57 protein-coding genes and 1 pseudogene (1 of these 58 running past the window's edge) are annotated in these 57,671 nt (G+C 52.0%); 27 read left to right on the top strand and 31 right to left on the bottom strand.

Features of this window, described 5'->3' with window-relative positions; translation table 11 throughout:
- Positions 1-98: 98 nt before the first annotated feature.
- The 3 genes and pseudogenes from NNO02_RS05610 to hemN all read left to right on the top strand — a co-directional run bounded on the left by NNO02_RS05610 (position 99) and on the right by hemN (position 2,481).
- Positions 99-296: pseudogene (locus NNO02_RS05610) on the top strand (hypothetical protein).
- A 113-nt stretch (positions 297-409) separates the two neighbouring features.
- Positions 410-919, top strand: coding sequence for a Der GTPase-activating protein YihI (yihI, locus tag NNO02_RS05615; protein ID WP_271441489.1), 510 nt, complete (start codon positions 410-412; stop codon positions 917-919).
- 188 nt (positions 920-1,107) lie between these two features.
- A complete protein-coding gene (gene hemN, locus NNO02_RS05620) occupies positions 1,108-2,481 on the top strand; it encodes an oxygen-independent coproporphyrinogen III oxidase (protein ID WP_271441452.1) in 1,374 nt (457 codons plus the stop codon).
- A gap of 89 nt (positions 2,482-2,570) precedes the next feature.
- On the opposite strand, the gene NNO02_RS05625 is transcribed toward hemN, so the two are convergent.
- The 4 genes from NNO02_RS05625 to glnA form a co-directional block, all read right to left on the bottom strand.
- Positions 2,571-2,681 carry a YshB family small membrane protein gene (locus NNO02_RS05625; RefSeq protein WP_020996121.1) on the bottom strand — a complete coding sequence of 37 codons (111 nt, stop codon included), beginning with the start codon at positions 2,679-2,681 and terminating at the stop codon, positions 2,571-2,573.
- A gap of 112 nt (positions 2,682-2,793) precedes the next feature.
- Positions 2,794-4,203, bottom strand: coding sequence for a nitrogen regulation protein NR(I) (gene glnG, locus NNO02_RS05630; RefSeq protein ID WP_271449545.1), 1,410 nt, complete (start codon positions 4,201-4,203; stop codon positions 2,794-2,796).
- A gap of 11 nt (positions 4,204-4,214) precedes the next feature.
- The gene (gene glnL, locus NNO02_RS05635; protein WP_271441454.1) at positions 4,215-5,264 is read right to left on the bottom strand and encodes a nitrogen regulation protein NR(II); all 1,050 of its coding nucleotides are present in this window, start codon (positions 5,262-5,264) and stop codon (positions 4,215-4,217) included.
- 416 nt (positions 5,265-5,680) lie between these two features.
- Positions 5,681-7,090 carry a glutamate--ammonia ligase gene (gene glnA, locus NNO02_RS05640; protein WP_137381412.1) on the bottom strand — a complete coding sequence of 470 codons (1,410 nt, stop codon included), beginning with the start codon at positions 7,088-7,090 and terminating at the stop codon, positions 5,681-5,683.
- Between the two features lie 379 nt (positions 7,091-7,469).
- Here glnA and typA point away from each other — a divergent pair, with 379 nt between their 5' ends.
- Positions 7,470-9,293, top strand: a complete 1,824-nt coding sequence (typA, locus tag NNO02_RS05645; RefSeq protein WP_003028641.1) for a ribosome-dependent GTPase TypA — start codon at positions 7,470-7,472, stop codon at positions 9,291-9,293.
- A gap of 69 nt (positions 9,294-9,362) precedes the next feature.
- Here typA and ompL read toward each other — a convergent pair whose 3' ends face one another.
- The 9 genes from ompL to yihU form a co-directional block, all read right to left on the bottom strand.
- Complete coding sequence (gene ompL, locus NNO02_RS05650) at positions 9,363-10,055, bottom strand: porin OmpL (RefSeq protein ID WP_271454372.1); 693 nt, start codon at positions 10,053-10,055, stop codon at positions 9,363-9,365.
- Between the two features lie 66 nt (positions 10,056-10,121).
- Positions 10,122-11,540 (bottom strand): MFS transporter, encoded by a 1,419-nt coding sequence (locus NNO02_RS05655; RefSeq protein WP_271454373.1) that lies wholly within the window; start codon positions 11,538-11,540, stop codon positions 10,122-10,124.
- Between the two features lie 45 nt (positions 11,541-11,585).
- The gene (locus tag NNO02_RS05660; protein WP_271454374.1) at positions 11,586-12,968 is read right to left on the bottom strand and encodes an MFS transporter; all 1,383 of its coding nucleotides are present in this window, start codon (positions 12,966-12,968) and stop codon (positions 11,586-11,588) included.
- Between the two features lie 45 nt (positions 12,969-13,013).
- Positions 13,014-15,050: an alpha-glucosidase gene (locus NNO02_RS05665; protein WP_271454375.1), complete on the bottom strand. Its 2,037-nt coding sequence runs from the start codon at positions 15,048-15,050 to the stop codon at positions 13,014-13,016.
- 122 nt (positions 15,051-15,172) lie between these two features.
- Positions 15,173-16,048, bottom strand: coding sequence for a sulfite exporter TauE/SafE family protein (locus NNO02_RS05670; RefSeq protein ID WP_137381420.1), 876 nt, complete (start codon positions 16,046-16,048; stop codon positions 15,173-15,175).
- 88 nt (positions 16,049-16,136) lie between these two features.
- Positions 16,137-17,039, bottom strand: a complete 903-nt coding sequence (locus tag NNO02_RS05675; protein WP_249357512.1) for an aldose-1-epimerase — start codon at positions 17,037-17,039, stop codon at positions 16,137-16,139.
- 71 nt (positions 17,040-17,110) lie between these two features.
- Entirely contained in the window at positions 17,111-18,352 is a 1,242-nt protein-coding gene (gene yihS, locus NNO02_RS05680; protein WP_023217874.1) for a sulfoquinovose isomerase, read from the bottom strand.
- Between the two features lie 15 nt (positions 18,353-18,367).
- Positions 18,368-19,246, bottom strand: a complete 879-nt coding sequence (gene yihT, locus NNO02_RS05685; protein WP_271454376.1) for a sulfofructosephosphate aldolase — start codon at positions 19,244-19,246, stop codon at positions 18,368-18,370.
- Between the two features lie 10 nt (positions 19,247-19,256).
- Positions 19,257-20,153 carry a sulfolactaldehyde 3-reductase gene (gene yihU, locus NNO02_RS05690; protein WP_271441461.1) on the bottom strand — a complete coding sequence of 299 codons (897 nt, stop codon included), beginning with the start codon at positions 20,151-20,153 and terminating at the stop codon, positions 19,257-19,259.
- Positions 20,154-20,319: 166 nt separating this feature from the next.
- Here yihU and NNO02_RS05695 point away from each other — a divergent pair, with 166 nt between their 5' ends.
- The 6 genes from NNO02_RS05695 to fabY all read left to right on the top strand — a co-directional run bounded on the left by NNO02_RS05695 (position 20,320) and on the right by fabY (position 25,044).
- Positions 20,320-21,216, top strand: a complete 897-nt coding sequence (locus NNO02_RS05695; protein ID WP_271454377.1) for a sugar kinase — start codon at positions 20,320-20,322, stop codon at positions 21,214-21,216.
- A 33-nt stretch (positions 21,217-21,249) separates the two neighbouring features.
- The gene (locus NNO02_RS05700; protein ID WP_202037272.1) at positions 21,250-22,053 is read left to right on the top strand and encodes a DeoR/GlpR family DNA-binding transcription regulator; all 804 of its coding nucleotides are present in this window, start codon (positions 21,250-21,252) and stop codon (positions 22,051-22,053) included.
- Positions 22,054-22,158: 105 nt separating this feature from the next.
- A complete protein-coding gene (gene yihX / locus NNO02_RS05705; RefSeq protein ID WP_137381426.1) occupies positions 22,159-22,758 on the top strand; it encodes a glucose-1-phosphatase in 600 nt (199 codons plus the stop codon).
- The gene (locus tag NNO02_RS05710) at positions 22,752-23,624 is read left to right on the top strand and encodes a virulence factor BrkB family protein (RefSeq protein ID WP_137381427.1); all 873 of its coding nucleotides are present in this window, start codon (positions 22,752-22,754) and stop codon (positions 23,622-23,624) included. The genes yihX and NNO02_RS05710 overlap by 7 nt, the downstream gene beginning before the upstream one ends.
- Positions 23,621-24,058, top strand: coding sequence for a D-aminoacyl-tRNA deacylase (gene dtd / locus NNO02_RS05715; protein ID WP_137381428.1), 438 nt, complete (start codon positions 23,621-23,623; stop codon positions 24,056-24,058). Before NNO02_RS05710 ends, dtd begins: the two co-directional genes overlap by 4 nt.
- Before the next feature lie 44 nt (positions 24,059-24,102).
- Complete coding sequence (gene fabY, locus NNO02_RS05720; RefSeq protein ID WP_170974333.1) at positions 24,103-25,044, top strand: fatty acid biosynthesis protein FabY; 942 nt, start codon at positions 24,103-24,105, stop codon at positions 25,042-25,044.
- 38 nt (positions 25,045-25,082) lie between these two features.
- On the opposite strand, the gene NNO02_RS05725 is transcribed toward fabY, so the two are convergent.
- Entirely contained in the window at positions 25,083-25,997 is a 915-nt protein-coding gene (locus NNO02_RS05725) for an alpha/beta hydrolase (RefSeq protein WP_271454378.1), read from the bottom strand.
- 205 nt (positions 25,998-26,202) lie between these two features.
- On the opposite strand from NNO02_RS05725, the gene NNO02_RS05730 reads away from it, so the two are divergent.
- Positions 26,203-26,445 (top strand): CopG family transcriptional regulator, encoded by a 243-nt coding sequence (locus NNO02_RS05730; RefSeq protein ID WP_003825279.1) that lies wholly within the window; start codon positions 26,203-26,205, stop codon positions 26,443-26,445.
- Positions 26,445-26,819, top strand: a complete 375-nt coding sequence (locus NNO02_RS05735; RefSeq protein WP_271441464.1) for a type II toxin-antitoxin system VapC family toxin — start codon at positions 26,445-26,447, stop codon at positions 26,817-26,819. Before NNO02_RS05730 ends, NNO02_RS05735 begins: the two co-directional genes overlap by 1 nt.
- Positions 26,820-26,855: 36 nt before the next feature.
- Here the strand turns inward: NNO02_RS05735 and fdhE are convergent, their stop codons facing one another.
- From fdhE to fdnG, 4 genes are read right to left on the bottom strand one after another with little or no spacing between them, the layout of a single operon-like run.
- Positions 26,856-27,785: a formate dehydrogenase accessory protein FdhE gene (gene fdhE / locus NNO02_RS05740; protein WP_271441465.1), complete on the bottom strand. Its 930-nt coding sequence runs from the start codon at positions 27,783-27,785 to the stop codon at positions 26,856-26,858.
- On the bottom strand, positions 27,782-28,417 hold the full coding sequence (fdoI, locus tag NNO02_RS05745) for a formate dehydrogenase cytochrome b556 subunit (RefSeq protein WP_137381433.1): 636 nt from the start codon (positions 28,415-28,417) through the stop codon (positions 27,782-27,784). The genes fdhE and fdoI overlap by 4 nt, the downstream gene beginning before the upstream one ends.
- Positions 28,414-29,316: a formate dehydrogenase O subunit beta gene (fdoH, locus tag NNO02_RS05750; protein ID WP_202037268.1), complete on the bottom strand. Its 903-nt coding sequence runs from the start codon at positions 29,314-29,316 to the stop codon at positions 28,414-28,416. Before fdoH ends, fdoI begins: the two co-directional genes overlap by 4 nt.
- Before the next feature lie 12 nt (positions 29,317-29,328).
- On the bottom strand, positions 29,329-32,379 hold the full coding sequence (fdnG, locus tag NNO02_RS05755) for a formate dehydrogenase-N subunit alpha (RefSeq protein WP_158654566.1): 3,051 nt from the start codon (positions 32,377-32,379) through the stop codon (positions 29,329-29,331).
- Between the two features lie 230 nt (positions 32,380-32,609).
- Between fdnG and fdhD the strand changes: the two genes are divergently transcribed.
- Positions 32,610-33,410: a formate dehydrogenase accessory sulfurtransferase FdhD gene (gene fdhD / locus NNO02_RS05760; RefSeq protein WP_442867891.1), complete on the top strand. Its 801-nt coding sequence runs from the start codon at positions 32,610-32,612 to the stop codon at positions 33,408-33,410.
- Here fdhD and NNO02_RS05765 read toward each other — a convergent pair.
- Positions 33,377-33,883 carry a YgjV family protein gene (locus tag NNO02_RS05765; RefSeq protein WP_271454380.1) on the bottom strand — a complete coding sequence of 169 codons (507 nt, stop codon included), beginning with the start codon at positions 33,881-33,883 and terminating at the stop codon, positions 33,377-33,379. The genes fdhD and NNO02_RS05765 overlap by 34 nt on opposite strands.
- Positions 33,884-33,941: 58 nt before the next feature.
- Positions 33,942-34,463, bottom strand: a complete 522-nt coding sequence (locus NNO02_RS05770) for a Crp/Fnr family transcriptional regulator (RefSeq protein ID WP_271454381.1) — start codon at positions 34,461-34,463, stop codon at positions 33,942-33,944.
- Positions 34,464-34,592: 129 nt separating this feature from the next.
- Here NNO02_RS05770 and NNO02_RS05775 point away from each other — a divergent pair, with 129 nt between their 5' ends.
- A complete protein-coding gene (locus NNO02_RS05775) occupies positions 34,593-34,805 on the top strand; it encodes a DUF1471 domain-containing protein (RefSeq protein ID WP_003825262.1) in 213 nt (70 codons plus the stop codon).
- A gap of 42 nt (positions 34,806-34,847) precedes the next feature.
- On the opposite strand, the gene NNO02_RS05780 is transcribed toward NNO02_RS05775, so the two are convergent.
- Both NNO02_RS05780 and NNO02_RS05785 read right to left on the bottom strand, forming a co-directional pair.
- Complete coding sequence (locus NNO02_RS05780; protein WP_137381438.1) at positions 34,848-35,171, bottom strand: AzlD domain-containing protein; 324 nt, start codon at positions 35,169-35,171, stop codon at positions 34,848-34,850.
- Complete coding sequence (locus NNO02_RS05785; protein WP_271441470.1) at positions 35,171-35,830, bottom strand: AzlC family ABC transporter permease; 660 nt, start codon at positions 35,828-35,830, stop codon at positions 35,171-35,173. The genes NNO02_RS05780 and NNO02_RS05785 overlap by 1 nt, the downstream gene beginning before the upstream one ends.
- Before the next feature lie 101 nt (positions 35,831-35,931).
- Here NNO02_RS05785 and NNO02_RS05790 point away from each other — a divergent pair, with 101 nt between their 5' ends.
- On the top strand, positions 35,932-36,480 hold the full coding sequence (locus tag NNO02_RS05790) for a helix-turn-helix domain-containing protein (RefSeq protein WP_271449561.1): 549 nt from the start codon (positions 35,932-35,934) through the stop codon (positions 36,478-36,480).
- A 154-nt stretch (positions 36,481-36,634) separates the two neighbouring features.
- Here NNO02_RS05790 and rhaM read toward each other — a convergent pair whose 3' ends face one another.
- From rhaM to rhaB, 5 genes are all read right to left on the bottom strand, one after another.
- The gene (gene rhaM, locus NNO02_RS05795) at positions 36,635-36,949 is read right to left on the bottom strand and encodes an L-rhamnose mutarotase (protein WP_271449562.1); all 315 of its coding nucleotides are present in this window, start codon (positions 36,947-36,949) and stop codon (positions 36,635-36,637) included.
- A complete protein-coding gene (gene fucO, locus NNO02_RS05800; RefSeq protein ID WP_271441473.1) occupies positions 36,946-38,094 on the bottom strand; it encodes a lactaldehyde reductase in 1,149 nt (382 codons plus the stop codon). The genes rhaM and fucO overlap by 4 nt, the downstream gene beginning before the upstream one ends.
- Before the next feature lie 74 nt (positions 38,095-38,168).
- On the bottom strand, positions 38,169-38,996 hold the full coding sequence (rhaD, locus tag NNO02_RS05805; protein WP_271454382.1) for a rhamnulose-1-phosphate aldolase: 828 nt from the start codon (positions 38,994-38,996) through the stop codon (positions 38,169-38,171).
- Positions 38,997-39,138: 142 nt separating this feature from the next.
- Complete coding sequence (gene rhaA / locus NNO02_RS05810; protein WP_271454383.1) at positions 39,139-40,398, bottom strand: L-rhamnose isomerase; 1,260 nt, start codon at positions 40,396-40,398, stop codon at positions 39,139-39,141.
- Positions 40,395-41,864: a rhamnulokinase gene (gene rhaB, locus NNO02_RS05815; RefSeq protein WP_271454384.1), complete on the bottom strand. Its 1,470-nt coding sequence runs from the start codon at positions 41,862-41,864 to the stop codon at positions 40,395-40,397. Before rhaB ends, rhaA begins: the two co-directional genes overlap by 4 nt.
- A 303-nt stretch (positions 41,865-42,167) precedes the next feature.
- Here rhaB and rhaS point away from each other — a divergent pair, with 303 nt between their 5' ends.
- Positions 42,168-43,016 carry an HTH-type transcriptional activator RhaS gene (rhaS, locus tag NNO02_RS05820; protein WP_048214016.1) on the top strand — a complete coding sequence of 283 codons (849 nt, stop codon included), beginning with the start codon at positions 42,168-42,170 and terminating at the stop codon, positions 43,014-43,016.
- A 152-nt stretch (positions 43,017-43,168) separates the two neighbouring features.
- On the top strand, positions 43,169-44,017 hold the full coding sequence (rhaR, locus tag NNO02_RS05825) for an HTH-type transcriptional activator RhaR (RefSeq protein ID WP_271454385.1): 849 nt from the start codon (positions 43,169-43,171) through the stop codon (positions 44,015-44,017).
- Here rhaR and rhaT read toward each other — a convergent pair.
- Entirely contained in the window at positions 44,014-45,048 is a 1,035-nt protein-coding gene (gene rhaT, locus NNO02_RS05830; protein ID WP_137381447.1) for an L-rhamnose/proton symporter RhaT, read from the bottom strand. The two genes, rhaR and rhaT, sit on opposite strands and share 4 nt — an antisense overlap.
- 289 nt (positions 45,049-45,337) lie before the next feature.
- Here rhaT and sodA point away from each other — a divergent pair, with 289 nt between their 5' ends.
- A complete protein-coding gene (sodA, locus tag NNO02_RS05835; protein ID WP_003840480.1) occupies positions 45,338-45,958 on the top strand; it encodes a superoxide dismutase [Mn] in 621 nt (206 codons plus the stop codon).
- A gap of 283 nt (positions 45,959-46,241) precedes the next feature.
- Positions 46,242-47,225: a 2-keto-3-deoxygluconate transporter gene (kdgT, locus tag NNO02_RS05840; RefSeq protein ID WP_003028743.1), complete on the top strand. Its 984-nt coding sequence runs from the start codon at positions 46,242-46,244 to the stop codon at positions 47,223-47,225.
- 41 nt (positions 47,226-47,266) lie between these two features.
- On the opposite strand, the gene NNO02_RS05845 is transcribed toward kdgT, so the two are convergent.
- Positions 47,267-48,163 (bottom strand): dihydrodipicolinate synthase family protein, encoded by an 897-nt coding sequence (locus NNO02_RS05845; RefSeq protein ID WP_202037256.1) that lies wholly within the window; start codon positions 48,161-48,163, stop codon positions 47,267-47,269.
- 152 nt (positions 48,164-48,315) lie between these two features.
- On the opposite strand from NNO02_RS05845, the gene yiiM reads away from it, so the two are divergent.
- A complete protein-coding gene (yiiM, locus tag NNO02_RS05850) occupies positions 48,316-49,017 on the top strand; it encodes a 6-hydroxyaminopurine reductase (RefSeq protein ID WP_271441478.1) in 702 nt (233 codons plus the stop codon).
- Entirely contained in the window at positions 49,017-49,418 is a 402-nt protein-coding gene (locus NNO02_RS05855; protein WP_271454386.1) for a nuclear transport factor 2 family protein, read from the top strand. The genes yiiM and NNO02_RS05855 overlap by 1 nt, the downstream gene beginning before the upstream one ends.
- 51 nt (positions 49,419-49,469) lie before the next feature.
- Here NNO02_RS05855 and cpxA read toward each other — a convergent pair whose 3' ends face one another.
- On the bottom strand, positions 49,470-50,843 hold the full coding sequence (gene cpxA, locus NNO02_RS05860) for an envelope stress sensor histidine kinase CpxA (RefSeq protein WP_137381451.1): 1,374 nt from the start codon (positions 50,841-50,843) through the stop codon (positions 49,470-49,472).
- On the bottom strand, positions 50,840-51,538 hold the full coding sequence (gene cpxR / locus NNO02_RS05865) for an envelope stress response regulator transcription factor CpxR (protein ID WP_048214010.1): 699 nt from the start codon (positions 51,536-51,538) through the stop codon (positions 50,840-50,842). The genes cpxA and cpxR overlap by 4 nt, the downstream gene beginning before the upstream one ends.
- A 150-nt stretch (positions 51,539-51,688) precedes the next feature.
- On the opposite strand from cpxR, the gene cpxP reads away from it, so the two are divergent.
- The 6 genes from cpxP to NNO02_RS05895 all read left to right on the top strand — a co-directional run.
- A complete protein-coding gene (gene cpxP / locus NNO02_RS05870; protein WP_137381452.1) occupies positions 51,689-52,189 on the top strand; it encodes a cell-envelope stress modulator CpxP in 501 nt (166 codons plus the stop codon).
- Positions 52,190-52,336: 147 nt separating this feature from the next.
- The gene (fieF, locus tag NNO02_RS05875) at positions 52,337-53,239 is read left to right on the top strand and encodes a CDF family cation-efflux transporter FieF (protein ID WP_137381453.1); all 903 of its coding nucleotides are present in this window, start codon (positions 52,337-52,339) and stop codon (positions 53,237-53,239) included.
- A 183-nt stretch (positions 53,240-53,422) separates the two neighbouring features.
- Complete coding sequence (pfkA, locus tag NNO02_RS05880; RefSeq protein ID WP_003028778.1) at positions 53,423-54,385, top strand: 6-phosphofructokinase; 963 nt, start codon at positions 53,423-53,425, stop codon at positions 54,383-54,385.
- A gap of 205 nt (positions 54,386-54,590) precedes the next feature.
- On the top strand, positions 54,591-55,580 hold the full coding sequence (gene sbp, locus NNO02_RS05885) for a sulfate/thiosulfate ABC transporter substrate-binding protein Sbp (RefSeq protein ID WP_271449571.1): 990 nt from the start codon (positions 54,591-54,593) through the stop codon (positions 55,578-55,580).
- A 104-nt stretch (positions 55,581-55,684) separates the two neighbouring features.
- A complete protein-coding gene (locus tag NNO02_RS05890; RefSeq protein ID WP_271454387.1) occupies positions 55,685-56,434 on the top strand; it encodes a CDP-diacylglycerol diphosphatase in 750 nt (249 codons plus the stop codon).
- 73 nt (positions 56,435-56,507) lie between these two features.
- Positions 56,508-57,671 carry the 5' portion of an SLC13 family permease gene (locus NNO02_RS05895; RefSeq protein ID WP_137381456.1) on the top strand. Its footprint extends 141 nt past the window's final position, so the window shows 1,164 of its 1,305 coding nt (coding positions 1-1,164); its start codon is at positions 56,508-56,510; its stop codon lies off the right edge, out of view.

Here is a 57,671-nt window from a genome sequence, read left to right on the forward strand (position 1 = left end):
AATATATATAAATCATATGATTATATCTTTATTGGAATTCTGATTAATGGAAACTGTTACCTGGCTTACTTGTGCGTTTACCTTAAAAAGGTAAAGTAGTGTCCATAGCGAGGAAGCTGACAGGATAAACGACTCAGGATGAGGGTCAGGAGCGCCAGGAGGCGAAGACACGGGATTGTCAGGAAGACAAACGTCCGGAGACGTTAGTAAAAGGAAATGGAAACAACACGGAATGTTGCAGGCTAAGGGAAAAACAGGGTGTGTTGATAGCCGACAGGGATTGTAGAGCCCGCTGAGGGTTGAGAGTCAGGAAAAAAGGCGACAGATTACTCTGTCGCCTTTTTTCTTTATTTCTGCTAGATTCCGGCGCAAATATATACTGAATAAAAACAGCCAAAGACGAATCATGATGAAACCAACTTCTACACCACGCGGTAAAGGTCCTGCAAAAGCGCGTCGTAAAACACGCGAAGAAATTAACCAGGAAGCTCGCGACCGTAAGCGCCAGAAAAAACACCGTGGTCATGCGGCGGGTAGCCGTGCGTCCGGTAGTGATGGCGCATCAGGTGGCGGAAACCAAAACAAACAAAAAGATCCTCGTATTGGCAGTAAAACCCCCATTCCATTGGGTGTGACCGAAAAAGTCACCAAACAGCACAAACCGAAAAGTGAGAAACCTATGCTTTCACCACAGGCTGAGTTGGATTTACTGGAAACGGATGAGCGCCTGGATGCGCTGCTGGAACGTCTTGAAACCGGAGAAACCCTGAGCGCAGAAGATCAGGCCTGGGTAGATGCCAAACTGGATCGCATCGACGAGCTGATGCAAAAGCTGGGTCTCTCTTACGAGGATGACGAAGAAGAGGATGAGGAAGAAAAGCAGGAAGATATGATGCGCCTGCTGAAAGGCGGCAACTAACGGTTTTACACCGTGGGTCTTCCCGTCCTGCTTATAACCCTTCCGGTTATATGTTATCTGGTGTGGTTATTCGTTAAACTACAGCGGTTGTCGCGGCGACAGAAGTGGCTGCGCAACCGGCTTATCACCCGCACTGGGGTTAAGCCGGTACGCCGTACCCGCCAGAGACGCCATCGGAAGGAGTGAGCATGTCTGAACAGCTAATAGACTGGGACCTGGCCCTGATCCAGAAATATAACTATTCCGGGCCACGATATACCTCGTACCCGACCGCGCTGGAGTTCTCTGAAGACTACGGTGCAGAAGCGTTTTTACACGCCGTGGCGCGTTACCCTGAGCGCCCACTTTCGTTATACGTTCACATCCCGTTCTGCCATAAACTGTGTTACTTCTGTGGCTGCAATAAGATTGTGACCCGCCAGCAGCATAAAGCCGATCAATACCTCGATGCCCTGGAGCAAGAAATTATTCACCGCGCACCGTTGTTTTCTGGACGGCATGTCAGCCAGCTACACTGGGGTGGCGGTACACCAACTTACTTAAATAAAGCGCAAATCAGCCGCTTAATGACGCTACTGCGGGCTAACTTTCAGTTTAACGCGGATGCCGAAATTTCGATCGAAGTGGATCCGCGTGAAATCGAGCTGGATGTTCTCGATCATTTACGTGCTGAAGGGTTTAATCGCCTGAGCATGGGGGTGCAGGACTTCAACAAAGAAGTTCAGCGCCTGGTGAACCGTGAGCAGGACGAGGAATTTATCTTTGCGCTACTTAACCATGCGCGTGAGATCGGTTTCACCTCGACGAATATCGACCTTATTTACGGCCTGCCAAAACAGACGCCGGAAAGCTTTGCTTTCACCCTGAAGCGGGTGGCGGAGTTGAATCCAGATCGTCTGAGCGTCTTTAACTATGCGCACCTGCCAACGCTTTTCGCAGCCCAGCGCAAGATCAAAGATGCTGACCTGCCCAGCGCACAGCAAAAGTTGGATATCCTGCAGGAAACCATCTCTTCACTAACCGAAACCGGCTATCAGTTCATTGGAATGGATCACTTCGCTCGCCCGGACGACGAACTGGCAATTGCCCAGCGCGAAGGTGTTCTGCATCGGAATTTCCAGGGCTATACCACCCAGGGCGATACCGACTTGCTGGGTATGGGCGTATCCGCCATCAGTATGATTGGCGACAACTACGCACAGAACCAAAAAGAGCTGAAACACTATTATCAGCAGGTTGATGAACAAGGGAATGCACTGTGGCGCGGTATTGCGCTGACCCGCGATGACTGCATTCGTCGGGATGTTATTAAGCTGCTGATCTGTAACTTCCGCCTCGACTATGCTGCTGTGGAACAGCAATGGGATTTGAACTTTGCGGATTATTTTGCTGAAGATCTGAAGCTGTTGGCACCACTGGCGAAAGATGGGCTGGTGGATGTGGATGAGAAGGGAATTCAGGTTACGCCGAAGGGTCGCCTGTTGATCCGTAATATTTGCATGTGCTTTGATGCTTATCTACGCCAGAAAGCGCGGATGCAGCAGTTCTCTCGGGTGATTTAATGACGTTGTCCGGTGGCGCTTTGCTTACCGGGCCTACACGTTGCGATAACCTGTAGGCCGGATAAGCGTTAGCGCCATCCGGCGCGCCTTCAGCTAAACAGCCCAACCAGCGCCGCGCACAGCACTGCGGCAACCGCAGTTTGTGGCGTATGGCTTTCGACCGCACCGCTCGATAGCAGATTAATGATTGATTCCAACATGATGACTTCCCCCCGTTTGCCGGGCACGATCATACTTAACTCATCGGAACAGTAAAGCGCAAAATAGCAGCAATTTGCGCTCAATGATCAATCTTTACACAGTGACTTTTCGTCACTCCATTCCGAGTTCTTTTAACTTGCGCGTCAAGGTATTACGCCCCCAGCCGAGCAAACGTGCCGCTTCCTGTTTGTGTCCCTGGGTATGACGCAGCGCAGTGGTCAACAGCGTCCGCTCCATCTCCGGTTGAGCCTCTGACAGCAAGTTTTGATGACCGGAACGCAATGCCCGGTCTGCCCACTGTGCCAACAGGGTTGCCCAGCTGTCTGGCTGCATATGCGAAGGCGCATCGGGCACGCTGGCTTCAAACAGTTCGGCCGGTAAGTCCTGAATCAGCACTTCCTGCCCGGCAGCCATTACGGTCAGCCAGCGACAGGTGTTTTCAAGCTGACGAACGTTACCTGGCCAGGCCAGACGTGTAAGTGCCGCTTCGGTTTCAGGGTGGAGTTGCTTGGCTTCCACACCCAACTCGCGGGCGGCTTCCTGCAGGAAATGACGTGCCAGACGGGGGATATCTTCCCGACGCTCACGCAGCGGGGGCAAATGGACGCGAATTACGTTCAGACGGTGGAACAAATCCTCACGGAATTTGCCTTCCTGCACGCGCAGTTCCAGGTTCTGGTGGGTGGCCGCGATAATCCGAACATCTACCTTTACGGGCGCGTATCCGCCAACGCGGTAAAACTGTCCATCGGCTAATACGCGCAACAAGCGTGTCTGCACGTCCAGCGGCATATCGCCAATTTCATCAAGGAAGAGGGTGCCGCCATCAGCCTGTTCGAAACGCCCCTGACGAATGGTATTCGCCCCGGTAAACGCCCCTTTTTCGTGGCCAAATAGCTCAGACTCAATCAAATCTTTCGGAATGGCTGCCATGTTAAGCGCGATAAACGGTGCTTTGACGCGCGGGCTGTGGCGGTGCAGGGCGTGGGCGACCAGCTCTTTACCCGTCCCGGACTCTCCGTTTATCAGCACGCTGATTGACGAGCGGGAGAGGCGGCCAATGATGCGGAATACATCCTGCATCGCGGGCGCTTCGCCGATGATATCGGTGGTCGGGCCGTTGATCTGAATATTACGCGGCTGCTGCTGTTCCTGATAATGGCTGATGGCGCGCTCGACCAGCGCTACCGCCTCGTCAATATCAAAAGGTTTGGGCAGATAGTCGAACGCCCCTTGCTGGTAAGCGCTGACGGCGGCATCCAGATCGGAATGGGCGGTCATTATGATGACCGGAAGCATCGGGTGACGCTGCTTAATCTGTTTTAACAGCGTCAGACCGTCCATACCCGGCATGCGGATATCCGACAGCAGTACGTCCGGCGTTTTGCTGGCCAGCGCATCCAGCACCTCTTTACCACTTTCAAATGTGGTGCAGCTTAGTCCTGCCCCTGCGAGCGCACGTTCAAGCACCCAACGGATGGAACTATCGTCATCAACGACCCAGACTATTCCTCGTTGCATAAACGTCACCTTTATTTCCTGATAGGCAGGTAAACCGAGAATTCGGTATGACCCGGCCAACTGGTAAATTCAATTTTGCCGGAATGTTGATCGATCAAATTACGGGCGATGGATAATCCAAGTCCGGTACCGCCTTCGCGGCCGCTGACCATTGGGTAGAACAGCGTATCCTGCAAATGCGAGGGAATGCCCGGACCGTTGTCCTCAACATCAATACGTGCCGCCAGACGGTAACGCATACCGTGCAGCGTGAGCTGAAACGCGGTGCGGGTGCGCAGAATAATTTCTCCGCCTTCCGGCCCCAGCGCCTGTAGCGCATTACGCACGATATTCAGCAGAACTTGTTCTATCTGATCCGGATCGTGCAGCAGTTCTGGCAGGCTAGGGTCGTAATCACGAATCAGCGTGACGTTTTCGGGAAGCTCCATCGACACCAGCGCCACCACGCGCTCTGCCACTTTATGAATGCTTTCCGTGATATGCATACCTGGCTGTTGCGGCCCCAACAGACGATCAACCAGATTACGCAGGCGGTCAGCCTGCTCAATAATGACTTTGGTATATTCCGTCAGCGCCGGGTCCGGAAGCGCCTTGCTAAGAAGCTGAGCTGCTCCGCGCAGGCCGCCCAACGGATTTTTAATTTCGTGTGCCAGACCACGCACCAGATCGCGCGCGGCGATTTGCTGGGCATGCTGGAGTTGTTCCTGGCTCAGACGACGCTGGTTATCCATTGGCGCCATCTCCAGCAGGATAAGGCCATCAGGCAGCCTCTGCGCGGTCACAGAGAGGATATGTGAGTGGCTGTCTATCACCAGCGTCACTTCGTTATCCGTGAAGCCCTGACCCGCTTGCAGGCTCTCTCGCATCAGCCCGATGTTTAAGGAGAAATAACTCAACAGATCGGGAAGCGGTGTGCCAAACAGTTTGCGGGAACTTTGCGCGAGCAGCTGTTGCGCCGCCGGGTTGGCGTAATGCACCGCCAGCTCATCGTCGACGAGTAAAATGCTGTTGATTAACGAATTGAGGATCTGCCCAGCATCGGGCAGCGTGCCGGTTGCCATTCAGCAGTCTCCTGAAAAGTGTTGCACCAATTTAGTGCATTATAGCTTTTTACATCAAAAAAGCGCGAAAAAGCAGGTTGTTAGTGGAGAAAAAAGCCCATCCTGGGATGGGCTACAGATGACTGGCAAACATAGATGCCGGATGGCGGCTTTGCCTTATCCGGCCTACAAGGTAATGCTACCCTCCAGACCTGATAAGTTTGCGCCATCAGGCGTCCTATCATTCGCCATCGATCTCAAGCCTGCCTGAGCAGGCTAAAAGTTCCACGGCAACTCAAAAACTCCTGACGTCTTTCGCGCCGCTGCTGCGTTGGCTACCTTCGCTCACCCCAGTCACATAGCTACCTATGCTCCAGGGGACTTGCTCAGTTGCCGCCTTGCCGCAACGTGAAATTCGTCGGATTTTTAATATAAGATTAAACGCTATAGTACAGCTCAAACTCTACCGGGTGCGGAGTCATGCGCACACGGTCATCTTCTTCGCGACGCAGCGCAATGTACGCATCGATCGCTTCATTGGTGAACACGCCGCCTGCGGTCAGGAACTCGCGGTCCAGATCCAGTTCTTTCAGTGCTTCTTCCAGAGAGCCTGCAACCTGTGGGATCTCTTTCGCTTCTTCCGGCGGCAGGTCGTACAGGTTTTTGTCCATGGCTTCGCCTGGGTGGATCTTGTTCTTAATACCGTCCAGGCCAGCCATCAGCAGTGCAGCGAAGCACAGGTACGGGTTAGCTGCCGGGTCCGGGAAGCGCACTTCGATACGACGCGCTTTCGGAGAAGCAACTACCGGAATACGAATGGACGCAGAACGGTTACGGGCAGAGTAAGCCAGCATGACCGGTGCTTCGTAACCCGGGACCAGACGCTTGTAAGAGTTGGTGGTCGGGTTCGCCAGGGCGTTGATCGCTTTAGCGTGCTTGATAACGCCGCCGATGTAGTACAGCGCCTGCTCAGACAGACCTGCATATTTGTCACCAGAGAACAGGTTTACGCCGTTCTTGGACAGGGACATGTGGCAGTGCATGCCGGAACCGTTATCGCCAAACATAGGTTTTGGCATAAAGGTCGCAGTTTTACCGAAACGGTGCGCAACGTTGTGAACGACATATTTGTAGATCTGAATTTCGTCCGCTTTTTTAGTCATGGTGTTAAAGCGGGTTGCGATTTCGTTCTGACCAGCGGTCGCGACTTCGTGGTGGTGCGCTTCAACAACCAGACCCATCTCTTCCATGATCAGACACATGGTAGAACGGATGTCCTGAGAAGAATCTACCGGAGGAACCGGGAAGTAACCGCCTTTGACGCCAGGACGGTGACCTTTGTTGCCACCTTCGTATTTGGTGGAGGAGTTCCATGCGCCTTCGATATCATCGATAGCGACGTGGGAACCGGAAATAGACGCGCCGAAACGGATGTCGTCAAACAGGAAGAACTCTGGCTCTGGCCCGAACAGAACGGTGTCTGCGATGCCGGTAGCGCGCAGGTATTCTTCAGCGCGTTTCGCAATGGAGCGCGGGTCGCGGTCGTAACCCTGCAGCGTACCTGGTTCCAGGATATCGCAACGGATGATCAGGGTAGACTCTTCAAAGAACGGGTCGATGAGTGCAGTAGAAGCATCTGGCATCAGAACCATGTCTGATTCGTTAATGCCTTTCCAGCCACCGATTGAGGAGCCGTCAAACATTTTGCCTTCTTCAAAGAATTCGGCATTTACCTGGTGAGCAGGAATAGTGACGTGCTGTTCTTTACCTTTGGTATCGGTGAAGCGCAAATCAACAAACTTCACTTCGTGTTCATTCAGCATCGTCAAAACGTGTTCAGCGGACATACTTACTCTCCCGGATTGGTCATGGTCGTCGTGGTAACGAAGTCTTCAATTCTGCAAAAATTGGCCGTGTCGCCGTAAAAAATATAAAGCGAAATCTGTGCCAACTTTTAAATTGCCCCTAAAAGGCGTTATCATGCGCACCATCGTGCAAAGGGGCTGCACCATGAAGGTTGTGTTGCACCATTATAGTGCTTCAATGTGAACATTAAGCACCATATTGGTGCAAAGCACCTCAGATTACCCCTTTTAACGCTCCGTGAATGTGATCACAAAGAAACTCTGCAATACTTGTTTGCGGAGGATGTTTGTGATCCTGTTTTGTACTGCGATTAATCCGTGTACAATAACGCGCTATTTCTAAAATGCCTGAGGCAAAGTTGTGATCGAAAATTTGCGTAACATCGCCATCATCGCGCACGTAGACCATGGTAAAACGACCCTGGTAGACAAGCTGCTCCAACAATCCGGTACGTTCGATGCACGTGCTGAAACCCAAGAGCGCGTGATGGACTCCAACGATTTGGAGAAAGAGCGTGGGATTACCATCCTCGCTAAAAACACCGCTATTAAATGGAATGACTACCGTATCAACATCGTTGATACCCCAGGGCACGCCGACTTCGGTGGTGAAGTTGAACGTGTAATGTCCATGGTCGACTCCGTGCTGCTGGTGGTGGATGCAATGGACGGTCCGATGCCGCAGACGCGCTTCGTGACCAAAAAAGCCTTTGCCCATGGCCTGAAGCCAATTGTTGTTATCAACAAAGTTGACCGTCCTGGCGCGCGTCCTGACTGGGTTGTTGACCAGGTATTTGACCTGTTCGTTAACCTCGACGCTACCGACGAGCAGCTGGACTTCCCGATCGTTTACGCTTCCGCGCTGAACGGTATCGCTGGTCTGGATCACGAAGACATGGCTGAAGACATGACTCCGCTGTATCAGACCATCGTTGATCGCGTACCGGCTCCGAACGTAGACCTTGATGGCCCGCTGCAGATGCAAATCTCCCAGCTGGACTACAACAACTACGTTGGCGTAATCGGTATCGGCCGCATCAAACGCGGTAAAGTTAAACCGAACCAGCAGATCACTATCATTGATAGCGAAGGCAAAACCCGTAACGGTAAAGTCGGTAAAGTTCTGACCCATCTGGGTCTGGAACGTATCGAGAGTGATATTGCCGAAGCAGGCGATATCATCGCGATCACTGGTCTGGGCGAACTGAACATCTCCGACACCATCTGCGACCCGCAGAACGTCGAAGCGCTGCCGGCTCTGTCCGTTGATGAACCGACCGTAACCATGTTCTTCTGCGTAAACACCTCTCCGTTCTGTGGTAAAGAAGGTAAATATGTTACCTCTCGTCAGATCCTTGACCGCCTGAACAAAGAGCTGGTGCATAACGTTGCGCTGCGCGTTGAAGAAACCGAAGATGCGGATGCGTTCCGTGTATCCGGTCGTGGTGAGCTGCACCTGTCAGTTCTGATCGAAAACATGCGTCGTGAAGGTTTCGAGATGGCGGTTTCCCGTCCGAAAGTAATCTTCCGCGAAATCGATGGCCGTAAACAAGAGCCGTTCGAGAACGTAACGCTGGACGTCGAAGAACAGCATCAGGGGTCTGTGATGCAGGCTCTGGGTGAGCGTAAAGGCGACCTGAAAAACATGAATCCAGATGGCAAAGGCCGCGTACGTCTTGACTACGTGATCCCAAGCCGTGGTCTGATCGGCTTCCGTTCAGAATTCATGACCATGACTTCCGGTACCGGTCTGCTGTACTCCACTTTCAGCCACTACGACGACGTTCGTGCGGGTGATGTGGGTCAGCGTCAGAACGGCGTACTGATTTCCAACGGCCAGGGTAAAGCAGTTGCGTTCGCACTGTTCAGCCTGCAGGACCGCGGTAAGCTGTTCCTGGGTCACGGTGCTGAAGTTTACGAAGGCCAGATCATCGGTATTCACAGTCGTTCTAACGACCTGACTGTAAACTGCCTGACCGGTAAGAAACTGACCAACATGCGTGCGTCCGGTACTGACGAAGCAACGGTTCTGGTTCCGCCGGTTAAGATGACTCTGGAGCAGGCTCTGGAATTCATCGATGACGACGAACTGGTAGAAGTAACACCAACTTCTATCCGTATTCGTAAACGTCACCTGACTGAAAACGATCGTCGCCGTGCAATGCGTGGCGCGAAAGAAGAGTAATTAACGCTCTTTTTCAGGTAAGCACAAAAAAGCCGCTGATTATCAGCGGCTTTTTTTATTTCGGAAGGATTAGAAGAAATACTTAGCCCCGACACGAATTTGATTTTGTTCGCGGTGATAAGGTTCCACATTGCGATCTAACCAGCGTAGTTCCAGGTAGGGTAACCAGTGTTCATTGATACGATACTTGAAGGTATTCGTAATTTCCCAGTGATGATCTTTTCCGTTGCTGCTATTGAAGTCATTCACTCGAATAAAATAGTGCGGCTCAAAGGTATAGGAAAACTTATCGGTGATAGTAAAATTCCAGTAGTTACCTATTTCATAGGTATCATTATTGTCCTGGTCACCGTTTAGATCGGTTGAGCTGTAGTTATTATGGTTATATCGGTTACGCACGGTAAGATTAAACCATGGGGTAAATTTATAGTTAACATCCAGATAAGCAGCACCACCGGAACCCGTACTCTTATCGTTTATCAGTCCACCGGGCTGGATGGTTAATTTATCTGTCGGTTTAAATAACGGATACCAGCCCTCTATTTCGTTATAGCCGTGTTTTAACTCATCTTTGCGTTGCATGGTGTAGGTGTTGGTGAGCATGATACCCGCACCCATATCAGAGTTATAGCCGACGCGCAGCATGACCTCCATCTGATCGGAGGCCAGATTGTAAGCTTCACGGTTCTCTACATAAGCGCCGGCGAAAACAGAGGTGGATGCCACAGAGGATAAGAGAATTATTGTATTTAATTTTTTCATAATAAATCCATTTTTTAAGCGTAGGGAGGCCGCCATCCATTAAGATGGAATAAGCGGCAATTATTTTTATATGTTTACAGCAGAGGCTTTCTTTTTATGGCTAATGCGTTCTGGTTGAATGTTATTTTTCTTCCGTTGACTGATTTCCTCAATGATAAAAGCAAAACGGGCTTCGCTGAGTTTATAAAAAAATCCCATCGTGATGGCCGCAATAATTGCCAGCCCACAGGGCCAGAGAAAAATAAGCTGGCGCAAACCCAGCAAGGTTGCATCACTCTGGACGATATTGGGGATATAACCGATTTGCGTCAGCATAATACCTGGCAGGAAACCGGCCAGCGCCGCAGAAATTTTGCGTGAAAAGGTATAACCCGTATAGACGGAACCTTCAGCGCGGATCCCCGTTTTCCACTCTCCATAATCGACCGTATCAGGGACCAGCGCCCAATTCAGGCTGTTAACAAAAGCGGTTCCGAAGAAGGCTAAGCAAGAGAAAATCACAAAATAAAAGGAGTTATAACCCCAAAAATAATTTAAAATATCGCCAGCGGCCCATAAAACCATACCTGCTAAATATACGCGTTTCTTGCCAAAGCATTTCACGGTCCAGGGGACTAACAAAACACCAATAATTACGCAACCCATACTAAAAAAACCCATCCAGGATAATAGGTTAATGTCATTTAGTACATATTGGGTATAATAAACCTGAATGGCGAGCTTGATATTAAATGCTGCGAGTGTACACAAATTTGAAATGCATAGAACTAATAGTGGTGGGTTGTGAAAAATTGCACAAAATGATTTGATTATGCTTGTTTTATGCCCCGGAGAGGGGGGCTCAATGTAATGTTCTTTGGTTCCTTTATAACATAACATGATAAAAACAAAACCAAAGATAGAGAAAATTAAGGCTGCACAACCATAACCAATGGTAGTTGTAGAGAATAAAGATTGAAGAGGAATAAAAGCAACCGTACAGATTAATAAACCTATTGTTGCCCCACCTTGTCGAAAAGCTGCCAGTTGTGCTCGTTCATTTGGATTTTTTGTTATTGCTGGAATCATGGCGCCATATGAACAGTTCATTAGACTGTAAAATAGACCGAATAGCATAAATAGACCAGTGGCAATAGCAGTCTTGAGCGGCAGGCTAAATGTTGTAGCAATAAACTGAACTGTCGCAATAATTGCGGATGGTACAGCTGCATACAGAATAAAAGGTCTGAATTTCCCCCTGGAACCTATGTTTTTTTGAGAGTCGAGAAGAAATCCGGTTAGCATATCTGTAAATGCAGTAAAGAATTTTGCTATAAGAAAAATAACCCCCCCATAATATGCAGGCATTCCTAGCTCATCTGTGTAAAACTTGAGCAAATACAATGTGCCAATGCTTAGCATTAGATTGGAGCCAATATCACCCGCGCCGTAAGCGAGTTTTTCTTTCAGGCTTAATTTTAGCGTTAGCGGATCATGGTCAGGCATAACCACTCCTTTCAACGCCCCGAAGGGCGTCATTAATTATTATTGTTAAGCAGTACGTTTACGCGCTTCTATTTCTTCAACGATACGGAAGTACATTTTCTCGTTGAGGTTGTAAAAACAGCCCATTGTAATCATGGCGAGCACCGCTAGCACACAAGGATATATGAAGATCAACTGACGTAATCCTTCAACGGTGCTGGCCGATTGCACCACGTTTGGGACGTAACCAATTTGTGTAAGCATCCATCCAGGGAAAAATCCAGCCAGCGCCTGGGACATTTTGCGAAAGAAGGTGAGCCCGGTATAAACTGTCCCTTCGGAACGAACACCAGTACGCCATTCGCCATATTCCACTGTATCTGAGACCAGCGCCCAGTTCAGACTGTTAACGAATGCTGAACCGAAGAATGCCAGGCAGGAGAAGGCCACGAAACTCACCGAAGTGTCGCCGAAGCCGTAGTTAAGCAGATCGCCCACGGCCCAAATTATCAGTCCGCCGATATAGACTTTTTTCTTACCAAAGCGGCGAACTGCGGCGGGCATCAAAAAGACGCCGATGAATATACAACCCATGCTGAAGAAGCCCATATAGGACAAAATAATCGGATCGTTCAGCACGTACTGGGTGTAATAGACTTGAATCGCCAGTTTGACATTAAATGCCGCAAGGGTGCAGAGGTTGGCAACGCACAAAATAAACAGTGGGCGATTACCCGCGATTGCGCGGAAGGATTGCAAAATTCCTGCTTTTTGTGCGGAATCAGCCTGTTTGACCTCAACATAACGCTCTTTGACACCCGCATAGCAAAGCCACATAAATAGCAGCCCGCATAACGAGAAAAGAGCAGCCGTAACGGCATATTGCAGCTGTTGATTGCCTTCAATCAAATTCATTACCGGTACAAACGCAACGGTGCCAATGAGAAGGCCTAAGGTGGATCCACCCTGGCGCCAGGCGGCTAGCGAGGCACGTTCATTTGGATTTTTGGTTATGGCTGGCACCATCGCGCCATAAGAGCAGTTCATCAGGCTGTAGCACAATCCATACAGCATAAACAACAGCGTTGCGACGACCGTTTTGCCCGTAATTTCTAACGGTGTCCCTATAAAGTTGGCTGTAGCCAGCAGTGCTACTGGGAATGATCCATACAGAACGAAAGGGCGAAATTTACCTTTCGGTCCTATTTTTCGCCGCGAGTCGAGCACAATACCAGTGCCCATATCGGTAAATGCGGTAAAGAATTTAGCGATTAAGAAGATAATCCCACCATAGGTTCCCGGAAGACCGAGGACATCAGTATAAAATTTCAACAAATAGAGTGTGCCAATATCCAGCAGAATATTGGAACCCAGATCGCCTATGCCATAAGCTATTTTTTCTTTAAGTGGCAGGCGTAGCATTGCCGGATCAGCAGAGGTCTGACTCATTATTATTCTCCATGTGCCCGTGAGTTTCCCCGCGGGCGAGCCGTATTAGATGTTGCGTAACGTGGCAAACAGTGACGCCCACTCACTCTTCGCGCGATAAAACACCGGAGGCTTGCCAATTGGCGCATCCACGGTGATGTCACCGCCCTGAGAAGTTTCCCCTGTCCAGACGTTGACCCAGTTGTCCTCTGGTAGATAAAGCGTCCAGTCGTGCTTACCCTGCTCATGAACCGGTGCGACCAGCAGATCCTGTCCCAGCAGGTACTGATATTTCAGGGTGTAGGTTTGCGTATCGTTTTCGTAGTGCAGGAACAATGGGCGCATAACCGGTAGCCCGGTGGCGCTGTTTTGTGCGACGGCCTGTTTGAGGTACGGTTTCAGGGTGGTGAACACGGTGGTCATACGGGCAAAGTGGGCAATGGTTTCAGCATCACCATCAAACTGCCAGTTATCGCCGGGGCGGTTACCTTCGTGGGTGCGCATCATCGGCGTGAAGGCGCTAAAATCACACCAGCGCAGCAACAGCTCTTTGCTGCGTTTCATGTCAAACAGCGTGGTGTAACCGCCAATATCGCTGTGGTGCAGGCCGTGGCCGGTCATCGCCAGCGACAGCGCCGCAGGAACGACGGAAGCCAGGCCATCGTCGAGGCTCCAGTCAACGTTCTGATCGCCAGCCCACATCATGGTGGAATACTTTTGACTACCGGTGTAACCCGCGCGCATAAAGAACAGGATTTCACCAAGCTTGCCGGTTTCCTGTAACGCTTCGTAGTTACATTTCGCCCACAGCGCGGGCCAGGCGTTATGCATGATCTCGGCGCTGACGCCGTTATGCAGATATGTGTCGGTCGGCAGATATTCACCGAAGTCCGCCATCCAGCCGCCGCAGCCCAGCGCGATCATGTTCTTTTTGATGACCTCTTTGAACCAGTCGTAGGCTTCGGGGTTGGTCAGGTCGACCACGCCGCCATAAAACTCGCCGAACTCAACCAGATAGTCATCGCCGGAGGCATCTTTCGCCAGATACCCACGTGCTGCGGCTTCCGCGCACAGGTCTTTATCGCTGGCAACATAGGGGTTGATATAAGAGAGGAACTGCACACCTTCTTCTTTCCACTGTTTAATACGACTGTCCAGTTGTGGATAGTTGTCGCTGTTCCACTTCCAGTTCCACATCACACGTTTACCAAAGGAGGTCATGCGGATCCCGGACCAGTCCTGCGCCCAGATGCCGTTTACCTTCACGCCCGCATTACGCATGGTATCCAGTTTGTTCTGGCAAACCTCAGTACCGCCCTGGATACCGAGTGTCACACCATCGTAAATCCAGTCCGGCAGTTCTGGCTGGCGACCTAACAATGCGGTTAGTTTCTCCAGCAGCGAAATGTAAGTCTCGGCGCACTCAACGCGCAGGGTGGTTTTGTCTTCCCACAGCGCCAGCTCGTGATACTCCGGCGCGCTGAAGTCGAAATTCATGTAGCAGCTGTTATCAACGTGGCAGTAGTACTTCTGCGTGCTGACAAAGGTTGGTTGCGGGAAGAAGGTCCAGTAGTAGTCGCCGCCGGCGTTCTCTTTGCAATCCGCCTGCCAGGTGACATAGCTGTTTTTGTTACGGCCCACGCCCTGTTCGCTGGTCCACAGCGGGAACGGTTTACCGCGTAAGTCGAAGTAAGAGAACTGTTCACCGCAGCCGTAGATGTGGTCGTCCGCCCTGGCGGCCAGACGCAACCAAATGCGGTTATGGCTGAGATCGTCGTTATGCAGATCCAGCTTCAGGCGACCCTGTTCATCGGTGGAAATGTGTAGTGTGGCAGTGATGGTATTACCGCGGCTGAAATCTACACGCCAACCGTTCGGGGATTCGCTGACCGTGGCGTCGGTTAGGGCAATTTTCTCATTGAGCTTGTCTTTAATGCTGAAGTTACCGCGGAACATATCAATATCGGCAACCCCTGTGCCGATCCACAGGCAGGGGTTTTCGGCACTATGGCGTAAAATCAGGCGCTGGTGGTAGGTTAGCGTAAAGCCATCAATATTCTTTTCTATCAGGACAGAGGATAAATGCCTACTTTGCGAGCTCATAAAATATTCTCCATGAAATTGAGGAACGCGAGCATACTGATTGGTTATGGTTTGCTATTATTCATTAGCCTTAAATAGTTATGCGCTACCCTTAAGTAGCGCTTGAACAAGACAAACTCTTATTATTTGCTAGCATCCACTTTACGAATCTCAGCAATTTTTTTACCTAAAAGCATTTGTAATACCGCCAACAACACAAATGGTGGTAGAAGCGCAGTGATAGCTGAAATACCCAATGCACCTTTTATTAACATTGCACCCGAAGCGATTAATAATAAAAATACTAAAACACGGAATACTTTTACCGAAATGCGCTTATGCACATATTGCCCAACCAAGGAACCGAGTATCATTGTAGGAATACAGAAAATAACCAGTTTAAATGTCGAAATTGTTAATATTCCACTCGTTGCCAGACCGCCGACAACGGCAATGTTGTTAGCCGTAAAGAACGCATTCAGCGTACCGCGAAAAGCGGCTGGACCCAGGTTACGTAGCATTCCATACATCACAACTGGTGGTCCGTTTGTGGAAAAGGCCGCTCCTAACGCACCAGCAACTGCCCCTAACGGCGCCGCAATCCAACGTCTGTCATAGATGGGTAGGCGAGGAATAAACATACTGTAGAATGAGTAGAGAATAAGAAAACCGCCCAATCCTATTTTCATAATGTGGTCAGGCAGATAGGAAAGTGCATATAAACCTACCGGAATGCCAAGGAAAGAGAAGCCGATAAGAACGGCAGCCGATCGCCAGTCCGTTTCTTTACGAGATAACCATGTGGCATAAATGGCGGTTGCTGTTCCTACAATAACAGAAAGTGGTGTTGCCATTTTTACCGGTAGCATCAGGGTGATGAGCGGCATGGTTGTCAATCCACCACCAAAGCCAGCACATATTCCTACGAATGTATAAAGAAACATTAAGGCGATAACGGTGTATATAACATTAGATTCCAACATCACGCCATCAGGTGTAAATAAATTAAAGAAATCCATTATAATTCCTTCATTATCAAATTCTAAAATATTACCGTGAACTTTTTAAGTCAGGGTAATGGGTATCCTGCACAAATAAATACTTGAACTATATGCATTCACCGTGAATATTAAAAAATAATGTATGCTGCTGTTTTGGTTTAAGTAATAGTAAGTCGATCCCAGAGTTAAAGGCATTAGGTGGACAACTCATCGGCTCGATAGCTAATCCCTGACGATTCAACTTTTCGCCACTATAGACCTGAAGCCACGGCTGATCGGAACACAAACTAACAGCCAACTGCTGTTGTTCGTTAATAATTTTCGCCTCCCACCGCTCGCCGCAAGTTTTGAAAGTATGATCAATCCGTTTATCACCGATTTTTTGTTGGACGGAATAGTCCAAATTCAGCTCATCGACGCGAAGTAACGTTGTTGAGTTAGACTGTGTATCGAAAGCAAAAACCTCATTTGCAGGAAGCAGCAGCGTATAGTCATCAACAGGCGTTAAATCACAGGTTAAATAAGGGTGAATACCGACTCCGTAAGGTGCTGATTTATCGCCGACATTTTGGCTAATTATCTCAACGGACAGCCCAGTTGTTGCGTCCAGTGAGTAAATCACTCGTGAGATCAATGCGAATGGGTAGCCATAGCTTGGTGGCAGAAATATGGAAAATGAGGCTTTTTCTGCCGTTAATTCATCAATTTGCCAGTCTCGCCATGCAAGTAAACCGTGAATAGCGGTATTAGAACCATGTTCATTAATCGGTAGCTGATACTCATGCCCATCATGCTGATAGATGCCATTGGCAATACGATTTGGCCAAGGGATTAATACCTTACCCAGATGAGCAAGAGGCATCTCTTCTGGTTTATGAGGTATAACCAGATGTTTGCCCTGCCAGGTTAATTCGGCAAGACCGGCACCAACTGAAACTATTTGCGCCCGGTAATCACCTGCAGCGAGTAATATCGTATTCCCACCACTATGCATACATATCACCTTAATATTAGATATCCTTATTAAACAACGGCATATGCAACATTCATTTGCTGATATGCCGTCTTTACCAGGCTTATTTATTTCGCATTGATATCTAACAAACCTGCTGCTACGGCTGGAGCCAGCCCTGGAGCGAGCGGAATGCGTGGGATTACCAGGCAGTGCAGCAGGTGATAAATGTCCTGCTTACCGTCCCAGACTTTGGTGGTCACTTTGTTGTCAGCATCCAACTCTTGCCACCATGAACCATTTTCATAGTCCATCAGGTATTTAATGCAGTAATCCCACCATGTCTGATACCAGGTTTCGTATTGACGATCCCCTGTTACGGTATAGAGGGCATAGGCTGTCCCCATCGCTTCTACAATAGGCCAGCGTACACGTTCACGTACAACGGGTTTCCCTTCCCAATCAACGGTATACACAATGCCGTCTGCCCCATCTGGAGCCCAGGCATCGCGTACTGTAGCGTGGAACAAACCTTTAGCATCTTCCAGCAGCCATGCTGGGGGTTGTTCGCATCTGGCTTCCAGCGCTGCGTGGATATGCAGCATTAAACGACCCCATTCGATCCAATGGCCTGGTGTGCCGCCAAATGCACGGAAACGGTGTGCTGGATTTTCTTTGTTATAGTCGCGGATAGGATTCCATTGAGCATCAAAGTGCTCATTCACACGGTAATGGTTGTTTCTGGCTACATCATGAATGATGACGGATGCGATTCTGATAGCGCGATCCAGCCATTTTTTGTCATGGGTAACGTCATAAACGATCAGGAAAGCCTCGACCGCATGCATGTTGGCGTTACCGCCGCGGTAATCTTCCGTCTGGCTGAAAGCTTCGTCCCAGGATTCCAGACACATCTGCTCTTCTTCACTCCAGAAGTATTTCTCAATAACTTCTATGGTGTAATCCAGTAATTTCCTGGCTTCAGGATGCCCGGTTGTTACTGCGCTGGCTGCGCCCAGCAGTGCAAAAAAGTGTTGATACCCTTGCTTGGAGGCATCCATCACGCCTTCGTCATTCACGCAGGCATACCAACCACCATATTTTTTATCTAGTAACGCGCCATTCATAGCCTTGATGCCGTGATCAACCAGATCATATGCCCCTGGCCTGCCCATAGCCGCTGCCACAGAGTAAACGTGTAACATTCGGGCAGTAATCCATAGATGAGTCCCCATCTCTTCTTTAATTTGCCCCTTGTTACCCAGCCAGCCAAATCCGGTAGGGACAGCAGCATTTTTGCCAAAGTTAAAGATGCGGTCAGTTTCCTGCTCCAGCCATCGGTTGTGGCTCAGTGTGTTAAACCATTTCATTCTTTGATCCTCGTATTAGCGGCGACGGGCCATCATTTCATCGACGATATCGCCAAGACGTTGCAATTTAGGCGCGGAAACATCACGCAGCATCAGTTCGGTATCCGGCAGGCCAACAACCGATGACCACACCGCACGTCCGGCCAGGAAGCCGGATGCGCCAGCGGTCATTGCTACGCTGACCGCGCGCGGGAACAGTTTTTCATCCACACCAGAGGAGAGAATGACCCACGGCATGTTGATGTTTTCATTCAGGCGCTGGGAGGAGCTAAGCAGTTCTTGTTGGGTACCTTTGCCGTACAGCGGCATTTCGACCTTGTAGAGATCGGCGCCGCTGTCACCCAGCTCTTTTGCGGCCTCGATAATGGCCTGTTCACGATCGAACTTATCGCCACGGCGCGGTGGACGCACAACCGGTTCGATAATGCTCAGCAGGCCATTGGAATGGCATAGCTCATTGAATTCTTTCACCATATCAAGACGCTGTTGGGCATCTTCGTCGCTGCGCCACAGTACCAGCAGCTTCAGCGCCTTCGCGCCGTCCTGTTTCACGGCCTGCGGGTCGATTTTTTTATCAATCACCACGCTATCGACCGGAATACCATTACCCGGAATGAACTCATCCGCGGCCACAATCATGCCGCAGCTTTTCGCGATGGCATGTTGTTCCACTACCTGGCGGTAGCAGAACTGCTGATCGACCAGGATCGCAGAGGCATAGGGAGAAAGGATCTTCGCTGCATTCACTTTGAAATCAGTCAGCACGCTGTCGCTCACCGGGGATTTCGCACCCGCAGCGGCAAACATTAAGCGCATGGCTTCGCGCTGATCGACTGCCAGCATGGCAAAACCGCCGGAAGCTCGGGTGATGTCTTTCAGGGTGTACTTCGTCATTGTTCAGTCCTTACTTATCTGTGTGTTTATTTAGCCCGGCGGATGCGCGAACCTGTTCAAGAATGGCCGTCCAGTCTTCCCGGCCACGGCCAGCGGCGCGTGCCTGGTTATAGACTTCGCGGGATGCCGCACCAAGCGGCATCGGCACGTGCAGTTGATTCGCCACATCCAGGGCGATGCCAAGATCCTTGTGGGCTAAGTCGATCATGAAGGCCGGGGAAAGATCGCCTTTCAGCACTTTGTTCGGCCAGGAGGTGGTGAAGTGACCTTTTCCGGCAGGCGTCCCGCTCATCACTTTCAGGGCCACATCGAAGGAGAGGCCGAGTGCTTCGCACAACACGGCGGCTTCGGCGGAGAGCGCATTTAGCGCAATGCTCATGTAGTTGTTGATGAGTTTGACGCGGATACCCATACCGGGACCGCCGGCATTGATTAATTCATTACCCATCGCCATCAGAACCGGTGTGGCGCGTTCTACCTGCTCAGCCGTTCCGCCAGCCAGCAGCAGTAGCGTGCCTGCGATCGCATGATCGGAGGTGCGCCCGACAGGGCAATCCATCATGCCGAAACCTCTGGCCTCCATGTCGCTAATCAGTTTGTCGGTCTGCAGCGGATGGATAGTGGACATATCAATGACCAGCGCTTGTGGCGACAGGCTCTCGCAAACGCCTTGTTCACCCAACAAGACGCAGCGCACCAGATCGCCGTTTGGCAGCATCGTGATGACAAACTCCGCGCCGTTTGCTGCCTGAGCCGGGCTGCTGGCAGGCTGTGCCCCTTTTTCCACCAGGCACTGAACAGCATCCGGGTTAACGTCAAAGACGCTGAGTTGATGACCCTGCTTTAGCAAGTTGCTCGCCATGGGGGAACCCATCTGACCTAATCCGATAAATGCTATAACTGCCATAACGTTCTCCTGAGACGTGGATGTCATTTTCTGTCATTTAAAATCGTCTGTTTCTGTCTGTTTTTGATCGTATTTGTAATTTATGGTCAAAAAATTGACAGCCGTCACTTTTTAAACATTTTGTGAAATTAAAATGATCCCATCTTGAAACGCCTAAGGAATGAACATGATTCGTATTGCTTGTGTGGGTATTACCGTGATGGATCGCATCTATTACGTAGAAGGTTTACCGACTGAAGGAGGTAAATATGTGGCGAAGCGGTATACCGAAGTGGGCGGTGGGCCTGCTGCGACGGCGGCTGTGGCTGCGGCGAAGCTGGGCGCACAGGTGGACTTTATTGGCCGTGTGGGCGATGACGACACCGGAAACAGCCTGCTGGCGGAGCTGGAATCCCTGGGGGTAAACACCCGTTACACCCGGCGCTATGCAGGGGCGAACTCTTCACAGTCGGCGATTATGGTCGACGCGAAGGGAGAGCGAATTATCGTTAACTACCCCAGCCCGGATTTACTGCCGGATGCTGATTGGCTGAAGGAGATCGATTTTTCTCAGTGGGATGTGGTGTTGGCGGATGTGCGCTGGCACGAAGGGGCAAAACAGGCCTTCACGCTAGCGCGTCAGTCGGGGGTGATGACCGTGCTGGATGGCGACGTTACGCCGCAGGACATCAGTGAACTGGTGGCATTGAGCGATCATGCTGCGTTCTCTGAACCTGGACTGGCGCGACTGACAGGGACAACGGAGCCTGATTCTGGACTGAAAAAAGCACAAATGCTCACAAATGGTCATGTTTATGTGACGCGTGGCAGTGAGGGGTGTGACTGGATAAAAGATAATGCAGTGCAGCATCAGCCAGGATTTTCAGTCGATGTGGTCGATACCACCGGTGCCGGTGATGTTTTTCATGGTGCGCTGGCATTTAGTCTGGCCTGTGGGAGCGCGCAGGAAGAGGCCGTCAGGTTCGCCAGTGGCGTCGCGGCACTGAAGTGTACGCGTCCGGGTGGACGTGCGGGGATCCCTGACTGTGATCAAACCCGATCTTTTCTGTCACTTTTTGTATAAAATGCCAGGGCAATGGTTTTTCGAGGAAATTTCATGAGTCTTACCGAACTGACCGGTAACCCGCGACACGATCAACTGCTGATGCTGATTAGCGAGCGCGGTTATATGAATATTGACGAACTTGCCAGTCTGCTGGATGTTTCCACCCAGACCGTGCGTCGTGATATTCGTAAGTTAAGCGAACAGGGATTAATTACGCGTCATCATGGCGGAGCAGGCAGAGCCTCCAGCGTGGTCAATACGGCGTTCGAACAGCGTGAAGTCTCCTGGACGGAAGAGAAAAAAGCCATCGCGGAAGCGGTGGCTGACTACATTCCCGACGGCTCAACGGTGTTTATTACCATTGGTACTACCGTTGAGCAGGTTGCGCGGGCGCTGTTAAATCATAACCATTTGCGCATCATCACTAACAGCCTGCGCGTGGCGCATATTCTGTATAACAACCCGCGTTTTGAGGTGATGGTTCCCGGAGGGACGCTGCGCCCGCATAACAGCGGTATTATCGGCCCTTCTGCTACAGCGTTTGTCGCTGATTTTCGCGCCGATTATCTGGTGACCAGTGTGGGTGCGATTGAAAGCGATGGTGCGCTGCTGGAATTTGATGTTAACGAAGCCAGTGTAGTCAAAACGATGATGTCCCATTCACGACACATTCTGCTGGCAGCGGATCATACGAAATACACGGCCTCTGCTGCAGTAGAGATTGGTAATGTGTCGCAGGTAACTGCGCTGTTCACCGATGAGTATCCTGGCCCAGCGTTGCACAATCTCCTGCAGTCACAGCAGGTTGAAATTGTGCAAGTGAGTCCTTCTCAGGATGACGCGCTGGCCATGTGATCGCGCTCTTTGATGCTCTGATTCGTTCGAAGTCATCACGCACGCATAGTCAAACTTCTCCTTTCCCGCTACAGTTATTCATCCACGGCGAGAAAGGAGAAGGACATGCTCTATATCTTTGATTTGGGTAATGTGATTGTCGATATCGACTTCAATCGCGTGTTAGGCACATGGAGCGATTTGAGCCGTGTACCGTTGGCTTCACTAAAGCAAAGTTTCACGATGGGGGAAGCTTTTCGCCAGCATGAGCGAGGCGAAATAACTGATGAGGCCTTCGCCGAGGCGCTGTGTCATGACATGGCGTTGCCTTTGAGTTATGAGCAATTCTCCCACGGTTGGCAGGCCGTTTTTGTCGCATTACGCCCCGAAGTTATCGACATCATGCATAAGCTGCGCGAGCAAGGGCATCGTGTCGTTGTGTTATCGAATACTAACCGCCTGCACACAACGTTTTGGCCGGATGAGTATCCCGAAATCCGTCAGGCAGCCGATCACATTTATCTTTCTCAGGAACTGGGCATGCGTAAACCGGAAGCACGGATTTACCAGCACGTTCTGCAGTCAGAAGGTTTTTCTGCGCACGATGCGGTCTTTTTTGATGACAACGCCGATAATATTGAAGGGGCTAACCAGTTAGGGATCACCAGTATCCAGGTCGTCGATAAAACGACCATCCCTGACTATTTCGCGAAGTTGTTATGCTAAAATTTTTGCATCAAAAAGCCAGGCATCATACGCGTCCTGTATGGGCCTGGCTGAAGCTACTATGGCAGCGCATTGATGAGGACCATATGACAACGCTGGCAGGAAATCTTGCCTACGTTTCATTGCTCTCATTAGTGCCGCTTATCGCCGTTGTTTTTGCTCTTTTCGCTGCATTTCCGATGTTTTCCGATGTTAGCATTCAACTCCGTCATTTCATTTTCGCTAACTTTATTCCGGCGACTGGCGATGTCATCCAGCGGTATATCGAACAGTTTGTCGCAAACTCGAACAAAATGACTGCTGTTGGGGCATGTGGGCTGATTGTAACCGCCTTATTGCTGATGTATGCCATCGATAGCGCGTTGAATACCATCTGGCGCAGTAAGCGCACGCGGCCCAAAGTGTACTCTTTTGCCGTTTACTGGATGATATTAACGCTGGGACCGCTGCTGGCGGGAGCCAGCCTGGCAATCAGTTCTTATTTGCTGTCGTTGCGCTGGGCCAGCGATCTCAACACGGTGATTGATAACGTACTGCGTATTTTCCCGTTGGTTCTTTCCTGGCTGTCGTTCTGGCTGCTTTACAGCATTGTGCCCACCACGCGAGTTCCCAATCGTGATGCGGTAATCGGTGCCTTTGTTGCTGCTGTGCTGTTCGAAGCCGGAAAGAAAGGATTTGCACTCTATATCACGATGTTCCCGTCTTATCAGCTCATTTACGGTGTCCTGGCGGTGATCCCTATTTTATTCGTCTGGGTTTACTGGACGTGGTGTATCGTCTTGCTAGGCGCGGAAATAACTGTCACTCTCGGGGAATACCGCAAACTTAAACAAGCCGCAGAACAAGAAGAAGCAGAGCAACCATGATTGCATTAATTCAGCGCGTAACCCGTGCCAGCGTCACCGTGGAGGGTGAGGTGACGGGTGAAATTGGCCCAGGACTTTTGGTCCTGTTAGGTGTCGAAAGGGATGATGACGAACAGAAAGCGAACCGCCTGTGCGAACGCGTACTCGGCTATCGAATCTTTAGCGATGCCGAAGGCAAAATGAACCTGAATGTGCAGCAGTCAGGTGGCAGCGTGCTGGTGGTTTCACAGTTTACATTGGCGGCTGATACCGAACGCGGCATGCGCCCTGGTTTTTCAAAAGGCGCAGCACCCGATCGGGCAGAGGCGCTTTACACATATTTTGTAGAGCGCTGCCGCCAACAGGAGATGAACACGCAAACCGGGCGGTTCGCTGCTGATATGCAGGTTTCGCTGGTTAATGATGGCCCCGTGACGTTCTGGTTACAAGTATGAACCAGCTTCCGGCGTGGTCGCGGGTAACAAGAGAGAATACAACTATGTATCACCTTCGAGTACCGCAAACAGAAGAAGAATTGGAGCGTTACTACCAGTTTCGCTGGGAAATGCTGCGTAAACCCCTGCACCAGCCAAAAGGCTCCGAACGGGATGCCTGGGACGCAATGGCACACCATCAGATGGTGGTGGACGAAGAAGGTAATTTGGTCGCGGTAGGGCGTCTGTATATCAATGCGGATAACGAAGCCTCCATACGCTTTATGGCTGTTGACCCCTCGGTGCAAGAAAAGGGGCTCGGAACACTGATGGCGATGACCCTTGAATCCGTGGCACGCCAGGAAGGGGTGAAGCGCGTCACCTGTAGCGCTCGTGAGGATGCGGTGGAATTTTTCGCCAAGCTGGGGTTTGTAAGCCAGGGGGAAATCACCACGCCGCAAACCACACCGGTCCGCCACTTCCTGATGATTAAGCCCATTGCGACGCTGGACGATATTCTTCATCGTGGTGACTGGTGTGGGCAACTACAGCAGGCCTGGTACGAACATATTCCGTTAAGCGAGAAAATGGGCGTGCGTATTCAGCAATATACCGGGCAGAAATTTATTACCACGATGCCCGAGACAGGGAACCAGAATCCGCACCACACCCTGTTTGCCGGAAGCCTGTTCTCGCTGGCAACGCTTACCGGTTGGGGGCTTATCTGGCTGATGTTGCGTGAGCGTCATCTGGGAGGAACGATTATCCTCGCCGATGCACATATCCGCTACAGCAAGCCGATCACCGGGAAGCCTACTGCTATCGCCGATCTGGGCTCATTGAGTGGCGATCTTGACCGTTTGGCAAGAGGCCGCAAGGCACGTGTGCAGATGCAGGTGGAGCTTTTTGGTGACGATACGGCGGGCGTGGTGTTTGAAGGCACGTATATCGTATTGCCTGCGAAGCCGTTTGGTCCTTACGTCGAAGGTGGGAATGAAGAAGAGTAGGAGGAAATCCCTACTCTTCACGCTACCCGATTCGCGTTTTACTCGTGTGTTGCAACTCGCCAGGCCACGTCGCGCATTGCGTTTCGTGCCGTCTGGCTTACGCCTCCTAACTGAAAAAATCCGTGGATGACGCCGAGATAGCGCTGGCAGGTGCAGTCCACGGCTTGCTTCTGAAGCCTGTGATACAGGGCTTCTCCTTCATCGCACAGTGGGTCAAATTCAGCGGTAATGATGTGGGTCGGCGGTAACCCGTTGAAATCGTCGCGCCACAGCGGGCTGACTTCCGGATGGTATAGGTCAGTCTGTGGCATATACATCTCGTAACCAGACAGCAGTGTGTCACGTGTGATGATGTAATCCTGCCCATTGCGGGTGTAGCTCTCAAATCCGGCGGTTGCGTCGAGCATGGGATAAATCAGCACGAGTTGTGCAGGTTGCCATTGCTGTGCGGCTTTCAGGCGCAAGGCGCAAACGAACGCCAGATGTCCGCCAGCGCTGTCGCCAGCGAGCGTGATGCGCGTGCGATCGACACCCAGTTTCTCTGCATACTTCCAAATGATGTTAGCGCCTTTTTCGGCATCGTCGTGTGCTGCTGGGAAAGTATGCTCTGGTGCGAGGCGATATTGTACCGCAATGACCCGACAGCCGCTGTACCAGGCGAGTTGCCTTAGCTGGTTATCATGTGTAGCGAATCCACCGCTGACAAAGCAGCCGCCGTGATAATAAATCACGCAGGGTAGGTTTCCCATGGCGCCCCGTGGCGAAACAACGCGAAACGTCATGGTTTCGAGTTCAATATCTTCAACTTGCACGCGGGATTCTGTTTCTCCGGCCAGTACCGTACTGGCGATGTAGCCAGCCCTCCGGTCATCAATATTCTGCTCGCGTGCAGAAGGACGCCCCGCCGCAATAAACGCCTCAACCCGCTGTGCAATCCCGCTTTCCAGTGCCATTTATTATTTCTCTTATCTGTATGGATATACAGCTTTATAACCTGGATTACCACGGATGAAAATCGGAAAAGTAGGGGGATGTATGATTCTGGAAAGTGGCTCGCAAAAGTAAAAATCGTTAGTGTGAAGGCTATTTTCCCGCTTTTCTCACGTGTATGTTGTGTGGAAATTAATCGTCAATGATATACTGGAGGTATATGTGAGTATGATGGCTGGAATGGATATGGGCAGAATTTTACTCGATTTATCAGATGAGGTGATTAAACGCCTTGATGACCTCAAGGTTCAGCGCAACCTGCCGCGAGCAGAACTCTTACGGGAGGCCGTTGAACAATATCTTGAAAGGCAGGATCAGGCTGAAACAGCTATTTCACGTGCTCTTGGGCTGTGGCAAGGCTGTGAGGAAGATGGTGTTGAATACCAGCGTAAACTTCGTGAGGAATGGTAATGGTCAAAGGATTAGCGCTTTTTGATACCAATATCCTCATCGACCTGTTTAGCGGGAGAAATGAAGCAAAACTAGCGATAGAAACATGGTCGCCACAGAACGCAATCAGCCTCATTACATGGATGGAGGTGATGGTGGGCGCAAAAAAATACCATCAGGAAGCCCGTACTCGCGTTGCGCTAGGCGCTTTTAACGTGATCGGCGTTTCACAGGATATTGCTGAACGAAGCGTGAGTATCAGGCAGGAGCATGGGATGAAATTGCCGGATGCCATTATTTTGGCCACTGCGCAGATTCATCGTCTTACACTGGTTACGCGTAATACCAAGGATTTTGCAGGCATATCAGGCGTGGTCACGCCATATACGTTATAACCCGGGCGACTTACGCCGCCCGGTGGTGCGGAGTACTTACTCCCCTTCACCCGGGAACAGGAACGGGTTGATGGAGCTGCGGGCAAAGCCCTCTTGTTCCATGTGCGCGTCCAGCATCAGTGAAGCAAGATCGTCAGCAACAGCTTCTACTTTCGGGTCTTTTTCCTGATAGAGAATCTTCAGGTAAGTACCACAGTCGCCGCAGCTTTCTGCTTTAATTGCCGCTTGCTCGTTATCCAGTGACCAGTAGTTCAAATCACGGCTCTGTTCGCAGTTGCTGCATTTCACGCGCACGACGTGCCACTCGGTTTCACACAGGTTGCAGTGCAGATAGCGCAGCCCCTGAGTAGTGCCAATTTGCACCATGCTGGAAACAGGCATTGAACCACATACCGGGCAGTACTGGCGTTGTTCACCGTACTCCGCACGTGCTTTGCCAGGGATCAGACTTGCCATCTGCGCCCAGTAGAGCGACAAGGCCGCCCAGATGAACGGTGCTTTGTCGCTGCTGACAGAGGCAAAATCAGAGGCAAACAGCGCGCTGGCCATCAGCTCAAGTTCCTGCTCTGAGGCTTTTTCCAGATTTTCGATCACCGCCAGTGCAGGGCCGCTCATTTCTGGCTTCAGCTCTGCAATTAACGACTGCAGCAGTTTTTGCCAGTGTTTATCGCGCGGCAGGACGTGGATATCCAGCGGTGGTTTACCCTGATCGTTCGCTTCTTTGATGCGAGCGGTCAGATCTATCTGCAGCGGATGGTCATACAGCACCACTTCCTGCGCGTGGGCGATCAGCGCGGCAAAGCGCAGATAATCACCCAGCGGGTTGTTCTCGGCCAGCTCGCGCAGACGTTCGGCGCGGCGGTTATACAAATTTTTGAGTCTGGGGAATAACAACGGCGGAATCATATCCGCCGTGCGTTTCTCGCTCGAACCCAGCTCATCTTGCGGGATTATGCGAATACTCATTCAGTTTTCTTTTCCGTTGTCTTTCGGACTTCACGGTACCAGCGTGGGTGATGTTTCTTCGCCCATGAACTGGTAACCCATCCTTCCACCATCGCGGTAATGGTGCCTTTCACCCAAAGGGCGGCGTAAATGTGCACCATGATAACCACAATTAACGCTACTGCGGCAAATGAATGCAGCATTAACGCGAATCGGATCACCGGGATTGAGAAAGCAGGCGCAAAATATGGACGCCAGATGACCACTCCGCTCACCAGCAACAGGACCAGGAAGATAATCGCCGCCCAGAATACGCATTTCTGGCCGAAGTTATAACGTCCCGTGTCACCTACTTCCTCGTTGACGACAATCTTACGAATATTCTTCGCCCAAAAGATATCATCCCGATTGATTAGATTGTGGTGCCAGTATCGGAAAAACATGATGATAAACGAGGCAAACATAATCACGCCGACAAACGGGTGCACAATTCGCGCCAGTTGCGGAGTGCCCATGATGTGCATCAGCCAGTTAAACGACGGGAAGAGAAAACCCATCCCGCTCACCGCCGCCAGAATGAAGCAGAAGGCGGTTACCCAGTGGTTGATGCGTTCCGGCGCCGTGTAGCGCACGATGGTGTCACGTCGTTTCATTTGCGCACCTCGTCGTCTTTTTCATGCAGATTGTCTTCTTCCTCTTCCGCACGGTTTGGGCCTACACCGACGTAGTGGAAGATACTGGCCGCAAATGTCGCTGCAAAGCCGACCGCTGCGAGGGGTTTCCAGATGCCTTTCCAGAATTTGACGGTGGCGCTGATTTCCGGGTTCTCTGGCAAGCCGTGATACAGGTTCGGCTTGTCAGCATGGTGCAGTACATACATCACGTGCGTACCGCCAACGCCTGCCGGATCGTACAGACCCGCATTTTCGTAACCACGTGTTTTCAGCTCCGCGACACGCTCGCCCGCCAGCGTTTTCATCGACTCTTTGGTGCCGAAATGAATGGCTCCGGTTGGGCAAGTTTTTACACAGGCCGGTTCCTGGCCCACCACCACGCGGTCAACACACAGCGTACATTTATAGACGCGGTTGTCTTCCGGGTTGAGGCGCGGTACGTCGAACGGGCAGCCTGCAATACAATAGCCGCAGCCGATACACTGCTCGGACTGGAAGTCGACGATACCGTTGGCATACTGAATGATTGCCCCTTCAGCCGGGCATGCTTTCAGACAGCCCGGATCGGCACAGTGCATACAGCCATCCTTACGGATAAGCCATTCGAGTTTGTCGTCTTGTTCCACTTCCGAGAAGCGCATCACCGTCCAGGATTTGGCGGTCAAATCAGCCGGGTTGTCGTACACCCCAACGTTGTTACCCACCTCATCACGGATGTCGTTCCACTCCGAACACGCCACCTGACACGCTTTACAGCCGATACAGGTGGTGACGTCGATAAGCTTCGCCACCTCTTCCTGGTGGTCCCGCGCCTGAGGCGCGGGAGTGAAACCGTTAGTGGCGGAACGACGAATGATGTCTTGCGATTGATAAGCCATAGGTCGTCTCCGTTACACCTTTTCCACGTTCACGAGGAAGGACTTAAATTCCGGTGTTTGCGTGTTCGCATCACCGACGAATGGCGTTAACGTGTTGGCGATAAAGCCTTTTTTAGCTACGCCTTCGTAGCCCCAGTGAATAGGAATACCGATAGTGTCGATATCCTTACCGTTTGCCTTCAACGTGCGAATACGTTTGGTCACCACTGCTTTGGCTTTAATGTAGCCGCGGTTAGAGGAGACTTTGACGGTATCGCCGTGGGAGATGCCCAGCTTATTTGCCAGTTTCTCGCCAATTTCCACAAACTGTTCCGGCTGTGCGATGGCGTTAAGCAACGCATGTTTGGTCCAGTAGTGGAAGTGTTCGGTCAGACGATAGGTTGTTCCGACGTACGGGAACTTATCTGCTTTACCCAGTGCTTCTTCGTCGCCTTTAAAGATACGGGCGGCAGGGTTAGAGATAACGTTCGGGTGCAGCGGGTTAGTTCCCAGCGGCGTTTCAAACGGCTCGTAGTGTTCCGGGAACGGACCTTCCGCCATCTTATCGATAGCAAACAGACGTCCCATCCCTTCAGGTTGCATGATGAATGGCCCAACGTTGCTGCCCGGTGCGGCAGCGCTGTAGTCCGGAATATCCATTCCGCTCCATTTCGCCCCGTCCCATTTCAGGATCTGACGTTTTGGATCCCACGGATTCCCCTGTGGGTCAGCGGAGGCGCGGTTATACAGAATGCGTCGGTTGAGCGGCCATGCCCATGCCCAGCCCAGCGTATTGCCAAGACCTGACGGGTCGGCGTTATCGCGACGGGCCATCTGGTTGCCTTCCGGCGTCCAGCTGCCGGCGAAAATCCAGCAACCGCTGGAGGTGGTACCATCGTCACGCAGTTGGGCGAACGAGCTCAGCTGTTGGCCTTTCTTCACGATAACCGCGCCAGTTGCCGGATCGGTAATATCGGCCAGCGCTTTACCGTTACTCTCCATCGCCACTTCTTCCGAAGCCGGTTCGTGCGGGGTGGAGTAGTTCCAGGTCATGCTCAGCACCTGTTCCGGGTTCGCACCACCTTGTTCGGCGTACATCTTACGCAGACGCAGGAAGATACCGGCGAGGATTTCACCATCGGTAACGGCAATCCCTGGGGCATCCGCGCCTTTCCAGTGCCACTGCAACCAGCGACCGGAGTTCACGATAGAACCGTTCTCTTCGGCAAAGCAGGTGGATGGCAGGCGGAATACTTCAGTCTGGATTTTCGACGGATCAACATCGTTCGACTCACCGTGGTTCTGCCAGAAGGTGGACGTCTCGGTATTGAGCGGATCGATGGTCACCAGGAACTTCAGTTTAGACAGTGAAGCCACAACCTTGTTTTTGTTCGGGAATGACGCGACCGGGTTAAAGCCCTGGCAGATATAACCATTTACTTTGCCCTGGTTCATCATCTCGAAGTACTGCAGCACGTCGTACCCTTTATCCCACTTCGGCAGCCAGTCAAAGCCCCAGCTGTTTTCCGCTGTCGCCTTATCGCCAAAGAAGGCTTTCATCATCGAAACGAAGAATTTCGGGTAGTTGCCCCAGTAGTTCACCTGGCCTTCCAGCAACGGTTTTGGCGTGTTGGCGGCAAGATAGGTTTGCAGGTCAGTTTGTTTCTCGCTTGGCAGCGTCATGTAGCCTGGCAGGCTTTGTGACAACAGGCCTAAGTCAGTCAGACCCTGAATGTTGGAGTGACCGCGCAGGGCGTTAACGCCACCGCCTGCCATCCCCATGTTGCCAAGCAGCAACTGGATCATCGCCATGGTGCGGATGTTCTGCGCGCCCACGGAGTGTTGTGTCCAGCCCAGGGCGTACAGGAACGACGCGGTTTTATCTTTTACGCTGGTTTCTGCGATGTACTCACAGACTTTCAGGAAATCAGCCTTCGGCGTACCGCAGATGTTTTCCACCACGTCCGGCGTGTAGCGGGAAACGTGCTGTTTCAGCAGATTCCACACGCAGCGCGGGTGTTGCAGCGTAACATCGCGTTTAGCGAAGCCTTTTTCATCCAGCTCGTAGTTCCAGCTGGTTTTGTCATACTTGCGTTTATCCGCGTCATAGCCCGTGAACAGGCCATCTTCGAAGCCATAATCCTCACGCACGATCAGACTGGCGTTGGTGTAGGCTTCGGTGTATTCGCGGTTGAATTTTTCGTTATTTAGCAGGTACAGCAAGACGCCTGACAGGAAGGCAATGTCAGTACCAGAGCGAATAGGAGCATAGAAATCAGCCACCGCTGCGGTTCGCGTAAAGCGAGGATCGATCACAATCAGCTTCGCGCCGTTGTGAATTTTGGCCTCCATCGCCCAGCGGAACCCGACCGGGTGAGCTTCAGCGGCGTTACCGCCCATCACCACAACGAGGTTGGCGTTTTTAATGTCGACCCAGTGGTTGGTCATCGCACCGCGACCAAATGTTGGAGCAAGACTTGCTACCGTTGGTCCGTGTCAGACGCGTGCCTGGTTGTCGACCGCGAGCATACCCAGCGCGCGGGAGAATTTTTGTGTTAAATAGCCGGTTTCGTTACTGGACGCGGAAGCACACAACATCCCGGTGGAAAGCCAGCGGTTAACGGTCACGCCTTCAGCGTTCTGCGCAACGTAGTTAGCGTCGCGGTCTTCTTTCATTAGCTTCGCGATGCGGTCAAATGCCTCATCCCAGCTAATTTGTTGCCACTTATCAGAGCCTGGTGCGCGGTATTCCGGGAATTTCAGGCGGCTTTCGGAGTGGATGAAATCCACCAGACCGGCCCCTTTAGGGCAGAGCGCGCCACGGTTGACCGGGTGATCCGGGTCCCCTTCGATATGGAAGATGGATGCTTTGGCATTTTTTGCGCCGTCACCGAGGCTGTACATCAACAGTCCACAGCCAACGGAACAGTAAGTGCAGGTGTTACGGGTTTCGCGGGTGCGCAGCAATTTATATTGCCGTGTTTCCGCGAGCGCTACGCCGGGCGCAAAGCCCAGTGCCGCTGCCGTGGTGCCTGCCATACCGCCAGCGCAGATCTTAAAGAACTGCCTTCTGCTGACCTGCATGGTTCGCTCCTTGTTTCGACATTGTCACATTCCCTTCGCTTTTCTTTAACGCGAACGCGAGGGAAGTGGTTGTTATTTTTCTTTGCGGACGGGACCGCAAAGGTCCAGAATTGGGTGAATTTCCCTCCGTCCAGGAGGGGTTTGTAAAGAATACCACAATGTTGGTATGTGTGTTCCAATATGGTTAAAAGAAAGTGAATAAAATCCATCAAGAAGAAGTCAAAAATGTGATGAATTGTGCAGGATCGCGTCAGTTGACCCTCTGGAAGCGTGAGGATTTGCAACATCCTCAGCCAGATGAAGTCGCTGAAGAAGTGCCCGTTGCGTTGGTTTACAACGGAATTTCGCACGTGGTGATGATGGCATCACCGAAAGATCTTGAGCACTTTGCGATGGGTTTTTCGCTGTCTGAAGGCATTATTGAATCCCCGCAGGATATTTTTGGCATGGATGTGGTGCCTTCCTGCAATGGATTGGAAGTCCAGGTTGAACTGTCCAGCCGTCGTTTTATGGGGCTGAAGGAGCGTCGTCGCGCGCTGGCCGGACGTACCGGTTGCGGCGTTTGTGGCGTGGAGCAGCTCAATGACATTGGCAAACCGGTCCAGCCTCTGCCGTTTACCCAGACATTTAACCTGGCGAACCTCGATACCGCATTACGGCATTTGCACGATTATCAGCCCGTGGGACAGCTCACAGGCTGTACGCACGCTGCGGCCTGGGTACAGCCATCAGGCCATTTGACGGGGGGCCATGAAGACGTGGGTCGCCACGTTGCGCTGGATAAACTGCTGGGACGACGCGCAGTGGAAGGGGAAAGCTGGCAACAGGGCGCGGTGCTAGTTTCCAGCCGCGCCAGCTACGAGATGGTGCAAAAGTCGGCGATGTGTGGCGTGGAGATCCTGTTTGCTGTCTCTGCCGCCACGACGCTTGCCGTGGAAGTTGCCGAACGTTGTAACCTGACGTTGGTGGGTTTTTGCAAACCTGGCAGGGCGACGATCTACACCCATCCGCAACGTCTGATCGCGCTGTGACGCCACCAGGCGGCCAGAATGCTGCCTGAAAATGCCAGCTCCATGATTACGGCAACTGGCGAGCCGACAATCACATTGTTCAGTAGCCAACACAGGCTACCGCACAATGTGTAACTCCGTAGTTTTCCGCTGTGTTTTTGAAACGACGCAAAGGTCATCAGCAGGCTTCCCATCAGCGGCAAAATACTCGACAGATTTTGCCAAAGATAAACGCTACACAGCAGCGATCCCAGCATAAATCCCCACATCGCCCAGCGGTGAAACGTGACGATGGCCGTCGCGTAGCGGCATGCGGCAATGATCATTAACCCAGCCGCAGCGTGTTGATCCAAAAGATAGAAATGGATAGCCAACAGGGAAGTGGAGCTGGTGAGCAGAGATAAAGTGATAGCCCGGCGCTGAAAATGAAAAGCGGAAATATCCAGTAAGAAGCTGATGCCAGCCAGCATCTGAGAGAGAAGAAATGCGTTCATTGTGGTCGCCATCTATGAAAGAGTGACGGGACAATAATCGACGCATCAGCGTAAGGCGTTAACCTTTGTTAAGACGCTGGCGAATACGAGACAGGCTAACGGGGGTAATGCCGATATAGTTGGCGAGATCGCGCTGAGTGAGTTGCGACTCCCAGTCCGGGAAGTGTGTTTGTACATACTGGTAGCGCTGTTCTGGGGTATTGAGCAGCAGCATTTGTTCTTTTTTCTCTTTGTAGATCAACTGCTGGACCAGTAGCTGGGTCTTAATATCCTGATTTTCCTGCGCATCCAGCAACGCCAAGGGGATTTCAGTGGTCTCACCAGCGGCGATCATTTGCAGACTGTAATCAGCAGGCGTGTTGGTTAGCCAGTTCAGGTACAGAAAGCAGTACTCCCCGGCAAAGTAGAACTCTTTAACCCTTTCAACGCCGCTGTCTGCGTGATACACCGCACGTGCAACGCCATGATGTAAAAGATGAATTTTACTTTGCGGTTCACCCTGACGCAGTAACCAACTTCCCGCCGGTTGCGTTTTTCTTCGGCTGCCTGCAAGCCACTGTGATTCCCGATTATGTGACATCTTATCTCTCAAATAATTTGAATAAGACTGGCAAATCCTTCCGCTTTTAGTTGTGTGATATGAAGGCTACTATTTATCACATCAAGGCACAGTGCCTTACTCAAACAACTAAGTGAAAGGGTTTATATCATGAAAAGCATCAAAACTTTTGTCGCAGTTATCGCTCTCGCTACTTCTTTCGGTTCTTTCGCTGCCCAGACTGTTACAGCGACCGGCTCCACACTGGAAAGCGCTGAAGCTAAAATTGCCGCTCAGGCTGAACGTGCGGGTGCCAGCGATTATAAAATCACTCAGGCTTACACCGGTAACCGTGTGCATATGACCGCTGAACTGCTGAAATAAGTTATCTCAGTACGGTAGAAAGAGCGCCCCAGAGGCGCTTTTTTAGTTTATACCCGCCATTCTCAGCAGTGCGGTTACCACTGCTGCAGCGATAATCACCACAATCAATGGCGTCTTGCGCCAGGCGAGAAAGACCGCAAAACCCACACCGAGTACGCGCGCCATGCCGGCAAAGTGTTCGCCTTCATAAAAGGTGGTTGCCAGCGCGACGGAGAACAGTAATACCGTTGCAGCATCAGAAAGCAACGCCTGTGAACGTTCAGAAAAGGCTAAACGCCCTCCCAGTTTTGCTCCCCCTAAGCGCATTAAATATGTACCCAAAGACAGCACGGCAATCCCGACGATAAACAGCGTCATATTACCCATTATTTTTTCCTCGCCAGTAAGCCAAACAGTGAGAGCAGTACCGGCAAGCCTACCGGTGCGAAAGGTACGGACGCGAGTGACAATGCGGCCCCGCTACAGGCACGGATGAGCGTGGTGCGGTTTTTAAAGGCCGGAACCACTAAGGCCAACAGAATGGCAGGGAAAACGGCATCCAACCCAATGGTTTCAGGTGCCGGGAGCAGCTTACCGACACCGGCACCGATCAGTGTGCCAATTGGCCAGAAAATGGCGACGCCCAGACCGCATAACCAGTAGGCAGCTTTACGTTGTTCCGGTGTTTTCTGCGACAGGCCGAACACCACGCTTTCATCGTTCATGATATGGCAGCCGAGAAAGCTGGCGGCGCGAGTACCGACCAGATCGCGTACCGTAACGCCAAACGGCACATGTCGGGCATTCACCAGTAACCCGGCCGCCGCTGCCGCCAACGGATTTCCGCCGCTGGCGATAATACCGATGAACATAAATTCAGAAGCCCCGGCCAGCACGGTAATCGAGAGTACAAAGGGCACCCAAATTGGGAAGCCGTAAGCCATTGCCAGCGAGCCGTAGGACATGCCCACCACACCGACGGCCAGGCACACTAAAAAAATTGCTTTTATCGTGTCGCCTTTGAGGCTGGAGAAATAATGTTTCATACTGTTTTAGCCATATCGAACGAATTTCCATTATAATGAACGGAACAGAATTGCTTTACAAGTCGAACGATTCGTTCGATATAAAAAACACAGAGTCGAATATGACCCAACCCATCAGTATGATTGCCAAAAGTCTGGTGCGCGAACGTCAGCGTACCGGTTTGTCGTTGGCAGAGATTGCACGTCGTGCGGGGATTGCAAAATCTACGCTTTCCCAGTTGGAAGCCGGTAATGGAAATCCTAGCCTGGAAACGCTGTGGTCACTGTGTGTGGCGCTGGATATCCCCTTTGCCCGATTACTGGAACCGCAGGAGCAAAAAACGCAGGTGATTCGCCGCGGTGAGGGGACAAAAGTGGTGGCGGAACAGGCCCATTATCAGGCGATTTTATTGGCCGCTTGCCCTCCAGGCGCTCGACGGGATATCTACCTGCTGCTGACGCAACCCGGTGCAGACCGCATTTCACAGCCACATCCACCGGGATCGGTGGAGCATATTATTGTGACGCAGGGGAAGGCGCTGGTCGGGTTGACTGAGGCACCGGAAGCGTTGGGTGAGGGAGACTATATCTGTTATCCCGCCGATCAAGCCCATATCTTTAAAGCACTGGAGCCGGATACCCAGGCGATTCTGGTTTCTGAGCAGAACTAACTGTTATGTTGCGTTGTGCCGGATGCGGCGCGTTAGCGCCTTATCCGGCCTACAAGACTGAGCAAAATTGAATTGTCGGATGGCGCTATCGCTTATCCGACCTACAAAAAATAAAACTGTATGCCCGGTAAGCTTGCGCCACCGGGCATATAACTTACAGCAGATAAAATACGTCTTTTAGCGCTGAGCTGACCGGGCTGTTGTCTGCATTGGTGGGCATTACGTCACGCATATACTTCCACCAGCGCTGGCAAACCTCAGTCTCGGCGACGGCATTCCAGCGCGCTTCGGACTCGATCTCGACTGTGGCAAACAGCAGGTTGCGCGTCTCATCGAGATAAATCGCGTAGTGATGTGCGCCGTGGGCTTTCAGCACTGCTTCCAGCTCGGGCCAGATCGGGTTATGCCGACGTTGATACTCAACGTGCGCATCGGCATTCACCTGCATCACAAAGGCTTTGCGGATCATAACGCCTCCAGATACAGCTCGCGGACTTCATCGCGGCTGGCTGTGCGTGGGTTACAAGGCGCACACGGATCGGCCAATGCTTTGTCCAGCCAACCTTCGATATCTTCTTTGGTTACCCCAAGCGAACTAAAGCCGACAGGAATACCTACGCGTTTGCTCAATGCGCGGATCGCGTTGATGGCTTCCATACTTGCTGCCTCATCGGTCATGTCGCGGGTATCGACACCCATTGCCTGCGCCACGCGGGCAAAGCGTGCCACGGCGTTGGGGCGATTAAAATTCTCGATTATTGGCAGCAGGATGGCATTGCAAACGCCGTGCGGCAGGTTGTGTGTCGCGCCCGGCTGGTGCGCCAGCGCATGCACCAGGCCAAGACCGGCACTGTTGAACGCCATGCCCGCGAGATACTGACCAAACGCCATTTGCTCACGGGCATCAAGGTTATGCCCATCGTCGACAGCTTTTGGCAACCACAGATTAATCAGGCGAATCGCTTCTAACGCGTTGGCATCGGTCAATGGATGTGCGCCGACGGAGACATAGGCTTCAATGGCGTGGGTCAGGGCATCCATACCGGTTGCGGCGGTGACGGAGGCCGGGATTTCCAGCATTACGCTGGCATCATCCACGGCGATATCCGGAATGATGTTCGGGTCGATAATGACCTCTTTGACCTTACGCGCGGAATCAATAATGACTGCATTGCTGGTCATTTCCGCCGCCGTACCTGCGGTGGTGTTAATGGCAACCAGCGGTACGCCCGCATTTTTCACTTTTCCCACCCCGGAGTACGCCGTGGAGGGACCCGGGTTAGCGGTCAGGATCTTCACTGCCTTAGCGGTATCGATCGGGCTGCCACCGCCGAATGCGATAATGTAGTCACATTCTGCGGCCTGATATGCTGCAAAACCCTGCTGCACCAGCTCCTCTGTCGGGTTCGGGAACACCTCATCAAACAGGTGGTAAGACATCTGATGTTCATCCAGCGCGGCAAACAGGCTATCCAGCAAACCCAGCTTCACCAGTTGGCCATCGGTGACGATCAGCGCTTTGCCCCATTGTTTGTTCGCCACAAGGCTCACCATATCGCGGATTGCCCCTGCGCCATGCAGACTGATTTTTGGTAGTGCCAACATAAAGCTCATCACTATTCTCCTTAACAATAAAATCCTGTAGGCCGGATAAGGCGAAGCCGCATCCGGCGTTGAGTGGGGAGGTATCAGTACAGCTCTATGGCACTGGTCAGCGGGGTCACACCAAAACGTTTGCCGAGTGCGATCAGCTCTTCACGTGTGATGGTCTGCTTCATACCGCCCATCGAATAAATTTTGACTAACACCTCAGCGGATTTTTCTGCGGTGTCGATCAAGCCGAACGCTTCGTCGAGCGTTGGCCCACTGCCGAATACGCCGTGGAACGGCCACAGTACCAGCGAGTGTTGCTGCATTTCCTGCGCGGTCGCCTGACCGATCTCATCGGTACCCGGTACCATCCACGGTAGAATGCCGACGCCATCCGGGAACACGACCAGACATTCAGTGCTGCCTTCCCACAGCTTACGGGTAATCAGTGCCGTGTTGTTTTCCAGGACGTAGGTCAGGGCGATCAGATTGGTGGCGTGGCAGTGCATGATTACGCGGTCTTTGCCATTGGTGGCTTTAATGCGTTCACAGTGAGAGAGGAAGTGGGCCGGCAGTTCTGAGGTCGGCACGGCTTCGTGGGTCAGACCCCACAGGATGTGATAACCCGCGCCGTCACTGTCAATTTTCACTACGCCTAAATTTGCCGCCGGATCGAGCTGAACATTACGGAAGAACTTGCCGGAACCCGTGACGATAAACGATGTGTTCGCCAGCATCGGCATAGGCTGACTCAGCGCAATATAGCGCGGTTTTTCGTGGAAATCGGCGCTAAATGGCGCAATATCTGCTTCATCAAGACGTAACGTCAGGTTACCGCCGTTGCGCTCATCCCAGCCTTTCAGCCAGGCATCAGAAGTCGCTTTGATCATCCCCTGGACGAACCAGGACGTGGTAATGTTATGCATGTCGGTGTTCCTGTTTATTGCCCGAACGTTATCGGGTCTTACGCTGGCCGGATAAGCGCAGCGCCATCCGGCAATCGTGTTTCATTCACTGCCGGATGGCGACGCAGGGCGTCTTATCCGGCCTACAAGCCTGGCGTCACGCTTAGCTACGTTTGCTCAGAATCTCTTTTTCATAAGCGCGCACACTTTCCAGCCACTGGCTACCGGCTGGGGTGTCGTGACGCTGGCAGTACATCTCCCAGACGGCCTGCCACGGCAGCGATTTTTGCTCTTCCAGCAGGGCCAGACGGGCGGTGTAGTCGCCGCTGGCTTCGAGCTGACGTAACTGTTCGGTTGGCTCTAACAGTGCACGTAACAGGGCTTTTTTCATGTTGCGGGTACCGATAACCCATGCGGCAATGCGATTGATTGAGGCGTCGAAGAAGTCGAGGCCAATGTGTACGCGGTCGAACAGGTTGTGGCGCACGATCTCACTGGCAATCGCCTGAGTTTCATCATCCAGCAGCACCACGTGGTCGCTGTCCCAACGAACAGGACGGCTGACATGCAGCAGCAGGCGCGGCACGTACAGCATGGCTGCGGAGATCTTGTCGGAAATGACTTCAGTCGGATGGAAGTGACCTGCATCCAGGCACAATGCTGTCTGGCGGCTGGTGGCATAACCCATATAGAACTCGTTAGAGCCGACGGTGTAGCTTTCAGCGCCGATACCAAATAGCTTGCTCTCGACGGCATCAATATGGTGCGCCGGGTCGAACTTCTCGCTGATCACGTCATCCAGCGCTTCCAGCAGACGCTGGCGCGGCGCTAAACGGTCAACAGTGATGTCTTTCATGCCATCGGGGATCCAGATGTTCATCACCGACGGCGTACCCAGTTGCTCGCCGAAATACGCAGAAACGCGGCGGCTGGCTTTACAGTGGTCAATCCAGAACTGGCGGATATGGTCGTCGGCGTGCGCCAGCGTGAAACCGTCGGCACTCAGCGGGTGTGAGAAGCAAGATGGGTTGAAATCCAGCCCTAAGCGGTTCACTTTTGCCCATTCCACCCAGTTTTTGAAGTGTTCAGGTTTGATTTGGTCACGGGCAACCGGTGTCTCTGATTCCAGATAAATGGCATGCAGATTCAGTCGTTTAGGCCCCGGTATCAGACTGAGCGCCTGCTCCAGATCGGCACGCAGTTCGCTGGCGTTACGCGCTTTGCCCGGATAGTTACCGGTTGCCTGAATTCCACCCGTGAGCGAACCTTCCGGGTTTTCGAATCCGGCTACGTCGTCGCCCTGCCAGCAGTGCATGGAGACCGGCAGACGATCGAGCTGGCGTAATGCTTCCTCGACATCAATACCTACCGCTGCGAAACGCAGTTTTGCCAGTTCCCAGGCTTGTTCAAGTTGAGTGGTCATGCGCAAAGCTCCTTTGTCTGTCGTAATGGTTGAAACTGCGCTTTGTGGCGGGCAATTTCACTTTCAGGATTGGGGATGAAGGTTGTCAGGTCGTAGTTAGCGCGTACCACCTGGCGGAAATCATCGACGTTGTTTAGCTCATCCAGCGTCATCAACTGGACGCCAATATTGCCGAGCGTGGAGGCCTCAATAGGCCCGGATATGACGCGAATACCGCAGGCATCCGCGCAAAGTTGGTTGAGTAATGCGTTCTGGCACCCACCACCGACGATGTGCAGTTGGTGAAATGCTTCGCCGCGAAGCTCAGCCAGTTCCTGCAGGATATCGGCGTACAGCAACGCCAGACTGTCGAAAATACAGCGCGCCAGTTCGGCATCTTGCATTGGCACAGGCAGGCCAGATTCCCGGCATGCTGCCTGAATTTCCGCGCTCATGTCGTCAGGATTGATAAAGCGCTCGTCGTTGGGGTTAATCAGAAACTGGCAGGCCGGCAGCGCCTGGGTTTGGGCGATAAGCGCAGGTAGGTCGGTTATCTGCCGCTCTTTTAACACGCGCTGGAGTAGCCACAGCCCCATGATGTTTTTCAGCACGCGGTAGCGTCCTTCCGCGCCGCCTTCGTTGGTGATATTCGCCGCCAGTGCCGCATCGTTGGCATATGGGGTTCGGCTTTCAAAACCCATCAGTGACCAGGTGCCTGAAGAGAGGTATGCGCTGTGTTTATCGGCCAGCGGTGAAGCGATCACCGCACTGGCGGTGTCGTGGCTGGCGACAGCAACCACCGGGATTTGATTTTTCTGTGGGCAAATCCAGTGACCAATTATGTTCCCCGGATGTGTGGGGCGGCCAAACCACGCTTTGTCGGCACCACTCCAGGCCAGCAGGGTTTCGTCCCAGTCGTCGGTGTTAATATTGACTAATTGGGTGGTGGTGGCGTTGGTATATTCCCAGTTCATTTCTCCGGTCAGGCGATAGCTGAAGTAATCGGGGATCAGCAGGGCATGCGCTACCTGGGGGATCAGTTTTGGTTGCTGCTCGATCAGCGCGCGGAGCTGATACAGGGTATTAAAGGGCAGAAACTGAATGCCGCTACGGCGATAGATTTCACTTTTACCTGGCTGCGTCATGGCCCGCGACATAATGCCGTTGGTGCGGCTATCGCGATAAGAGACTGGCAATCCGACACGCTGACCGTTTTTATCGATCAGGACATAATCCACGCCCCAGGTATCAATGCCGATGCTGTCGATCCGAATGCCTTGATCGCAGACTTTCTGCAGACCGAGGCGAATGTCGTTTTCCAGGCTGTCGATGTCCCAGGTGTCAAAACCGTCTGTTTTTTGCAGGCAGTTAACAAAGCGGTGGATTTCACGCAGTGTCAGGGTACGGTGTTCACTGTCGTAACGCGCCAACATTACGCGTCCACTGGATGCACCGAGATCAACAGCGACACAATGGCGAAGAGTCATAGCGAGGTCCTTCTGAGTTTCATTGCACTCAGTCTAAGAACCCGTGAAATGGCGTACCTTCTTGTTAGTGACAACGACAATAGGCGGCTGGCAGCATGGCAAAGGTGAACGTGATAGCGTTCACATTTTCTACTAATAGGGATGGTTTCTTCTGATGTGAGCCCTTTCGCAATTCCCGATCTTTCCCGCTATTTCTTGAAGAATTGACCGTGTTTACGCTCTTTGGCGTCAAAAATTTAAGGTGAGGGTGATAACCCTTAATTACTATTCAGCCATGTTCATTTGATCGGGGTGGATGTCATCATGACCGTATTGCATTGCGTGGATTTTTTTCCGACAGGTAAAGCGCCCGTGGCGATTGAACCCCGGCTTCCTCAGCCTGCTTTTCCAGAGCATCATCATGATTTTCATGAAATTGTAGTGGTTGAACATGGTACGGGAATCCATGTGTTCAATGGACAGCCTTATACCATTAGCGGGGGAACGGTGTGTTTTGTCCGCGATCATGACAGACACTTATATGAACATACCGACAACCTGTGTTTGACCAATATTCTGTATCGTTCCCCGGATGCGTTTCAGTTTTTGGCCGGGCTGAATCAGTTGTTGCCCCAGGAGCTGAATGGGCAATATCCATCGCACTGGCGGGTGAATCAGAGCGTGCTGCAGCAGGTTCGGCATCTGGTGGGACAAATGGAAAATCTTGGTGAGGCAATGGATACGCCGACGGCGGCAAATCGTGAGATCTTGTTCATGCAGTTGTTGGTACTGTTGCGTAAAAGTAGCCTGATGGAAGCGGCAACAGATAATGATGCGCGACTGAACCAACTACTGGCATGGCTGGAGGACAACTTTGCCGACGAAGTGTGCTGGGAAGCCGTAGCCGAGCAGTTTTCGCTCTCTTTACGTACTCTGCACCGCCAGCTTAAACAACAGACCGGGCTGACGCCACAGCGCTATCTCAACCGCCTACGGCTTATCAAAGCCCGCCATTTGCTACGTCACAGTGATGACAGCGTGACGGACATCGCTTATCGCTGCGGGTTTGGTGACAGTAACCATTTTTCGACGCTGTTTCGCCGGGAGTTTAACTGGTCGCCGCGCGATATCAGACAGGGGCGCGATGTCATTACTGGAAGCAGCCTCCAGTAACGCGAAAGCTATCAACGTTTTTTTCCGTCCGTTTGCTGATAATCATACCCTTTTATGCCGGATGGCGGCTGTGCCTTATCCGGCCTACGTGGATGCCCTGTAGACCGGATAAACGTAGCGCATCCGACAAGCGTTCAGGTTGAGGTGATGTGATGGTGAATCATCTGGTCCTTCTGAAATCAGACTTTTTTGCGAATGACCTCCAGGCCGTCGCGGTGGCCGATCGTTACCCGCAGGATGTGTTTGCCGAACATACTCATGAGTTTTGCGAGCTGGTGATGGTGTGGCGCGGCAATGGCCTGCATGTTCTCAACGATCGCCCGTACCGGATAACCCGTGGCGATCTGTTTTATATCCGTGCCGAAGACAAACACTCCTACACCTCAGTTAACGATCTCGTCCTGCAAAATATCATTTACTGCCCGGAACGGCTGACGCTGAATGTCGGCTGGGAAAGCGCGATCCCAGGATTTAACGGCTCGCCGCGACAGCCCCACTGGCGGCTCGGCAGCGCTGGTATGTCCCAGGCCCGGCAGATAATTAGTCAGCTTGAACACGAGAGTAATCAGCGTGACCCGCTGGCTTTTGAAATGGCTGAATTGCTGTTTGGGCAACTGGTGACTCATTTCAAACGGCATCGCTATGCCACGGATACGCTGCCAGCGACATCAAGTGAAACGTTGTTGGATAAGTTGATTACCGCGTTGGCCGGGAGTCATGAACATGCCTTTGCGCTGGATAAATTCTGCGAGCAGGAACAGTGCAGTGAGCGAGTTTTGCGTCAGCAGTTTCGCAGCCAGACCGGCATGACCATCAACCAGTATCTCCGCCAGGTGCGGGTTTGCCATGCTCAGTATCTGCTCAAGCACAGCAGACTGATGATCGGTGAAATTTCTATGCGCTGCGGCTTTGAAGACAGTAATTACTTTTCGGTGGTATTCACGCGAGAAACCGGGATGACGCCGAGCCAGTGGCGTCATCTCAGCAGCCCGAATGATTAACTGGCCATTCCCAGACCGACAATATTTGCCGCGAGAATAATGACCACGCAGCCGAGGCTCAGTACGCTGACCGGGCGGCGGCCCGCGTTTTTCCACTCTTTCAGCACCAGACCAACAATACCACCGCACAGGACATAGAAGCTCATGTGCAGCATCCAGCTGACATAATCATACTGCGCCGGAATGCGAGCGTGGCCCCAGGCGTAGAAGAAGAATTGTAGATACCACATCAGACCACCGAGCGCGGACAGCAGCACGTTGGTGATGATCAGCGGTTTGGCTAACGAGAAGTCGGCTTTTATCGAAAGATCTTTCACTTTTGCCAGACGAATAAAACAGAAGCCCAGGTTGACTAAAGCACCGCCGCCCATGATGACGACATAGCTTGGCAGCGCGACGTACAGCGGATCGACGCCCAGCGCGGCAGCAGCATCGTGCATGGGTTTCGCCGCGTTCATCGCAAAGGACATCCCGGCAGAGAAAATGCCGCACATTACCGCCAGCACCAGCCCCTTCTTCAGGTTGAACTCTTCTGCTTTGATGCCCATTTTACGTTCTTTCAACTGCCCTGCGCGGGTCACAATGCCCACGCCGATCAGCGCGACCAATACGCCCAGTAGCGTCATGCGTCCGCCATTGGTGTTGATCAGCACATCAAAGTTACCGTTGATGATAGGGGTCATCAGCGTGCCGACAATCAGGGTAATACCAATCGCAATACCAATCCCCATCGACATGCCGAGATAGCGCATGGTCAGGCCATAGTTGATATTACCGATCCCCCACATCGCGCCAAACAGGAATACCGGTGCCAGCGTGGAGAGGCTAAAAGAGCTGAAGTAGGCCCAGAAATTGGGAAGCAACATGGCGCTGATGGTCCATGGCAGGATAAGCCAGGAGACGATCCCGCCAACCGACCACATTGTTTCCCATGACCAATGTTTAACTTGTTTGAACGGGGCATAGAAACAGGCTGCGCTGGCTGCGCCTATCAAATGCCAAAGAATACCCATCGTAATCGCGTTACTCATGACTGAATCCTCGTTATTTTTTATCGTCGGTCATAACCCCTCCGACACAACGAGTTTAAAAATTACGCAGATGATTAACCTTTTGACGATTGCCGCCTTTGTCCTCTTGTTGGCAATCATCACGTTAACTGGGTGATTTGGCTCACATCTTCAGTAATGGTGATGAATAATTAAGACCCTGTAAAAAGTACGGCATTGATAATCATTTTCAATATCATTTAATTAACTATAATGACCCAACTGCTTACGCGGCGTTAACACTGGCCGCCCGACAATACTGGAGATGATTATGAGTTATACACTGCCATCCCTGCCGTACGCTTATGATGCCCTTGAACCGCACTTCGATAAGCAGACGATGGAAATCCACCATACCAAACACCACCAGGCTTACGTAAACAACGCTAATGCTGCGCTGGAAAGCCTGCCTGAATTCGCGAGCCTGTCTGCTGAAGAGCTGATTACCAAACTGGATCAGCTGCCTGCGGATAAGAAAACCGTTCTGCGTAACAACGCTGGCGGTCACGCTAACCACAGCCTGTTCTGGAAAGGCCTGAAAACCGGTACCACGCTGCAGGGCGACCTGAAAGCGGCTATCGAACGTGACTTCGGTTCCGTTGACAACTTCAAAGCTGAATTTGAAAAAGCAGCAGCCACTCGTTTCGGTTCCGGCTGGGCGTGGCTGGTTCTGAAAGGTGACAAACTGGCTGTTGTTTCCACCGCTAACCAGGATTCCCCGCTGATGGGTGAAGCTATTTCTGGCGCTTCCGGCTTCCCAATTGTGGGCCTGGACGTCTGGGAACACGCTTACTACCTGAAATTCCAGAACCGTCGCCCGGACTACATCAAAGAGTTCTGGAACGTAGTGAACTGGGACGAAGCCGCAGCGCGTTTTGCCGCAAAAAAATAAGTTTAATGATGCCTGAAACCTGAGAGCGTTATGCTGATCAGGTCGGGATCTGATGACGTGATACAGCCCCTGCAAGCGATGCCTGTGGGGGCTTTTTTGTGATCAAAATCAACATAGGAACATTGATCCATTTAAATTGAAACAAGGTTTTATTATGCGAGTGGGATCACTTTTATAGTTTCTCTGAATGTCTATCTTCTTTTCATCAAGACGGGCGCATCTCAAAAGCAAGATGCAGTCGCCCATAAAAATTGCCCCATTTTTATGTCTACAGGTGATGGAAATGCAGATCAAACGTACGATAGAGAAAATCCCAGGCGGTATGATGTTAGTACCACTTTTTCTGGGCGCGTTATGTCACACCTTTTCACCCGGTGCCGGGAAATACTTCGGCTCATTTACCAACGGTATGATCACCGGTACGGTGCCAATACTGGCCGTCTGGTTCTTTTGCATGGGGGCGTCGATTAAGCTGAGCGCTACCGGAACCGTACTGCGTAAATCCGGCACGTTAGTGATAACCAAGATCCTGGTCGCATGGGTGGTCGCGGCGATTGCATCGCGCATTCTTCCTGAACATGGCGTGGAAGTGGGGTTCTTCGCCGGGCTGTCCACGCTGGCGCTGGTGGCCGCAATGGATATGACTAACGGCGGGCTGTATGCCTCGATCATGCAGCAATACGGTACCAAAGAAGAGGCTGGGGCGTTTGTCCTGATGTCGCTGGAGTCAGGTCCACTGATGACCATGGTCATTCTGGGAACCGCCGGGATTGCGTCGTTTGAACCGCATGTATTTGTGGGGGCGGTATTGCCGTTCCTGATTGGTTTTGCGCTGGGTAATCTGGATCCTGAACTGCGGGAATTCTTCAGCAAAGCGGTGCAGACGCTGATCCCGTTCTTTGCCTTCGCATTGGGTAACACTATTGATTTGAGCGTCATTGCGCAGACCGGCGTGCTGGGTATTCTGCTGGGCGTGGCGGTGATTATCATCACTGGTATTCCATTGATTATCGCCGATAAACTGATTGGTGGTGGCGATGGTACGGCGGGGATTGCCGCTTCCAGTTCTGCGGGTGCGGCGGTTGCTACGCCTGTGCTGATTGCTGAAATGGTTCCGGCATTTAAACCGATGGCACCAGCGGCCACCTCCCTGGTGGCGACCTCGGTGATAGTTACCTCGATCCTCGTACCGATTATCACATCCATCTGGTCGAAAAGAGCCAAAGCCAGAGCGGCGGAAATTGATCTTCGCGGTACCGTGAAGTAAGCCTCTTTTGCCGGATGGTCTGCACCATCCGGCTTAATTATTTACCCTTTGACGACAAACACCTCATCGATTGTTCGGCACTCACTCTCGTTCAACTCTCCACCCGCGTTTCGTGATACCCCGGTGCAATAGCCAAACTTACGCGATACCACGGTTTTGATGGTAGTGACAAAATCCTCGCCGATGGCGTAGATGGACATGTAGGTGCCAATCTTATCCTGAATCTCACGCAGCGCCGCCAGATCGCCCTGCTTAAACGCCTCGCGTGCGCTGACAAACAGCTCAGGCATAACGTTGTTGAGGCCCGAGATGATCCCCGCACCGCCAGCCAGCAGATTAGGAATGTAGTATTCGTCATAACCCGACAGCACTGCAAAATCTTCCCGCACGGCACGGGTTGTCTGGATCATGCTGCGGGTGTGGGACTGGCAGTCCACGGTGTCTTTAATGCCAGCAAAGTTCGGGAATTCAGCTGCCAGCGTGGCCACCAGTTCAGGGGTTAAATCGCAACCGGTTCGCGCCGGGAAGTTATAGGCAAACCATTTGCCGTTGAGCTTTTGTCCCAACTGGCGAAAGTAGCTCAGTAGCTGCTTCGACGTTTGACCGTAGTAGTAAGGCGGCAGGATCATGACGGCATCGTATCCGGCGCGATGCGCCTCCTGGGCCATCAGCAAAACATCATTCTGGCAGGTGGATGAGACGTTCGCGACCATCTTCAGCGAGCTCATGGCACGGGCTTCACGGATCAGCAACAGCCTTTCTTCGAGCGTAAAGGAAGCAAATTCCCCAATGCTGCCCATCAACAAAATAACGTCGATTTTTGCCTCAGTAAGGCGTTTGAGATGCTGGCTCAGACCATTGAGATCGATCTTGCCATCATTGTCCATTGGCGTAATGGAAGGACACCAGACGCCAGCAAATTGCGATTGACCAGTCACGTTGTCGACTCCTTAATTGAAATGATGTTTCAAAACAAGATTACATTGATAGCATGTGTCCCTAAGTTTCATGTGAACCGTGCTCTCATTTTGAGCGACTGGGGTAAAATAAATATGGTGTAATGGGAGAAATTTATCGGGAGAGGGAACAGATGCGATATCCGGTCGATGTTTTTACAGGCAAGATTCGGGACTACACGGGAAGCCGTCCCAGCGCGATTGCTAAAGTTCAGGTCGATGGCGAGTTGATGCTGACCGATCTGGGGCTCACGGGCGATGAACAGGCGGAGACTAAAATTCATGGCGGGCCGGATCGCGCGCTGTGCCACTATCCGCGTGAACACTATCAGCACTGGATACAAGAATTCCCTGAACAGGCGGAGTTATTTGTCGCCCCCGCCTTTGGGGAGAACCTCTCGACGCTCGGGCTGACCGAAGAGAATGTCTATATCGGCGATATTTTCCAGTGGGGCGAGGCGCTGATTCAGGTCACACAGCCGCGTTCACCGTGTTTTAAGCTGAATTTCCATTTTGGCATTAGCGATATGGCCAGTCAGATGCAGGCTTCGGGGAAGATAGGCTGGTTGTACAGTGTTATCGCGCCGGGGCAAGTGTCCGCGGATGCGCCGCTGGAACTGGTGTCGCGTGTGAGCGATGTCAGTCTGCGGGAGGCCATTGCCATTGCGTGGCATATGCCGTTTGACGATGACCAGTATCACCGCCTGCTGTCAGCGGCAGGATTATCGAAAAGCTGGACCAGGACAATGCAGAAACGTCGCCTGAGTGGCAAAATTGAAGACAATGCCCGACGGTTATGGGGCAGTCATCCCCCTCAGGAAAGGACGGAAGTGTAATGACTGAATCTGAAAATGCGGTGGCAATTGTTAAAGCGTTTCTGGTTGCCTCGATGATCCCCGATGCTGAGCGTGCAGCGACGTTTACGCATCCTGAGGTGAAGATTACCTTTACCGGACGGCGAGAAATGGCCGGTGCAGCGGATATTGCCCGCTTTAATGGCGAACGCTATAAGTGGGTAAAAAAAGCGCTGGGCGAGTTTGATGCGGTAGCGCACGAAGACTGCGTAGTGGTTTATTCGAACGGTACGCTGTATGGCGAATGGCCTGATGGTCGTGCGTTTGCGGGCAACCGTTATATCGATCGCTTCGAAGTCCGTGAAGGAAAAATTACCCATATGGATGTGTGGAATGACAGCGCAGAGTGGATCCTCGCGCCAGAAATTTCCCGCCTGGCGTAAACCTGTGATGGTGTATAAAAAATCGGCCTACACGATGTAGGCCGAAATTGATTAGGTACGTTTGTACAGCGGTAGCCAAAGCACCAGACGTAGACCTCCCAGCGGACTGTCCTCGGCCTTCACCCAGCCTCGATGCTGCTGAATAGCGGTTTCAACAATCGCCAGACCCAGACCTGTCCCACCGGACTCACGATCGCGCGCTTCATCGGTGCGATAGAACGGACGGAAAATCTGCTCCCTGTCTTCAGGACTCACGCCTGGACCATCGTCGTCTACGGTGATGGTAATCCCGTCAATATCCACCGCGAAGCCAACTTCAATCTTCGTATGTGAATAGCGCAGGGCATTACGCACAATGTTTTCCAATGCGCTTTCCAGTGCGTTCGGGTTGCCGTACAGCGGCCACGGTCCCGGCGGGAAATTCACGGTAAGCGATTTGCCCATCTGCTCGGCTTCAAAGGCGGCGTTATCCAACACGTCGCCCCATAGCTGATTAGCCTTCACGGTTTCACTGACCAGCGCGTTCTTCTGCTGATTACGCGACATCACCAGCAGGTCGTTGATCATGCTGTCCAGCCGATGCGCTTCTGTTTCAATGCGCTCCAGCTCTTTGCTCTCACCGCTACGACGGCGCAGCAGCGCAGTCCCCAGTTGCAAACGTGTTAGTGGCGTTCTCAACTCGTGAGAGATGTCCGACAGCAGGCGTTGCTGTGTGGTCATCATGCGTTCCAGCGCGGTCACCATCTGGTTAAAACTGGCACCTGCCGCCAGAAATTCCTGCGGGCCGGCTTCCAGTTCCGGATGCTGACGCAGGTTACCCTGTGCCACTTCATCCGCCGCATTTTTCAGCTTACGCGCTGGTTTCGCCAGGCTCCATGCCAGCCAAAGCAGCAGCGGCGAGCTGACGAGCATGGTGACGATCAGCAGCAACAGGGGCCGGTCAAACAACAGGTTGATGAAATCAGACTGTGAACTGCTGGCTGGTCGAATGAGATACAGCTGGTAGTTATCTTCACCGTCTCTGACGGAGAAGGGCCCGACCATCTCAACGCGACCATATTTTTTCTTCTGCGGATGATCAGCGTTATCAGCCTGACCAATAAAGTTACGAATGATCTGCATTTCGTTGCGTTCTGCGCCGATCACACGTCCTTCTGTAGTGACAAGCAATAACCGCTGTCCTGGCGGTGCCCACTTGTCGATAGCACGGAACAAGCGACGCCACCACATCAGATCGTTGGGTGGGTCGTTTGCCAGCTCAGCTTCCACGTGTTGCTCGATCATCAACCCCTGGCGCTGCTCGCTGTCCAGTAGCTCGGTCATCTGACGTGAGTCGAGCTTGGGCAGCATCAGTACCAACATCAACACCAGCGCCAGCGTTAACCAGAAAATGGCAAAGATGCGTGCGGTTAAGCTTCCTATCATGAAGCGGAGACCATCAGGTAGCCGCGACCACGCAAGGTTTTAAACCACGGGTGCCCGTCTTTTCGCTCTGGCAGCTTACGACGTAGGTTCGAGATGTGCATGTCGATAGCGCGGTCAAACGGCGTCAGGCGTTTGCCCAGGACTTCCTGACTCAGGTGTTCACGAGAAACGACCTGGCCGAGATGCTGTGCCAGTAAATAAAGCAGGGTGAATTCGGTGCCGGTTAACTCCAGGGTTTGCCCATCAAAGCTGGCTTCCTGGCGACCCGGATTCAGGCTTAACGCATCCACTTCCAGCGTCGGCGAGCCATTATCGCTGGTCTGCTGTTGTTCGCTCCAGTGAGAGCGGCGCAGAATAGCGCGGATACGCGCAACCAGTTCGCGGTCGTTAAAGGGTTTGGGTAAATAGTCGTCTGCACCCAGCTCAAGGCCGAGTACGCGATCCAATTCGCTGCCGCGAGCGGTCAGCATGATTACGGGCGTCTGGTGTGTCTGGCGAAGCGCTTTCAGTGTATCGATGCCGTTTTTCTTCGGCATCATGACGTCGAGCAAAAGTAAATCGATGCTGTCATCCAGAAGCTCAAGTGCCTGCTCCCCATCATGGGCAACCAGCACATCGAAACCTTCCATTTCGAGCAACTCCTTTAACAGGGAAGTCAGCTCTCGGTCATCATCAACTAACAGGATTTTATTCATTGTTTACGTACCTCCGAGGCAGAAATTACGTCATCAGGCGTCGCTAATCTATGACTTTACGTTGTTTTACACCCCCTGACGCATGTTTGCAGCCCGAATCGTAAACTGTCTCTCGTTGAATCGCGACAGAAAAGATTTTGGGAGCAAGTGATGGGCAAAGTTACCGCTGCCGTCATGGCCTCAACGCTGGCACTCAGTACTTTAAGCCATGCAGCTGAAGTCGTCACAGGCGATCACTGGCACCTGGGTGAAGGCTCATCGCAGCGCAGCGTACAGAGCCACATGTTTGACGGTATCAGTTTAACCGAACATCAACGTCAACAGATGCGAGATTTAATGCAGCAGGCAAGACACGAACAGCCTCCTGTAAATGTTAGCGAAATGGAGACAATGCATCGTCTTGTCACCGCAGAGAAATTTGATGAAAGCGCTGTGCGCGCTCAGGCAGAAAAAATGGCACAAGAACAGGTTGCCCGCCAGGTTGAAATAGCCAGGGTCCGCAACCAGATGTATCGCCTGTTAACGCCCGAGCAGCAAGCGGTTTTAAATGAGAAACATGAACAACGAATGGAGCAACTGCGTGATGTAACGCAATGGCAAAAAAGCTCATCGTTGAATTTATTGAGTAGTAGCAACTCACGTTCCCAGTAGTAACCCTGTTTTCCTTGCCATAGACACCATCCCTGTCTTCCCCCACATGATGTGGGGGTTTTTTTTGCCCAAAATTTGTCACTCGGTTATTGCCTGACTGTTTTACTTCATCCGTTATACTAGCGGCATATCCTGGCAGGAGTGTTTATGAATCAAACCTATGGGCGACTGGTCAGTCGGGCGGCAATCGCTGCGACCGTGATGGCTTCTCTGTTACTTTTGATCAAAATTTTTGCGTGGTGGTACACCGGATCGGTCAGTATTCTGGCGGCATTGGTGGATTCCCTGGTCGATATCGCTGCGTCGCTAACCAATCTGTTGGTGGTGCGTTATTCGTTGCAGCCAGCAGATGATGAGCACACGTTTGGGCACGGGAAAGCTGAATCTCTGGCGGCGCTAGCGCAAAGTATGTTTATTTCCGGTTCGGCGTTGTTTTTATTCCTGACCGGGATTCAGCATCTCATCCAACCGACGCCGATGAAAGATCCGGGTGTCGGGGTAGTTGTCACCGTTATTGCGTTAATTTGTACTATCATTCTGGTCACGTTTCAGCGCTGGGTGGTGAAACGTACGCAAAGTCAGGCTGTACGGGCAGATATGCTTCATTATCAGTCTGATGTTATGATGAACGGTGCGATTCTCGTTGCGCTTGGACTGGCCTGGTATGGTTGGCATCGTGCGGATGCCTTGTTTGCGCTCGGGATTGGCATCTATATTTTATATAGTGCATTACGCATGGGGTATGAGGCAGTGCAATCCTTGCTGGATCGCGCCTTACCCGATGAGGAACGTCAGGAAATTATTGATATAGTGACGTCATGGCCAGGTGTCAGCGGCGCTCACGATCTTCGCACGCGGCAGTCAGGGCCGACCCGCTTTATTCAGATTCATTTGGAAATGGAAGATAATCTGCCGCTCGTTCAGGCGCATTTAGTGGCTGAGCAGGTGGAGCAGGCAATTTTACGGCGTTTCCCGGGATCGGATGTGATTATTCACCAGGATCCCTGTTCAGTCGTACCCAAGGAAGGCAAGATGTTTGAGCTTTCATAATTCGTTGTAAAAAGTGAGCCGGGCCAGCATTTTGTGTATAAATTACCACCATTTGGCCTGACCTGAATCAATTCAGCAGGAAGTGATTGTTATACTATCTGCATATTCGTTGGATCGTTTCGATATGCGGAATCGACTTCCGGCAGCAGATTTCATTTTGCATTCCAAAGTTCAGAGGTAGTCATGATTAAGAAAATCGGTGTGTTGACAAGCGGCGGTGATGCGCCGGGCATGAACGCAGCAATCCGTGGTGTTGTACGTGCAGCGTTAACGGAAGGACTGGAAGTCATGGGGATCCATGATGGCTACCTGGGTTTGTATGAAGACCGTATGGTCCAGCTTGACCGCTACAGCGTGTCCGACATGATCAACCGTGGTGGTACTTTCCTCGGTTCTGCTCGCTTCCCGGAATTCCGCGACGAAAATGTGCGTGCAGTGGCTATCGAAAATCTGAAGAAACGTGGCATCGACGCATTGGTTGTTATCGGTGGTGACGGTTCTTACATGGGTGCAAAACGCCTGACTGAAATGGGCTTCCCGTGCATCGGCTTGCCGGGCACTATCGACAACGATATTAAAGGCACCGACTACACCATCGGTTATTTCACCGCATTGGGTACCGTCGTCGAAGCGATTGACCGTCTGCGTGATACTTCTTCTTCTCACCAGCGTATCTCCATCGTTGAAGTGATGGGCCGTTACTGCGGCGACCTGACCCTGGCTGCAGCAATTGCCGGTGGCTGTGAATTTGTCGTGGTTCCGGAAGTTGAATTTAGCCGTGACGATCTGGTTGCTGAAATCAAAGCCGGTATCGCAAAAGGTAAAAAACACGCCATCGTAGCGATCACTGAGCACATGTGTGACGTTGATGAACTGGCACATTACATTGAAAAAGAAACGGGCCGTGAAACGCGCTCTACCGTACTGGGTCACATCCAGCGTGGTGGTTCTCCGGTTCCTTACGACCGTATTCTGGCGTCCCGAATGGGCGCATATGCTATTGAACTGCTGCTGGCAGGTCATGGCGGTCGCTGCGTCGGTATTCAGAACGAGCAACTGGTTCACCACGACATTATCGACGCTATCGAAAACATGAAGCGTCCGTTCAAAGGTGACTGGCTGGACTGCGCGAAAAAACTGTACTGATTGTATTTTTTGCACGCCAGATGGCGCTACGCTAATCAGGCCTACAGGTTGCAGAAACTTGTAGGCCGATAAGGCGTTAGCCGCCATCCGGCAATCCCTCAGATTTATTCCTCGAAGTTATAGCAAATCTTTTTTTATTCTTTAATGTTTGGATCTCTTTCTGGCACGCTTTGCTCATCACAACACCACATAAGAGAGCTGGGCGATGAACAAATGGGGCGTAGGGTTAACATTATTGCTGGCATCGACCAGCGTTCTGGCAAAGGATATTCAGTTACTTAACGTATCGTACGATCCAACACGTGAACTGTACGAGCAGTACAACAAAGCATTCAGCGCACACTGGAAGCAGGAAACAGGCGATAACGTTGTTATCCGGCAGTCGCACGGCGGCTCTGGTAAGCAGGCGACCTCTGTTATCAACGGTATCGAAGCCGATGTCGTGACGCTGGCGCTGGCTTACGATGTGGATGCCATTGCTGAACGTGGCCGTATCGATAAAAACTGGATTACACGCTTGCCGGACAATTCTGCGCCTTACACCTCCACCATTGTCTTCCTGGTACGCAAAGGCAACCCAAAGCAAATTCATGACTGGAACGATCTGGTCAAACCGGGTGTGTCAGTGATTACTCCAAACCCGAAAAGCTCAGGCGGCGCACGCTGGAACTATCTGGCGGCATGGGGCTACGCTCTGCATCACAACAACAACGATCAGGCCAAAGCGCAGGACTTCGTCAAGGCACTGTTTAAAAACGTTGAAGTACTGGATTCCGGTGCGCGGGGCTCAACCAATACGTTTGTTGAACGAGGGATTGGCGATGTGCTGATCGCCTGGGAAAACGAAGCGTTGCTGGCAACGAATGAGTTAGGCAAAGATAAATTCGAGATAGTCACCCCAAGTGAGTCTATCCTCGCTGAGCCGACCGTTTCCGTTGTCGATAAAGTCGTGGAAAAGAAAGATACCAAAGCGGTGGCAGAAGCTTACCTGAAGTATCTCTATTCCCCGGAAGGTCAGGAGATTGCGGCGAAAAACTACTATCGCCCGCGTGATGCTGACGTCGCGAAGAAATACGAAAGCGCATTTCCGAAACTGAAACTGTTCACCATTGATGAAGAGTTTGGCGGCTGGACGAAAGCGCAGAAAACGCATTTTTCTAACGGCGGTACCTTTGACCAGATCAGCAAACGCTAAAGGTTGAGGTCACGGCAGAACCCGGTGGCATAGCGCGACCGGGTTTTTTATTTGTCATCGTTTTGCGTTACTCTTGCGCCTCAATGGGATACAGGGAACGCGTAATGAAAAAAGCAGGTTATCTTTTACTGGCGGTTATTGTGGTCGCCGCCGCTGCGGGCATAGGGTACTGGAAATTCAGCGGTAACCCGGACGCGTTACGCCAGATAGTCCTTGAGCAATGCCTGCCACATCAGTTGCAGCAGCACAATCCCGCGCCGTGTACTGAAGTTAAACCCGATGCCGGATATGTGGTGTTCAAAGACCGAAACGGTCCGCTGCAATATCTGTTGATGCCAACCTACCGTATCAATGGCACGGAGAGCCCGTTGCTGTTGGAATCTGGAACACCGAATTTTTTCTGGCTAGCCTGGCAGGCACGTAGTTTTATGAGTCAAAAATACGGTCAGGAGATCCCTGATAAGGCGGTATCGCTGACAATTAACTCACGTACCGGGCGTACGCAAAATCACTTTCACATTCATATCTCCTGCCTGCGACCCGACGTCAGAACGCAACTGGATGACAATATGGCGAAAATTAGCACTCGCTGGTTGCCATTGCCCGGCGGATTGCGCGGGCATGAATATCTGGCGCGTCGTGTGACGGAAAACGAACTGGCGCAGCGCAGCCCGTTTATGATGCTGGCTGAAGAGGTGCCGGATGCGCGTGAGCGGATGGGAAGCTATGCGCTGGCGATGGTGCGCCAAAGCGACGAATCCTTTGTCCTGCTGGCGACTCAGCGTGACCTGTTGTCGCTGAATCTCGCCTCCGCTGAGGAAATCCAGGATCATCAATGTGATATTCTGCGTTAGCCCCCCTTAATCTGGCGTTTACTCTCTTTGCCTGTCCCCGTATTCTTGTTGAAAAAAACAACAGGAGACAGGCATGTCGCTCTGGCTTTCACACCCTCTGTTTATTCCCTCTCTGGTGGTCGGCGTCACCATTTTGCTTTGGGCAACGTCGCTGTTGCCGGAATTTATCACGGCGCTGCTTTTCTTTGCCGTGGCGATGGTGGCCAAAATCGCGCCACCGGATGTCATCTTTGGTGGCTTTGCCTCATCGGCGTTCTGGCTGGTCTTCAGTGGTTTTGTGCTGGGCATCGCGATTCGTAAAACGGGGCTGGCGGACCGGGCAGCGAGGGCATTGTCGTCAAGGCTGACGGACTCCTGGCCATTAATGGTCGCGAGCGTGGTGCTATTGAGTTACGCGCTGGCGTTCGTCATGCCGTCCAACATGGGACGTATTGCGTTGCTGATGCCGATTGTGGCGGCGATGGCGAAACGGGCTGGAATTAACGACGGCACGCGCGCCTGGTATGGTCTGGCGCTTGCCGTGGGTTTTGGTACCTTCCAGCTTTCCGCCACGATCTTACCTGCTAACGTACCAAACCTGGTGATGAGTGGCGCAGCGGAAGGTTCCTGGGGTATCCACTTGAATTATCTTCCCTATTTGCTGCTGCATACACCCGTGTTGGGTTGGCTAAAAGGTGCGGTGCTCATTGCTCTTATCTGCTGGCTGTTTCCTGGCCAACCTCATGCCCCGCGCGATCTGACGCCACCAGAGCCAATGAGTCGTGATGAAAAACGTCTGGCCTGGATGTTAGCGGTGGTGCTGTTTCTGTGGGTCAGCGAAAGCTGGCATGGCGTGGGGCCGGCATGGACCGGGCTGGTGGCGGCGGTGATTACGCTGTTGCCGCGCGTAGGATTTATTAATGGCGAAGAATTTTCCAGTGGGGTGAATATCCGTACCTGCATTTACGTGGCGGGTATCCTGGGACTGGCCATCACCGTGACGCAGACCGGTATCGGTAGCGCGGTAGGCGAGGCGCTGTTACAGGTGATGCCGCTGGATGCGGACAAACCGTTTACCAGCTTCCTTGCATTGACCGGCATTACCACCGCACTTAATTTCATCATGACGGCGAACGGCGTTCCGGCACTGTATACCACACTGGCACAAAGTTTTTCAGATGCGACCGGCTTCCCGCTACTCTCGGTGATTATGATTCAGGTATTGGGCTATTCCACACCGCTATTGCCGTATCAGGCA

Source organism: Citrobacter sp. Awk 2 (genome assembly GCF_028069815.1).
GTDB lineage: Bacteria > Pseudomonadota > Gammaproteobacteria > Enterobacterales > Enterobacteriaceae > Citrobacter.

Coding starts and splice junctions, on each gene's coding strand:
- hemN (WP_271441452.1), top strand. CDS start 1,108: ATGTCTGAACAGCTAATAGACTGGGACCTGGCCCTGATCCAGAAATAT.
- NNO02_RS05655 (WP_271454373.1), bottom strand. CDS start 11,540: ATGCCTGACCATGATCCGCTAACGCTAAAATTAAGCCTGAAAGAAAAA.
- fdoH (WP_202037268.1), bottom strand. CDS start 29,316: ATGGCTTATCAATCGCAAGACATCATTCGTCGTTCCGCCACTAACGGT.
- NNO02_RS05730 (WP_003825279.1), top strand. CDS start 26,203: ATGATGGCTGGAATGGATATGGGCAGAATTTTACTCGATTTATCAGAT.
- rhaB (WP_271454384.1), bottom strand. CDS start 41,864: ATGACTCTTCGCCATTGTGTCGCTGTTGATCTCGGTGCATCCAGTGGA.
- fabY (WP_170974333.1), top strand. CDS start 24,103: ATGTATCACCTTCGAGTACCGCAAACAGAAGAAGAATTGGAGCGTTAC.
- NNO02_RS05765 (WP_271454380.1), bottom strand. CDS start 33,883: ATGAACGCATTTCTTCTCTCTCAGATGCTGGCTGGCATCAGCTTCTTA.
- NNO02_RS05790 (WP_271449561.1), top strand. CDS start 35,932: ATGACCCAACCCATCAGTATGATTGCCAAAAGTCTGGTGCGCGAACGT.
- NNO02_RS05695 (WP_271454377.1), top strand. CDS start 20,320: ATGATTCGTATTGCTTGTGTGGGTATTACCGTGATGGATCGCATCTAT.
- NNO02_RS05625 (WP_020996121.1), bottom strand. CDS start 2,681: ATGTTGGAATCAATCATTAATCTGCTATCGAGCGGTGCGGTCGAAAGC.
- yihS (WP_023217874.1), bottom strand. CDS start 18,352: ATGAAATGGTTTAACACACTGAGCCACAACCGATGGCTGGAGCAGGAA.
- dtd (WP_137381428.1), top strand. CDS start 23,621: ATGATTGCATTAATTCAGCGCGTAACCCGTGCCAGCGTCACCGTGGAG.
- kdgT (WP_003028743.1), top strand. CDS start 46,242: ATGCAGATCAAACGTACGATAGAGAAAATCCCAGGCGGTATGATGTTA.
- rhaS (WP_048214016.1), top strand. CDS start 42,168: ATGACCGTATTGCATTGCGTGGATTTTTTTCCGACAGGTAAAGCGCCC.
- rhaD (WP_271454382.1), bottom strand. CDS start 38,996: ATGCATAACATTACCACGTCCTGGTTCGTCCAGGGGATGATCAAAGCG.
- NNO02_RS05785 (WP_271441470.1), bottom strand. CDS start 35,830: ATGAAACATTATTTCTCCAGCCTCAAAGGCGACACGATAAAAGCAATT.
- NNO02_RS05700 (WP_202037272.1), top strand. CDS start 21,250: ATGAGTCTTACCGAACTGACCGGTAACCCGCGACACGATCAACTGCTG.
- NNO02_RS05855 (WP_271454386.1), top strand. CDS start 49,017: ATGACTGAATCTGAAAATGCGGTGGCAATTGTTAAAGCGTTTCTGGTT.
- rhaT (WP_137381447.1), bottom strand. CDS start 45,048: ATGAGTAACGCGATTACGATGGGTATTCTTTGGCATTTGATAGGCGCA.
- yiiM (WP_271441478.1), top strand. CDS start 48,316: ATGCGATATCCGGTCGATGTTTTTACAGGCAAGATTCGGGACTACACG.
- NNO02_RS05775 (WP_003825262.1), top strand. CDS start 34,593: ATGAAAAGCATCAAAACTTTTGTCGCAGTTATCGCTCTCGCTACTTCT.
- pfkA (WP_003028778.1), top strand. CDS start 53,423: ATGATTAAGAAAATCGGTGTGTTGACAAGCGGCGGTGATGCGCCGGGC.
- sodA (WP_003840480.1), top strand. CDS start 45,338: ATGAGTTATACACTGCCATCCCTGCCGTACGCTTATGATGCCCTTGAA.
- yihI (WP_271441489.1), top strand. CDS start 410: ATGAAACCAACTTCTACACCACGCGGTAAAGGTCCTGCAAAAGCGCGT.
- NNO02_RS05890 (WP_271454387.1), top strand. CDS start 55,685: ATGAAAAAAGCAGGTTATCTTTTACTGGCGGTTATTGTGGTCGCCGCC.
- rhaM (WP_271449562.1), bottom strand. CDS start 36,949: ATGATCCGCAAAGCCTTTGTGATGCAGGTGAATGCCGATGCGCACGTT.
- glnG (WP_271449545.1), bottom strand. CDS start 4,203: ATGCAACGAGGAATAGTCTGGGTCGTTGATGACGATAGTTCCATCCGT.
- rhaA (WP_271454383.1), bottom strand. CDS start 40,398: ATGACCACTCAACTTGAACAAGCCTGGGAACTGGCAAAACTGCGTTTC.
- yihU (WP_271441461.1), bottom strand. CDS start 20,153: ATGGCAGTTATAGCATTTATCGGATTAGGTCAGATGGGTTCCCCCATG.
- NNO02_RS05660 (WP_271454374.1), bottom strand. CDS start 12,968: ATGAGTCAGACCTCTGCTGATCCGGCAATGCTACGCCTGCCACTTAAA.
- yihX (WP_137381426.1), top strand. CDS start 22,159: ATGCTCTATATCTTTGATTTGGGTAATGTGATTGTCGATATCGACTTC.
- NNO02_RS05725 (WP_271454378.1), bottom strand. CDS start 25,997: ATGGCACTGGAAAGCGGGATTGCACAGCGGGTTGAGGCGTTTATTGCG.
- cpxR (WP_048214010.1), bottom strand. CDS start 51,538: ATGAATAAAATCCTGTTAGTTGATGATGACCGAGAGCTGACTTCCCTG.
- ompL (WP_271454372.1), bottom strand. CDS start 10,055: ATGAAAAAATTAAATACAATAATTCTCTTATCCTCTGTGGCATCCACC.
- fieF (WP_137381453.1), top strand. CDS start 52,337: ATGAATCAAACCTATGGGCGACTGGTCAGTCGGGCGGCAATCGCTGCG.
- NNO02_RS05665 (WP_271454375.1), bottom strand. CDS start 15,050: ATGAGCTCGCAAAGTAGGCATTTATCCTCTGTCCTGATAGAAAAGAAT.
- sbp (WP_271449571.1), top strand. CDS start 54,591: ATGAACAAATGGGGCGTAGGGTTAACATTATTGCTGGCATCGACCAGC.
- glnA (WP_137381412.1), bottom strand. CDS start 7,090: ATGTCCGCTGAACACGTTTTGACGATGCTGAATGAACACGAAGTGAAG.
- yihT (WP_271454376.1), bottom strand. CDS start 19,246: ATGACGAAGTACACCCTGAAAGACATCACCCGAGCTTCCGGCGGTTTT.
- rhaR (WP_271454385.1), top strand. CDS start 43,169: ATGGTGAATCATCTGGTCCTTCTGAAATCAGACTTTTTTGCGAATGAC.
- fucO (WP_271441473.1), bottom strand. CDS start 38,094: ATGAGCTTTATGTTGGCACTACCAAAAATCAGTCTGCATGGCGCAGGG.
- fdoI (WP_137381433.1), bottom strand. CDS start 28,417: ATGAAACGACGTGACACCATCGTGCGCTACACGGCGCCGGAACGCATC.
- NNO02_RS05735 (WP_271441464.1), top strand. CDS start 26,445: ATGGTCAAAGGATTAGCGCTTTTTGATACCAATATCCTCATCGACCTG.
- cpxP (WP_137381452.1), top strand. CDS start 51,689: ATGGGCAAAGTTACCGCTGCCGTCATGGCCTCAACGCTGGCACTCAGT.
- NNO02_RS05710 (WP_137381427.1), top strand. CDS start 22,752: ATGCTAAAATTTTTGCATCAAAAAGCCAGGCATCATACGCGTCCTGTA.
- glnL (WP_271441454.1), bottom strand. CDS start 5,264: ATGGCAACCGGCACGCTGCCCGATGCTGGGCAGATCCTCAATTCGTTA.
- fdhE (WP_271441465.1), bottom strand. CDS start 27,785: ATGAGTATTCGCATAATCCCGCAAGATGAGCTGGGTTCGAGCGAGAAA.
- NNO02_RS05670 (WP_137381420.1), bottom strand. CDS start 16,048: ATGGATTTCTTTAATTTATTTACACCTGATGGCGTGATGTTGGAATCT.
- fdhD (WP_442867891.1), top strand. CDS start 32,610: ATGAATTGTGCAGGATCGCGTCAGTTGACCCTCTGGAAGCGTGAGGAT.
- NNO02_RS05770 (WP_271454381.1), bottom strand. CDS start 34,463: ATGTCACATAATCGGGAATCACAGTGGCTTGCAGGCAGCCGAAGAAAA.
- NNO02_RS05780 (WP_137381438.1), bottom strand. CDS start 35,171: ATGGGTAATATGACGCTGTTTATCGTCGGGATTGCCGTGCTGTCTTTG.
- cpxA (WP_137381451.1), bottom strand. CDS start 50,843: ATGATAGGAAGCTTAACCGCACGCATCTTTGCCATTTTCTGGTTAACG.